This is a genomic window from Chryseobacterium cupriresistens, from assembly GCF_046614675.1.
Lineage (GTDB): Bacteria > Bacteroidota > Bacteroidia > Flavobacteriales > Weeksellaceae > Chryseobacterium > Chryseobacterium cupriresistens.
This window is the reverse complement of the sequence record NZ_JBKKJT010000002.1, coordinates 173,015-230,685: the sequence shown is the minus strand read 5'-3', so window position 1 is coordinate 230,685 and position 57,671 is coordinate 173,015. Positions and strand designations below refer to the sequence as shown.

The following is a 57,671-nucleotide window of genomic DNA, read 5'->3' as shown; positions in this document are numbered from 1 at the left end:
TACAGTGTTCGAAGTTTCTGTCCAGTCCTGAGATGCATCGGCCGAAGGTGCATTAGGAACATTATTGAACGAATAGTCTCTATTGGCAGAAGAGTTATAAATAAATCCGTCTGATCCCGCAGCCATCCCGGTAGTTCCAAAACCTATTCCCATCATAGAGTTGCTGTCACCAGTTACCGTAATCGTTACTCCCGAAGGAGTTGTATCTAATTTCACCGTCATGGAAGTTGCCGGTAAGTTTACCGTTCCTGACGAAAACTGTGCCAATGCGAAATTGGCAAAAAGTACGCTTAGCGCTAGTAGAGTTTTTTTCATATCAATTTTTTAAAAGATTAATAATTTCCTTGTTATTGGTTTGTAATGCATATTCGAAAGGGGTCATTCCCATTGAATCTTTCTTTGTTTTATCTGCTTTATATTTCAGCAGCTGTTCTACCAGATCTTTATTTCCGGATTTTACAGCCCAGAATAAAGGAGTATATCCTGTTTCGTCTGCAATATTGGGATCTGCTTTTTTCTTAAGCAGATGTTCTACAAGGTCTTTGTTGTATTTAATCGCAAGACCTGCCAATGCCGTTCCTTCACGGCTTTTGTAATTGACATCTTTTACATTTTCAATCAGAAAATCGGCAACGTCTGTATTTCCTCTGTAACAGGCCAGAATAAGGGGTGAAAATCCGTGTTCATTGGTCTGATTGATCACATCCGGATTTTGTTTCATCAGTTCCTGTACTTCAGCAACCGTTCCGCTTCTGGCAATATCAAATATTGATTTCACTTTTTCCTGAGCAGATAACAATGAACTCAGGAACAGTCCCAATACTAAGATTATATTTCTCATTGTTTTATCATTACATAGTTATATTCGATGTTGACATTTTCAGCCACTTTCTTGGTTACCATTTTTGGAATGGTCACTTTATAATCTACTGGCCTGGCTACAAATCCACCCTGCATATAGATTTTGCCGTCTTTTGCGTATAATGTGGCAGAAGAAGTAACAGCCTTGTCTACCCCATGGAAGTTTAGCGTTCCCTGAACGGTATATTTCTGAGGACTTGTGGTAAGCTTTGTTTTATCAAAGTTGACAATTTTCCCTTTGAAAGTGGTTTTCGGATATTTTGCAGATTCAGCGTAGCTTTCATTGAAATGCTCTTCCATTAATTTTGTTTTAAAATGAAAGTTTTTAACGGTTGAAACAGATGCCATTTCACCGTTATCTGCATTCAGAATCACAATATTATTATCATCCTGGGCAAAGATATCGTCAAACAGAGGTACTGATGCTTCAAAAGTTACTTTTCCTGTTTTGGAGCTATATTTCTGTGCCGAAGCGTACCCCGCAGAGAGAAGTAATACGCTTAATAATGCTAATTTTTTCATAATCATTTATTTTAATTTTCATTTAATCCGTCAGCTTTCCATTTGATGAAAATATTGATCTGAGCGGCAGATAATGATCCTCCCTGAGGCATTTTCCCGGGATCGCCATTAGGTCTTTGGATACGGTCCAGAATTCCGTCTATATTATTCTTTACCTGATCATAAGTAACGAGAGGTTTAAAACTTCCCGCAGAATGACAGCCTGTACAGCTGTTATCCACAATTGGTTTTACATCTGCTGTATATTTTACAGGTGCTGTGATGGGTGTATTATCAGAAATCTCTTCGTAAGTTCTGCTGTCACAAGCCGTTAGTATGATTGCTGACGACAATATCAATAAGGATGTTAACTTTTTCATATTAAAAAACTCTGTAAAGATTAAACCCAAAGAAAATATGTCCCTTTCCCCATGCTCCTGTGGCATTGGTAAGATATCCGATATCAGAATTAATCTGGGAGTTTGTCAGTAAAAGCTGGAACACATGTCCTCCGGTTTCTATATCTACGCCCAACGATAAAGGGTTTTTATAAAAACTGTGATCGTCAAAATTCACAAAGTATTCTGCATTCACAGAAACTCGTTTTGAAATTTTATAGCGTCCTCCCAAACCTGCCATAAACTGGTTTTTGTTTTCAATGGTAGGTTCATAAAGGTTTTTATGAACAAATGAAGGTGTAAGCTGTACTGAAAGCTTATCACTGAATCTTCTTGAGATCAATGCCTGGGTAAGATAAGAAAGCCTGTCACTGAATGTAAGGTGAGGATATGTGTCCTTATCCAGTTCAGTATTGGCTCCCATTACGTTATACCCCATAATATCCACCGGGAAGTTTTCACTTTGTTTTATCAATCTGTATTTCACTGCTCCTTCAAATGTTTTCATATTAGTTTCTCTGGAAAGGCTTACAGATACTGCGTCTGAAATACCATAGATAACACCTAATTTGGTGGAAGCATGATCAAGACCGAAAAAGTCTTTAAATCCAGCGCTTATATCACCAAATCTATGGGCAACGATAATGTACCATTCTTTTTTGGCTGCAAGTTTTGTAGATTGTCCTGTTACAATCTGAAGGGCTTTGAAAGCAGGTTGTGAGGTTTCTGTATTGGTTTTAACCGTGTCAATATCTTTCAGCAGGTCTTCCTGTGCAAAGACAAGACCTGAACAAAACATTGACAAAAATAAGAGAGTTTTTGTCATATACAATTTGAATTAAATTATGATATGACAAACTTATTGAGTTCTCAATTCAAAAATAGGTGATAAAAGTCACCAGTCAAATTGTTTTTATCAATAATAGAAATAAACTTTTCAAACAATTAAAATTAGACCGTTCTAACATTTTCATTTACAGGAACTTTTATTCCTTCTTTGGTCTGCATAATTTCACCTTCGCTTTCAATTTTTTTTAAAACTCTGCTTACCACTTCTCTTGAAGTCCCCAAACTGTTGGCAATTTCACGATGGGTGATCTTAATAGGATTGTTTCCCTTGGACGAAATCTGTTGTTTGATATAATTGAGAACCCTTTTATCCAGTTTATGGAAAACAGCATCATTCACCATATTCATCACTTCTGAAAATCTTCGGTCATATTCATGGTAAAAGAGCTTATTAATTTCCGGAAACCTTATAAGCCATTCGTGCATGACAGAAACGGGAATAAGAATCGCTTCCGAATCTTCTTCTGCGATGGCATATACCCTGCTGATATAATCTGTCAGAATGGATGAAAAGGTCATGAGACAGCTATCTTTTGGTTTGATATAATAGTAGATCAGTTCTCTTCCGTCATTTAAGGTAAAGACTTTGATAGAGCCTTTTATGAGGAAAGGAACAAATTTATTCTTCTGCCCTTCTCTTATGATCTCTGTTTTTGCTTTTATATCAACAGCAACAGCATGTTTTTCAAGCTCCGATAAAAATTCGGCACCCAAAAAGCCAAATTTACTTACAGCGAACGAGTTATCAATCATATCTTATATTTTCTGCTTTTTCTTAAACAAAGATATAAAATTGATATATGCTTACTACATATTTTCACCTCATTAAAGAAAATTAACAATTAGACAAATCCAATATGAATTTCAGTGATGTTTATAATTCAATAAAAAACCACAGTCATGAACTGTGGCATTTTCATTTTGCTGTAAAAAGATATCTATGAATATAAAAGTATATTTTAAAATCTGTATTTCACATTGAATCCGTAAAAGAAATAGGCTTTTCCAGGTCCCGGATTGAGATCTGTAGGAACTGTGTAGTTACTTCCTTTATCTGAATCGCTGATATTATTTCCTAAGAATAAAAATGTATAATTAATCTGGCTGGTAAGATTATTACCCATCACATACAGGTCCAGATCCAGTTTATTGAATGATTTTTTAAACCCTAATTTTGAATTAAGCAATCCGAAACCTTTTACCAGATTCGAATTGTTAAAATCAGAATAAACATTTCCAAGATAATTATATGTATTCACCAGATAAAATCCCGGTTTGGTAAAGATATCCAATCCTACAGCGTACTTATTTCTTGGTACTCCTACTACTGTCTTATAGTCGTACACCATTAGTTTCCCTACTATTTTCCCTGTAACAGGGTCTTGATATTTGGGATCATAGATTGAAAAATCTTTATATTTTGTATCGTAATAAGAAAGATTTACAAAAGGAACAATTCTCTCAATAAATGAGTTCTCTGTTCTGTACTGATATCCTATACTCAACTCAAGGCCTGTATTTTTCTGACTTCCGGTATTAGCCCAGTACGTTTGCCCACTTGTATTACCTGGTAAAAGGAGCTGTGCAAGTTTATCGGAATAGTCGATTCTGAATGCTGAAATGCGGTAATCCAGTTTTGTATTCAGTAAAAGGCCATGTACACTGAAGTCAAACATTTTTGCACGCTCAGGCTTTAAATCATCATTTACAGTGTTGGTAGCAGTTATGAACGAAGAAGCTGCGGTAGGAGTATTATATCCTTCACTATAGCTTAGATTAAAGATCTGGTGTTTCCATTCTTTCTGTAATGCAAAATGAGGCGTATAAGCCATGTCATACTTTTTATTAAAAGACTGATCTTTGTGTCCGGGAACTAAATCTGGTAAGGCATAAAGATCCTTCCTGTCATAATTGGTTCTGTTGGCACTAAGTCCAGCGAGCAAAGTAAGCCCCCAGGGCTTATATGTCAGATAATCGATCACAAAATAGGTGGATTGATTATTATTATATTTAAAATAAGATGCTCCGGACATTCCTGTTGTCTGCAGTGGATTTGTTTCTGAGCCTGTAAAACGATAACTTGAAGTAGTGGAAACAGAATTTTGTATTTCTACGCCAAAGTCCAGCTTATTTTCAAAATCTTTAAACCCGTTCTTTAATGTAAAAGTGGAACGCAGCCCTACATTCGGGGAACTCGTCACTCCGTATGCTCCGGCAGAAACACTTTCTGTATTTGCGTTATAATAAAACAGAGTGGTATAGTTTTTTAAATTTGAAGTAAGGCTTACAGTATTACTCAATCCTACTCTTGTTGATTTTATTTTTGTTCCGGCATTTTTTCTGATATAAGCAACATTTCCGTTATCGATTCCGGCATAGTAATCATCGTATGAGATCTGTCCTGAAGTGTGTTCGTACGAATAAGCCTGACTTGCAAGGAAACTTAACTGATCTTTTTTGCTTAATTTCACTGTACCATTGACATTGAAAAAGTTTTTTAATCCACCTCCATTGGGTCTGTAACCGTCAGTTTCAAGATGTCCATATGCAGCATTTACGGAGTAGTTTTCATCTGCAGCATTCAGCTGTGTTCTGGACTGAAAGGTTTTAAAAGCGCCCAACATTACATCTTCCGAAACTGAAATTCCTTTTGTAAAATCCGGTCTTGTATAAAAACGAACCGCTCCGCCTGTTCCACCTCCATACATGGTGGCTGCCGGACCTTTAATAACTTCTACATTATTCACAAAAGCAAAATCCATATCATCCAGAACAGTGATTCCTTCTGCTGTAGTTAACGGTATATTATTCCAGTATGCTTTCACTCCCCAATTGTTGAATTTCTGGTCATTTCCATATCCCCGCACAACAAGTCTCTGCCCACCAAAGTTGGTTCTTTTGTCTACCTGCAGTCCCGCCATGGTGGATAAAGTCTGATCTATTGCTGCCGGATTATTTCTGTTAAGGTCTTCTTCGGAAAGAGTTTCTACTGACTGTCCATGTCTTTTAAATTCCGCACGTTCCTGTTTTATTTTTTTTCTTCCCAGGATATTCACTTCGTCAATTGTCCCCTCCTGATTTTGCTGAGCATGCGCTATAATGCAGCCTAACGCCGCTGCCATGCATATATATTTTTTCATTATTCAAAATTTGTGTTACCATTAATATACTATTTATATCTGTTTTGATGGATACACATTTCAGGAGGAGGAGGAATAATGGATATATAGGATGTATTTGCTGATGGAAAATTATAGTCCGGGAGTATTCTGAAATCTGAATGATCCGAAACATCATCTTCTTTACTAGAAATAACCGCTAAAAAAAGAGAGGTTTTACATTCATTTTTATGATGCAGAGGGAAGTTAATATGCTTGTGCATATCTATATTTTGTACAGCCAGCATTTTTGACAGATCAATCAGGGAATTGATGATTATATCTTTTTTATCCCTATAACAGAAGAATTTTTTTTCTCCATTAATGATCCGTATTTGGATGATGTCATAAGAATATCCGTTAAGAATAAATTCCTTCTTTTCTTTCCACTGCACATTTGCAATATCTGCTTCTGTAAAGCACACGGTTTCTGAATCCTTGAATTTATTCCTGGTAATATTATATTGTGTTTTCTTATACAATTCTTTTTTCAGAAAAGTCATACCGGAATATATCATATTATTGAACAATATGATAACAGAAAGGCACAATACAATAGAAAATATTTTTTTGTACAAAGAATTGGATATTAAGGAGCAGATTCACCGGAAAAATCAACTGCAATAAATTTTGAAATGTTTATTCTGTGCAGCGTTTGGGAACCTTGTACATTGTATTCTATCCAATTGTCTTTTGGATTTTTTTTGGGGGAAACAGGAATTTCATCAGATTTTCCTGCCGGCACCTGATCAGCCATTTTGGTTTCATCTTCGTTTTTATACTGAAGATTGCCTCTTACTATAATTGTATTTCCGGCATTATCCTGACTAAACGGAATAGTATTTCCTTCTGCTCTCAGCGTTTTTACCGTAACTATACTGTTATTATTTTTCTTAAATTTAACGGTATACATGATTCCCTTTACTCCCGATCTTCCTCCTGTCCATTCTGTTTTTTCAGCAGAGATGACTGATATTGCCTTATCCTGATATAAAGAGGATACCGGCATCCCGCAGGAAGCCAGCATCCAAAACACAGTTAAAAATAATTGATTATTCATTTTTTAGTCATTATCACCTCCTTTAGGTCCCAATACAAGGAAGTTACCACTATATACAATTTCACCTTTATATTCGGCTTTCAGTATATAATTTCCAGATAACATTTTTTGTCCGAACTCTTCATCAGATTTTACGTTTTTCTTACTATACACAAGCCTTCCCGATGCATCCACAATACTTATATCCACGCTGTTATATTTAGCTGTATCAAATCTCAGATGGGAAATCCCTTTTGAAGGATTCGGATATATAATATTCATATTCTTTTTAAATTTGGTCTCTGTGGTTGACAATGGAGTCAGCGTATTCTGTGTTGTCCAGGCTCCTCTTCCATAAGTAGAAACCAATACTGTTTTGGTAGCAGGTCTGTAATCCAGATTAGTAATTCTCACATTCCCTATATTTCCAGTTACTGAAGACCATTCAGGAGTTAAATCAAGGAAATTAGTAGTTCCCCAAACTCCCATTTCTGTTCCTACTAATACTTCATTGGGGTCGTCTGGATTTCTGAGGACAGTTCTTACCGGCATATCAGGAAGGTTTCCTTCTTTGTTCTGCCAGGTTGTTCCTCCATCTGTAGAATAGAAAACGCTGGTGAGGTTATAATTGGAAAGTGTCACCATAATCTCATTTTCATTTGCTCCAAACTCGATATCAGAAATAGTTCCTGCTATTGGTGATGTTAACAGAGTTGCTGTATATGCTGTGGTATTAGCATTTGTTATTTTAAAGATTCTCCCAAGATTGGTTCCTACAAAAAGTGTGGTGGAAGCAGTTGTATAAGGGGATACTTTCATCCACGATATCTGCTCTCCGGACTGTGCTGTTCCTACAGTAACCACATCATTAGTGAATGATGTAGCAGTAGCAGAAAGTCCGCTTGTTCTGAAAAGCGTAAGCCCTGAACGGTAAGAATAGAAGACATCATTGATTCTATCTAATGCTATTTCATTGACAAAATGTCCTAAATTTGCATTGGTATCGGCTATAAGACTCTGCGCATTGTTCGTCAATAAATAGTGATTGTTATAAGTATAGCTTGATATTTCATAAGTATCCAGATCATCATATTCTGTGTACATGCCATCTCCCCCTGTAGCAGGCCACTTGGAAAGAAAGTTATTGGCTTGTGGAACACCATAAAGCCACCATGAACCATTATCCTGAGCCCCCGCCAGTAATTCTTCGTTAGCAGGTACTTTTGTAGGATTGAGCATAGCTGTGTAGAACTGAGTTACATTATACCTGGTATTTCTTGCAACAAAGCCATCTACAGTCCCGATATTGGTTTTATTGGCAGCATAATACACTCCTCCATCATTTCCAAAAAGCATTTGCCCGGTTGCGTAATTATTATAAGGATTGAATATGATTGCATGCTGATCCGCATGTACCTCTGAAACCTGTAAAGCGGCCATATTGTTATTATTGGACCATTTTGAAATCTGACTCCATGTACCTCCTCCGTTGGTAGATTTATACAGATCAACACCTCCGATATACACTGTATTGTCATCTTGAGGATCTGCTGCAATCACAAGATCATAAAAAGATTGTCCCCGGGTGAAATCATTAGCAGGAATACTCGTGTCTGTAGGCGCAGGTAATGTCAAAACAGGCGCTGTATCATTGGTAGCCTGCCATGTTACTCCTCCGTCAGCAGAACGTGCAATTCTGATTGGTTCTGCAGTAGTAGAGCTTCCCTGCATAAAAGCATACACTTTATTAGCATTTGTTTTGGAAAGACAAAAATTGACTCTTGCTCCTGCATTTCCAACATTATACACCTGATTAAAAGTATTTCCGTCAGCAGATTTAAAAATTCTTCCTCCTGAATCTATAGTGGAATATATTGAAGATCTGGTGGAGACCCAAACCGAATTATCAGCTCCGATTTCTATTTGCTGAATAGAATATCCTATTGTACTGGTTGAATTTGTTGTTGTATTCTGTGCTAATAAACTGGTGTTCTTTACAAATGTAGCACCTCCGTCTGTAGATTTGTACAATCCCGCCTGATTTAATCCCTGAAATGTACCACTAGAATAATTACCGCTTACTCCAGCATAAACCTCTGAAACTCCAGCATTATTTCTAACTTTAATATCATTAATATAAAAGTTTCCATTTCCTATTCCATTCGAATAGGTTGCCGGTATTGTAAATATCTGTGTCCAGGTAGTGCCTCCATCCGTTGATTTCCAAATTCCGGATCCTTTGGCATCACCCGTTTCACATTCCCCTGTACCAACATAAAATACCTGTGGATTGTTTGGGTCGTAAGTAATGCATGAAACCGAAGTATTGGCCCAGAACGTACTGAGCGGCTGCCATTCATTTGTACTTACAGAAGGATCCTGATTAACCCAAAGTCCACCGGAAATTCCACCTGCAAAGACTCTTTTGCCGGTAGTATCATTAGGGTCATACATAATTGCCCTTGTTCGCCCTCCTACATCATATGGCCCTCTTTCAATCCAGGGTTCATTAATAATTTTTCCAGTGGAAGAATGATGATTACTGGAAATAAATGACATAGGTTTTTCAGAACGATATTTACCCGACAGGATATCATGATTTATTTTTACCAGTTTCCCAAAATAAGTCCTTCCTGTAACCGGATCCATTGTTCTTTTGTAATCTTCCTCATAATATTCATTGGGAGGTATTCCAGCTGCCCTAGCAGCTTTATGTTGCTGTTTAAGGTTCTTATCGTACTGGGCATACAATTTCTGTAAATGTTTTTGATTATTGTTGAGCGTATTTTGCTGTGCATTAGTAAAAGTGCAGAATAATACCGCTGCGATAGGATAGATTTTCAGTTTCATTTGTTTTTTTTCAAATATATTAAAAATAAATATTAAATATTCAATAAAAAAACAAAATATATTACAGATATACATATAAAAACAACACAAATATATCAAATACCTAATTGAGCATTTTTTGTTTTTTAATTAAAATGCTTATTTTTTTTAATTAAAAAACAAAAAGCCCCGGATAAATCCGGGGCAATTATATGATTACAAAAGAAATCTTACGCTTGAACGTTGTTTCCTCCTAATACGAAAGGCTCAACTTCTTTGATTTCTCCGAACTGCTGCTCGTAGTTAGCGATGTTCTGTTGAAGAGCATTTAATACTCTTTTAGCGTGAAGTGGAGCAAGAATTACTCTTGATCTTACTTTAGCCTGCTGAACACCTGGCATCAACTGAATAAAGTCTACTACAAATTCAGATGGGGAGTGGTTTACCAATGCAAGGTTAGCATAGATACCAGCCGCTACCATTTCGTTTAATTCGATGTTGATGTTTCCGTCTTGTGGATTTTGATTGTTGTCCATTGTTATAAATTATGTTTTTAAAATTCGAAATTTGAGATTGTGAAAATATAAAAATAATTTCAAATCCCAAATTTCAAATCATTAATTTTAGTTAAGGTCTTCGAATTCTTTCTTAGAACCAACAATAACGTTCTGATATTCTTTAAGACCTGTACCTGCAGGGATTCTGTGACCTACAATTACATTTTCTTTAAGACCGTTAAGATCGTCTATCTTACCAGCAACTGCTGCTTCGTTAAGAACTTTAGTTGTTTCCTGGAATGATGCTGCAGACATGAATGATTTAGTCTGAAGGGCAGCTCTTGTAATACCTTGCAGTACCGGAGTTGCCGTAGCAGGAAGAGCTTCTCTTACTTCTACCAATGCTAAATCTTCACGCTTCAACTTAGAGTTTTCGTCTCTTAATTCTCTTGCAGTAATCATCTGACCTGGCTTGAATTCTTTAGAATCACCAGCATCTACTACTACTTTAAGACCGAATACTCTGTTGTTTTCTTCCAGGAAGTCATACTTATGTTCAAGAGCTCCTTCAAGGAATTGAGTATCACCTCCATCTACGATAGATACTTTCGTCATCATTTGTCTTACGATAATTTCGAAGTGCTTATCATCGATTTTTACCCCCTGTAGACGGTAAACTTCCTGAATTTCGTTTACTAAGTATTCCTGAACGGCTGTTGGACCTTTAATTCTCAAGATATCTTCCGGTGTGATAGAACCGTCAGAAAGTGGAGAACCTGCTCTTACGAAGTCATTCTCCTGAACAAGAATCTGGTTAGAAAGTTTTACTAAGTAAATTTTTCTTTCTCCGGTTTTAGCCTCAACAATAAGTTCACGGTTACCTCTCTTGATTTTTCCGTAAGAAACTACCCCGTCGATTTCAGTAACAACCGCTGGGTTTGAAGGGTTTCTTGCTTCGAATAATTCGGTAACTCTTGGAAGACCTCCGGTGATATCCCCTGCTTTTGCAGATTTTCTTGGGATTTTGATTAAGACTTTACCAGCCTTAATTTTTTCACCATCGTTAACCATTAAGTGGGCTCCTACCGGTAAGTTGTAAGCTTTTTGCTCAACTCCTTTAGAGTCTACCACCTTAAGGGTAGGTACGGCTTTCTTATTTCTGGATTCAGAGATTACTTTCTCTTCGAATCCTGTTTGTTCGTCAATTTCAAGCTGGAATGAAATACCCTGGATGATATCCTCGTATTCTACCTTACCTGAAGTTTCAGCAATGATAACCGCGTTATACGGATCCCATCTACAGATTGTATCCCCTTTCTTCACTTTATCACCTGGTTTTACAGATAATATAGATCCGTAAGGTACATTAGCTACCATTAATGGAGTTCTGGACTCATTATCAGCAACTAATCTGAATTCTGTTGAACGGGAAACCACAACCTCAGCTGTATTACCGTTTTCATCTTCTGAAGTAATGGTTCTTACTTCATCCATTTCTACGATACCATCTCTTCTTGCAACGATAGATGGGTTTTCTGATACGTTTCCTGCAGTACCCCCCTGGTGGAAGGTTCTCAACGTAAGCTGAGTACCTGGTTCCCCAATGGATTGTGCTGCAATTACACCTACCGCTTCACCCATGTGAATCACTTTACCTGTTGCCAAGTTTCTACCGTAACATTTCGCACAGATACCTTTCTTAGCTTCACAAGTTAATGGTGAACGAACCTCCACAGCTTCTAATCCAGCTTCTTCGATTCTCTTCGCCAAAGATTCAATGATCACCTGATCTGCACTTGCGATAAGCTCGTCAGTTTCAGGATCGTAAATATTATGAAGAGATACTCTACCTAAGATTCTTTCAGAGATTCTTTCAACGATCTCGTCATTTTTCTTAAGTGCAGTAACTTCTGTACCTCTTAGAGTTCCACAGTCGTCTTCTGTAACGATAACGTCCTGTGCAACGTCTACCAATCTTCTCGTTAAGTAACCGGCATCGGCTGTCTTAAGAGCGGTATCCGCAAGACCTTTACGGGCACCGTGGGTAGAGATAAAGTACTCTAGAATCGAAAGACCTTCCTTAAAGTTGGCAAGGATCGGGTTTTCAATGATCTCCGCTCCGGTAGAACCAGCTTTCTGCGGTTTTGCCATCAAACCTCTCATCCCTGATAACTGACGGATCTGTTCTTTAGAACCCCTCGCTCCAGAGTCAAGCATCATGTATACAGAGTTGAAACCACCTTGGTCAGTTTTCATTCTGCTCATGATCATTTCAGTTAATCCGGCGTTGGTATTTGTCCAAACGTCGATTACCTGGTTATAACGTTCTGTATCGGTAATCAGACCCATGTTATAGTTGGCTCTAATTTCGTCTACAGTTTCAATTGATTGTGCAATCATCTGTTTTTTCTCAACAGGAACTACGATATCCCCAAGTGAGAAAGAAAGACCTCCTTTGAATGCGTTTGAATACCCTAAGTCTTTCATTGCATCAAGGAACTTCACAGTTGTAGGGAAATCTGTATCAGCAAGGATCTTACCGATAACGTTTCTCAATGATTTCTTCGTTAGAAGTTCATTGATATATCCTACCTGTTTAGGTACGATCTGGTTGAACAGGATTCTACCTACAGAAGTTTCGATCAATCTTGTTACGATTTGTCCGTCTTCTTTAATTGGTAGTCTACATCTTACTTTAGCATTTAAAGATACTCTACCTTCAGCATAAGCTATTTCCGCTTCTTCAGGAGAATAGAATGCAAGACCTTCTCCTTTTACTTTCATCGTCTCTGTAGAGCTTAATTCTTTAGTCATGAAATAAAGACCAAGAACCATGTCCTGAGATGGTACTGTAATTGGAGAACCGTTTGCAGGGTTCAGGATGTTTTGAGAACCTAACATCAATAACTGAGCTTCAAGGATCGCTTCTGGTCCTAACGGTAAGTGTACCGCCATCTGGTCACCATCGAAATCGGCGTTGAAGGCCGTAGTTACTAACGGGTGTAGCTGGATTGCCTTACCTTCGATCATCTTAGGTTGGAAAGCCTGAATACCCAGTCTGTGAAGCGTAGGTGCTCTGTTCAATAGAACAGGGTGACCTTTCATCACGTTTTCAAGGATATCATAAACTACCGGTTCTTTTCTGTCGATAATTCTCTTTGCAGATTTTACTGTTTTTACAATTCCTCTTTCAATCAGTTTTCTGATGATGAACGGTTTGTAAAGTTCAGCTGCCATATCTTTAGGAATACCACATTCGTGAAGCTGTAAGTTTGGACCTACAACAATTACCGAACGCGCAGAGTAGTCAACCCTTTTCCCTAGTAAGTTCTGACGGAAACGACCTTGCTTACCTTTCAATGAATCAGAAAGTGATTTCAATGGTCTGTTTGACTCAGATTTTACTGCAGAAGATTTTCTCGTGTTATCGAATAATGAATCTACAGATTCCTGAAGCATACGCTTCTCGTTTCTCAAGATTACTTCAGGAGCTTTGATCTCCAATAATCTCTTCAAACGGTTATTTCTGATGATAACTCTTCTGTAAAGGTCATTCAGGTCAGAAGTTGCGAAACGTCCTCCATCCAACGGAACCAATGGTCTTAGTTCTGGCGGGATAACAGGAAGCACACGCATGATCATCCACTCTGGTCTGTTGATCATTCTTGTATTAGCACCTCTCAATGCTTCTACCACGTTCAATCTCTTAAGAGCTTCAGTTCTTCTTTGTTTTGAACCTTCGTTGTGAGCTTTGTGTCTCAAGTCAAAAGACAATGCATCAAGATCGATTCTTTTTAAAAGATCTTCCACAGCTTCAGCACCCATTCTGGCGATGAATTTGTTTGGATCAGAATCATCAAGATACTGGTTTTCTACAGGAAGAGTTTCCATGATATCAAGGTACTCTTCTTCTGTAAGGAATTCCATATTTTCAAAATCAGAACCGTCTAATTTTTTAGCAATACCCTGCTGGATCACCACATATCTTTCGTAGTAGATGATCATATCTAATTTCTTAGAAGGAATTCCTAAAAGGTATCCGATTTTGTTTGGTAATGAACGGAAATACCAGATGTGTGCAATTGGAACTACAAGGTTGATGTGCCCGATTCTCTCTCTTCTTACTTTTTTCTCAGTAACTTCTACTCCACAACGGTCACAAACGATTCCTTTGTAACGAATTCTCTTGTATTTACCACAAGCACATTCGTAATCCTTTACAGGACCAAAGATTTTCTCACAAAATAGCCCGTCTCTTTCAGGCTTGTGAGTTCTGTAGTTAATAGTTTCCGGTTTTAAAACCTCCCCTCTTGAGTCTTGTAAAATAGACTCCGGTGAAGCTAAACCGATGGTTATTTTATTAAATCTACTTGATTTATTTTTATTTGACATAATTTTTTTTAGATTTTAGATTTCAGATTTCAGATTTCAGAAGAAATCATCATTCCAAATTCAAGGATTATAAAATTGTTAGAGTGTCGTAGTCTGACATCTTGTGTCTGACATCTGATATCTTACTCCTCCAATCTTACGTCTAATCCAAGACCTTGTAACTCGTGAAGTAATACGTTGAATGATTCCGGAATACCTGGTTCAGGCATAGATTCACCTTTTGCAATTGCTTCATAAGTTTTTGCTCTACCAATCACGTCATCCGACTTCACAGTAAGGATCTCTCTCAGGATGTTAGATGCACCGAATGCTTCAAGTGCCCAAACCTCCATCTCTCCGAATCTCTGACCTCCGAACTGAGCTTTACCTCCTAACGGCTGCTGAGTAATCAATGAGTAAGGACCGATAGAACGTGCGTGCATTTTGTCATCAACCATGTGTCCTAATTTCAGCATGTAAATAACCCCTACAGTCGCAGCCTGAGTAAATCTTTCTCCAGTACCACCATCATAAAGGTAAGTGTGACCGAATTTAGGAAGACCTGCTTTGTCTGTATATTCAGTAATCTGATCAAGAGTTGCTCCATCGAAGATTGGTGTAGCGAACTTCATACCCAGCTTCTGACCAGCCCATCCAAGAACTGTTTCATAAATCTGACCGATGTTCATACGGGAAGGTACCCCAAGTGGATTCAATACGATATCTACCGGTGTTCCGTCTTCCAGGAATGGCATATCTTCTTCACGAACGATTCTTGAAACGATACCTTTGTTACCGTGACGTCCTGCCATTTTATCTCCTACATTCAGTTTACGTTTCTTAGCGATGTAAACTTTAGCCAGCTTCATGATACCTGCAGGAAGCTCATCTCCGATTGAAATAGCAAATTTCTCACGGTTTTTAACTCCTTGAATGTCGTTATATTTGATTTTGTAATTGTGAATCAATTGTTTGATCAATTCATTCTTGTCAGCGTCTACTGTCCAGTCTGAACCGCTAACGTTTACATAATCTTCGACTGAAGTTAATAACTTGTGAGTGAATTTCACACCTTTACCGATGATTTCTTCGTCAAGGTCGTTTTGTACCCCCTGAGAAGTTTTACCGCTTACCAGTGTATTTAATTTTTCAATTAACGTATTTCTCAACTCATCAAACTTAGCCTTGTAAGTGTTTTCAATTTCTTCAAGTTTAAGTTTTTCTTCAGTTCTTTTCTTTTTGTCTTTAATATTTCTTGAGAACAATTTCTTGTTGATAACAACTCCTCTTAATGATGAGTCTGCTTTCAGTGAAGCATCCTTCACATCACCAGCTTTATCACCGAAGATTGCCCTAAGAAGTTTTTCTTCAGGAGTTGGGTCAGATTCACCTTTTGGAGTAATTTTACCAATCATGATATCTCCAGGCTTCACTTCAGCACCGATTCTGATCATACCGTTCTCGTCAAGATCTTTCGTAGCTTCTTCAGATACGTTTGGAATATCTGCTGTAAGTTCTTCCATACCTAATTTAGTATCACGAACTTCAAGAGAATATTCATCTACGTGGATTGAAGTAAACCAGTCCTCACGTACAACTTTTTCGTTGATTACGATTGCATCCTCGAAGTTGTACCCTTTCCAAGGCATGAACGCTACCACTAAGTTTCTACCAAGAGCCAATTCTCCTTTTTCAGTAGCATACCCGTCGCAAAGTACCTGTCCTTTTTCCACTACATCACCTACTCTTACGTTTGGTCTTAGGGTAATGGTTGTACTCTGGTTCGTTTTTCTGAACTTAGTAAGGTTGTATGTTTTAGTAGCAGACTCAAATTGTACTAAATCTTCGTCTTCGCTTCTTTCATATTTAATAACGATTCTGTCAGCATCTACGTACTGTACTGTACCTGTACCTTCAGCGTTAATTAAGATTCTTGAATCTCTTGCAACTTGCTGCTCAAGCCCTGTACCAACGATTGGAGCCTGTGGCTTCAATAGAGGAACGGCCTGACGCATCATGTTGGATCCCATCAATGCACGGTTCGCATCATCATGTTCCAGGAATGGAATTAATGAAGCGGAAATACCGGAAATCTGGTTTGGTGCTACGTCGATAAGGTCTACCTGGCTAGGTTCTACTACCGGATAGTCACCATCCAATCTTGCAATGATTCTGTCTGTTTCGAATTCACCGTTGTCGCTCAATTCAACGTTTGCCTGAGCAATTACTTTAGATTCTTCATCTTCCGCATTTAAGTAGATAGGATCTGCGTTAAGCTCAATCTTACCGCCTTCTACTTTTCTATATGGAGTTTCGATGAAACCTAGTCTGTTGATTTTAGCATAAATACCTAAAGATGAAATCAAACCGATGTTTGGTCCTTCCGGAGTTTCAATCGGACAAATTCTTCCGTAGTGAGTATGGTGAACGTCTCGAACCTCGAAACCTGCTCTTTCTCTTGATAAACCACCAGGCCCTAGTGCAGATAATCTTCTCTTGTGAGTGATCTCTGATAGAGGGTTGGTTTGGTCCATAAACTGAGAAAGCTGGTTGGTACCAAAGAACGAGTTGATTACTGATGTTAATGTCTTTGCATTTACAAGGTCAAGCGGAGTAAAGATTTCGTTATCTCTAACGTTCATTCTTTCCTTGATTGTTCTTGCAATTCTTGAAAGACCTACCCCGAACTGTCCAGCCAACTGCTCACCAACAGTTTTAATTCTTCTGTTTGATAAGTGGTCAATATCATCAACCTCTGCTTTAGAGTTGACAAGCTCGATTAAGTGTCTTACAATAGCAATGATATCTTCTTTTGTAAGAACCTCAGTTGTCGTTGGAATGTTAAGACCTAGCTTTTTGTTCAATCTGTAACGTCCAACTTCACCTAATGAATATCTCTGCTCAGAGAAGAATAATTTTTCAATGATTCCTCTTGCTGTTTCTTCATCTGGCGGATCTGCGTTTCTTAACTGACGATAAATATACTCTACCGCTTCTTTTTCAGAGTTAGTAGGGTCTTTTTGTAATGTATTCTGGATGATAGAGAATTCGTTGCTGTTTTCTTTGTGAATCAGGATTGACTTCACACCAGCATCAAGAATAAGATCCAAATGTTCTTTTTCAAGAATCGTTTCTCTATCCAGGATGATTTCGTTTCTTTCAATAGAAACTACCTCACCTGTATCTTCGTCTACGAAATCTTCGAACCAGGTGTTCAATACTCTCGCAGCCAATGTTCTTCCTTCTACTTTTTTAAGGGCAGCTTTAGAAACTTTCACTTCTTCAGCAAGGTCAAAGATCTGAAGGATATCCTTGTCAGATTCGTAACCGATTGCTCTTAATAAAGTTGTTAATGGTAATTTTTTCTTACGGTCGATATACGCGTACATTACGCTGTTGATATCAGTTGTAAATTCCATCCAAGATCCTTTGAAAGGGATAATTCTTGAATAGTAAAGTTTGGTTCCGTTAGCGTGGTAAGTTTGTCCGAAGAATACACCAGGCGAACGGTGAAGCTGCGTAACAATAACTCTTTCAGCACCATTGATGATAAAAGAACCACTTGGCGTCATATAAGGAACCGGACCTAAGTATACGTCCTGAACCACAGTCTGGAAATCTTCATGTTCCGGGTCAGTACAATACAGTTTAAGTCTAGCTTTTAGAGGAACTGAATAAGTAAGTCCTCTTTCCACACACTCATCGATTGAATAACGTGGAGAATCTACCAGATAGTCTAAGAATTCTAATACGAATTGGTTTCTTGAATCCGTAATTGGGAAATTCTCTTGGAAAGTCTTGTAAAGAGCTTCTGTCTTTCTGGCTTCAGGAAGTGTATCAAGCTGGAAAAATTCTCTGAAAGATTCAATTTGGATATCCAAAAAGTCCGGAGTGATGATTTTTCCTTTCGCTGATGAGAAATTAATTCTCGGATTTCCTTGAGTTGTTGATTTTGTTTTACTCATAAAACTTTTAAGAAAGGGTTAAAAAATATTTTGATTCATTAAAAAATATCAGAAAAGAACAAGAAACAAGATAAAAGTAAAAGGTAAAAGTGTTTTTGGCGCTCACAAAGGACCTTAGATTCTTTTAAACTTCCTACATGGTTCTTTCTAACTGCAACACTGGTATATCTTTTCACAGCGTAATGCAAAATATTTTTATTACTTTTGAGGCTGTATTACCGCAGTATTTATATACACGAAATCCCTTCCACGTTTACACAGTGAAAGAGTTGATTTTCAGTATTTTATAAATTTACATACAATTTTTCGCGCCAAAAGAAGGGCAAAGATACAAAAAGTTATCCACAAAAACAAATAAATCATCTCATTTTGAAACTCTTAAAAACGAGAGAGGCTGCCCAAATATGAGCACCCCCTCCACAACACAAGCTAATCCTATGATTATTTCACAATAACCTTATAAGATTTTATTTTTTGAGCTCCCGTGACTGTACAAATACAAATACCTACCTGAGCGATTTCCCAGAAACTTACAGATCATTAGTAGAACGATGGTTAATAATTTATTTTTCATTTCTAATGCTATTTGATGTTTTATATAAATGTACTTTTTGAAAGGACAATTCTATTCTCATCTAATTTATAAATAACACCACAAAGGCGCTTATACTTATAAGATGTTACAGGATTATGAATAATGCCATCCATTCTATTGGGCAGTCGATTTACTACTTCTGAGGAAGGACATTTCAGAATTGCTGTTTTAAAAAAAGGAAAATTATCCCGGAAACCTTTATTACATAACCAATAGCTTTCTTTTTGACCGGCAGAACCATTATACAAACCTGTCCAATAATAAACGGAAACATCAGCAAAGCAACCCCATAAATGATTGGTAATAGCTGTACCATATGAGAACCCAGGCTTTGCCCTTATTAGAGATATTATCTTCGTGTTTAGTTTTCCTATAGCCGTCAAAATCTTTAGAAGCGTAATCTTATGACCAAAGAAAAGAAGGTTATTTCTATCCAATTATTGTGTTTTTTTCAATACAAATATAATATTTTTTCAATTAAAACAATAATTAACTAATAAAAATTCACATAAAATAATTAAACATAATAATAAACATAAAAAAAATCATACGTTACCACAAAATATGCAATCATAAAAAACTATATCAGTATTAGTAATAACAATATTATATTACTATTAAAAATTAAAAGACACATTTACAAAAGCTTACATACAAAAAAGCCCAGGCAAATGCCCGGGCTTCTTTATTTATAATACAATTGAAATTATTTCAATTCTACTTCAGCACCAGCTTCTTCTAATTGCTTCTTAAGAGCTTCAGCTTCGTCTTTAGAAACACCTTGCTTAATTGCAGCAGGAGCTCCGTCTACGATATCTTTAGCTTCTTTAAGACCAGCACCAGTTAAATCTTTTACTAATTTAACGATAGCTAATTTAGAAGCACCTGCAGACTTAAGAATTACGTCGAATTCAGTCTTTTCTTCAGCAGCATCACCTGCACCACCTGCAGCAACAACTACAGCAGCAGCAGCTGGCTCAATTCCGTACTCATCCTTAAGGATAGCAGCTAATTCGTTTACGTCTTTTACAGTTAGGTTTACTAGCGTTTCAGCTAAATTTTTTAAATCTGACATTGTTGTAATGTTTTTGTTGATTATTTATTTAATTTTTTGAGTGTAATTATTCAGCAGCTGGCGTTTCGTCAGTGCTTTCTGCAGCAGCTTCAGGAGCTTCAGCAGGAGTTTCTTCTACCGCAGGAGCAGCTTCTTCAGCTTTAGCTTCTACAGTTTCAGGTTTGTTTTGAAGAGCAGAAACAACTCTCTGGATTGGAGACTGAAGTAATCCGATGATTTCACCGATCATTTCTTCTCTAGACTTGATGTTAGCCAACATGTCCAGGTTATTGTCACCAACGTAGAAAGTTTCTTGAACAAAAGCAGACTTTAAAGCTGGCTTTTCTTCTTTCTTTCTGAATCCTTGGATCAATTTTGCAGGAGCGTTTGCTGTTTCAGCAATCATTAACGCTGAGTTTCCTTTGAAAGATGGGAACATTTCAGAGTAATCAACTCCTTCAATTTGCTCCATTGCTTTTTGTAAAAGTGTATTTTTTACAACTTTCACTTTGATATTTTGTTTGAAAGCCTGTCTTCTGAAATCTGAAGATTTACCAGCGTTCAAACCTTCTAAATCTGCTACGTATACTACTTTTGCATCCTGAAGCAAATCTTTGATCTCTTGTATTGCTACAACTTTTTGGTCTTTTGTCATTGTCTTAAGGATTATTATTAGTTAACAGATTTAGTATCAATTGCAATACCTGGGCTCATTGTAGAAGATAAATAGATACTCTTCACATAAGTTCCTTTAGCAGCAGTTGGTTTCATTTTGATCAATGTCTGGATTAATTCCTGAGCATTTTCTTTGATCTTGGCAGCATCGAAAGATACTTTACCAATACCAGCATGGATAATACCATACTTGTCTACTTTGAAATCAATTTTACCTGCTTTTACTTCAGTTACTGCTTTACCAATTTCCATTGTTACAGTTCCTGATTTAGGGTTTGGCATTAAACCTCTTGGACCTAATACTCTACCTAATGGACCTAATTTACCCATTACAGCTGGCATCGTAACGATAACGTCAACATCTGTCCAACCTTCTTTGATTTTTTGTAAATATTCGTCAAGACCTACATAGTCAGCACCAGCAGCTTTAGCTTCTGCTTCTTTATCTGGAGTTACAAGAGCTAATACTTTAACATCTTTACCAGTACCGTGAGGAAGAGATACAACACCTCTTACCATTTGGTTTGCTTTTCTAGGGTCTACTCCTAATCTTACTGCGATATCTACAGAAGCATCAAACTTTGTAGTGTTCACTTCTTTTACAAGAGCTGAACCTTCTTCAAGGTTATAGATTCTTCCTTTTTCTACTTTGCTTAAAGCTTCCTTTTGCTTTTTAGTTAATTTTGCCATTTCTTTAAGTTTTAAGCGTTAGTTGGTTTAGTTCCTGTTACTCTTAATCCCATAGATCTGGCAGTACCTGCAACCATAGAAAGAGCAGAGTCCATTGTAAAACAGTTAAGATCCGCCATTTTATCTTCAGCGATTTTCTTTACCTGTTCCCAAGTTACAGAACCTACTTTGTTTCTGTTTGGTTCACCAGAACCTCCCTTGATCTTAGCTGCATCCATTAACTGGATTGCTGCAGGTGGAGTTTTAATAACGAATTCAAAAGATTTGTCTTCGTATACTGTAATTACTACAGGTAAAACTTGCCCTGGCTTATCTTGGGTTCTTCCGTTAAATTGCTTACAAAACTCCATGATGTTCACACCTGCAGAACCCAATGCTGGACCTACTGGTGGAGAAGGGTTAGCTGCGCCACCTTTCACCTGAAGCTTTACCATTTTAAAGACTTTCTTAGCCATTGTTTGTTTTTTAAATTTGAATAATTAATGAGTTTGGAAGCATTTATTATTCAGTAGGTTATGCACTCACATAACAATAAACCTACTTTTTGGACTGCAAAAGTATAAAATATTTTTGAAATAGCAAACGGAAATTGCTGATTTTTAAAAGTTTTAGAAAAATAAATCATGTTTCCCTGTCAAAGAATTGAAAATACAGTCAGTAAAAACGAAAACGGTTATTTTATGCAAATAACCGTTTTAAGATATTTTAAAAGGAAGGCTGATTAAAAACCTGAAGGTTTATTAATTGTTTTTGTAGAACCGTCGTTTCCTCCAAGATCATCATTGATATCGTTTATATTTTGCTTTTCAATTAATCTTTTGTAAGCCATCAGATAAAGATCAACCGTAAAGTTATTATAGGTTCTTGATGGTGTAGTTGTGTTGGTGGCAATCATTCTGCTATCTGTAAATCTAGCTCTGACATGCCATGTTCCGTTACTTTTGAAAGCCACTACATCCGGTGATCCCTGTTTGTTATCATTCACACCGTTGTCGCCATAATCAAGCATTACACTCGTATTTCCATCGTTCAGCTTGAAGGAATAATTGTGGAGGATAACCAAAAAGTTGTTGGCATCAATTTTAGTATCATAATCTGTAATGCCTGTTCCAGGTACGCCGGTAAGGGTAAGTTTAAGATAATTGAACAGCCCGCTGCTTTCCAAAGCCGGATCATACAATTGTAAGGCATTCTGCGAAGTGGCTAAAAAGCTTCCTCCTGTCATCGTAGGTTCTCCCGGATTTCTTAAATATAAGGAATTTGTATATGTTTTTCCATTAACATCAAGTGTTTCTGCGGGATTAGCAGTGTTGATCCCTACTTTTCCTTTCTGGGCGTTTAAAAACATCCCAAGACATAGGATTATTGTGATATAAATTTTTCTTTCCATAGTTTTTTTATTGAAGGCCCAGTGGCGTATTGGTTGATACTCCTGAATATCCCGGTGAAACGGATGCTGAAACAGAACCGTTAAAAGTTCCCCAGTCTTTCACTAAGGATTTTTCAAAGACATTTAAGGTAAGTGTCCAGGTTCCATTGATGGAAGAAACAGTTCCTGCTCCTTTAAAAGCTAAATTAATAGCATGGTACTGTTTACCACCGCTGGTCACCTGTGTAATTTCAGTTGAGTAAGAACCATACGATTTAGGGTTGGTACTTGTGTTCGCCGCTGAAACCGCTCCTGTAAAAACAGCACCTGTAATGGCCACCACATATTTACTTGCATCTAATCCTGTATTGAGATTTACAATTTCATCCTGTCTTACATTTTTCAATATAACATTATACATATTTACAGGGGCTACATTACGGAGCGATATATCCAGCAGCTTCACCTTACCTACCGGTGAAGTATCTTTTGACCGGGTAAGAAGAAGATAGTTTCCGCTTGCCTTTGTATTTTCAGTATCTATTAAATAAGATTCTACTAAAGTTTCCCCTTCAACATCAAGAGTTCCTTTAGGTGTTTTAGTATTTATTCCTACTTGTGCATTTATGCTTAAAGCAGCAAAACCCGTAAAGAGTATCGCAATAATTTTTTTCATAATTTATGTTTTTATTGAATTAATGGAGCTGTCGCCGCACCAGTAGTTAATCCATTAAGGTTTTGTGTTGAATTAAAATCTTTGGCGTACGACCTGTCAAACACCAGTAAGTTGAGTGTCCAGACTCCTGTAGGCAAAGAATTATCAGGAGCAAATCCCTGGTAATCTGCCTTAAGTTTCCATGTCCCTCCTGCAGAATAAGCAAAGATCTGAGGTATCGGAGTAAGCCAGTCTGCAGAGTAAGTTCTTGTAGGCTGTGTAAATCCAAAAGAAGAAATTACTACCAAAAACTTGCTGGAGTTGATCTTTGTGTCAAACTGGTTTACCCAATCTTTGTCTGTAGGATCACAGGTGATTTTAAACTGAATAAGATTAATGGGAGCCGGCGAATTAGGTACAAAAGAATCATTATACGCTGTAATTTTGTTTTCCGGCGCGGGAGATTTGATAATAAAAGTGTAATTCTCATCCGCTTTCAGTTTTTCCAGGGGTTGTTTAAAAACAATTCCTGATGTTTTCATTGTACCGTTTACGGTAAGTTCTTTTTCTGGTGTCGCAGTATTGATGCCAACCTGCGCACTCATCAACACATAGGTGCCCACCAGAGTGATCATCGAAATAATTTTTGTCATTGAGTTATGTGTTTATAAAGCTTATGCTCTTGGGTGGCTTATCTGAATTCTATTCTTATTTAAAAACAACAAAGAATGTCCATACCTCTGTAACCAGTGTATGAAATAAAAAGAATAAAATTTTGTGGATTAGCTAACAGCTTGGTTGCAAGAAGCATGCCATATGAAAGTGAATTAAGGAACTAAAAGGAACTTGATCCATAAAAAACAAAAATTATCACGTAACGGGGATAATTTAATTAAAGTAAACTTCTTTATAGAAGTAGCCAACAGACTTATGAAATTTGAATATCAGTACAATAGTTTCAGCAAACTTAAAAAAACTCTAACCAGAGTGAAAAAAATATGAAGATTCAAATTCAATATTTCATTATGAATTAATAGAGCTGCATTATTATTTTACCGAAAAATAACTGGGAAGCTATTGCCGCAGGCTATTTAAAAAAAATATTGAAATGGTATCAACGAAAAAAAGACTGCTTTTAAAGCAGTCTTTTTATATTTATAAGTAATGTATTATACTTTTTCTACTTGCATGTAGCTCAGTTCCATTGGAGTTTTTCTACCGAAGATCAATACAGAAACTTCAATTTTCTTTTTGTCTTCAAGAATCTTCTCAACTGTACCATTGAATCCGTTGAAAGGTCCGTCGATTACTTTAACGTTTTCACCTACTACATAAGGAATTTCAACATCGCTTGCAAATTCTGAAAGTTCATCCATTCTTCCAAGCATTCTGTTTACCTCTGATTTTCTCATTGGGACAGGATCACCTCCTTTTGTTAAACTTAAGAAAGAAATAACTCCCGGGATATTTTTAATAACGTGAGGAATCTCTCCCATCAGGTCAGCTTCAATCATCAGGTAGCCAGGATAGTAAGGTCTCTCTTTAGGAACTTTTTTACCGTTTCTAATCTGGATTACCTTTTCCATAGGAATAACCACTTGAGTAACGTACTGCTCAAACCCTAAACGTTTGATTTCTGTCTCAATATAGTTTTTCACTTTATTTTCCTGTCCGCTGATTGCTTTCAGCACATACCATTTCAATTCGCTCATTATGGAAAATACTTAATTATTAATTGAACAAGTTGATTAGCATTCCTATTATGTTGCTGATTGCTTTTGAAAACAATTCATCAACTCCAAAGGTAAATAAAGCCAGAATAACTGTCGCAATAGTCACTACAATTGTAGAAGACTGAAGGTCAGCCCATTTTGGCCATTCAACTTTATGTCTGAATTCGTTATAAGAACCTTTTAAAAAATCGACAAATGAACTCATAATTTATATTTGCACGGGCACAAGGATTCGAACCCTGATCAACGGTTTTGGAGACCGGTATCCTACCATTGGACGATGCCCGTAGTTAAAAAAAGCTCCGTAAAGAGTGTTCCTTACGGAAGCTTTTTATATTGTTTTAGATGTGGATTAGTCGATGATTTCAGTTACCTGACCTGCACCTACTGTTCTACCACCTTCTCTGATCGCGAATCTAAGACCCTCGTTAAGAGCGATTGGCTGAAGTAATTCAACAGTGATTGTTAAGTTATCACCAGGCATTACCATTTCTACACCTTCTGGTAAGAAGATCTCACCTGTAACGTCAGTAGTTCTTACGTAGAACTGAGGACGGTATTTGTTGTGGAATGGAGTGTGACGTCCACCTTCTTCTTTAGAAAGGATATAAACCTCAGCTTTGAATTTTTTGTGTGGCTTAACTGAATCTTTCTTAGCGATAACCATACCTCTCTTGATGTCAGTTTTTTCAATACCTCTCAACAATAGACCTACGTTATCACCAGCTTCACCTCTGTCTAGGATTTTTCTGAACATCTCAACCCCTGTAATAGTAGAAGTTAATTTTTCATCACCCATACCTACGATATCAACTGGATCACCAGTGTTGATAACACCAGCCTCGATTCTACCAGTTGCTACAGTACCTCTACCTGTAATAGAGAATACGTCTTCGATTGGCATTAAGAATGCTTTATCCTGATCTCTAACAGGCTGCTCGATCCAAGTATCAACTGCATCCATTAATTCTTCAACAGTCTTAACCCACTTCTCGTCTCCGTTAAGAGCTCCAAGAGCAGATCCCTGGATTACTGGAGAGTTATCTCCGTCATATTCGTAAGTAGATAATAAATCTCTAAGTTCAAGTTCAACAAGCTCTAAAAGCTCAGCATCATCCACCATGTCAACTTTGTTCATGAAAACAACGATTCTTGGTACGTTTACCTGACGGCAAAGTAGGATGTGCTCTCTAGTTTGAGGCATTGGTCCATCAGTTGCAGCACATACTAAGATAGCTCCATCCATCTGAGCAGCACCAGTTACCATGTTCTTAACATAGTCGGCGTGACCTGGACAGTCAACGTGTGCATAGTGTCTGTTTTCAGTTTCGTACTCGATGTGAGCTGTATTAATAGTGATACCTCTTTCTTTTTCTTCTGGAGCAGAGTCAATAGAAGAGAAATCTTTCTTCTCAGCAAGACCCTTGTTAGCTAATACACTACTGATAGCTGCAGTAAGTGTAGTTTTACCATGGTCAACGTGACCAATAGTACCAATGTTCAAGTGTGGTTTGTTACGATTAAACGTTTCCTTTGCCATGATTTAAAATTATTTATTTATTGTTTTTCAAATTTTCGGTGTGCAAATATAATGAATTTTTAAATACCAAAAACTTTTTATTAAAAAAACTTTCAATATTATCATCCAGTGAAGGACAAACCTTATATTTCAACGTATTGAGACTGCAAATTTACACATTTTTCCGGATTGAAAAAATCTTTCTGAAACCTTTTATGAAAAAGCCTGAAACCCAATATAAAAAATAAGTTTCAGAAAGCAGCATTCACTCTTAGCTGTATTTATTTCAGAATATTATTCCGATCAGTCTTCCTTAATGACCGAATCAATAGATACAATGAAAATAAAAACGCACTTCCCAGCACAATAAGAGGTGTGGAAAGTTTGCAGAATGCAATAAGGGAGAAGAAACCGTTTATCACAGACCCCATTGTATTAATATTAAAAATTTTCAGTACTAAAAGGTACAGGATCACTACTGCAATAGCTGCTTTCCTATATTCCGGATTAAATATTCTGAGCATCCCATTCTTTATCCGGTTTCTGAAACCTGACGGCAGAAGCCATGCCGGAATAAAAAGACTGTAAAGTCCTATGGAATTCATAAAAGATATATTCAGCATCAATAATACATTAAGGTGAAAGAAAATAGTTACCAGCAACATATACCTGAAAAATTTCGGGGACATGAACGCTACAATAAAAACCATTTCAAAAATAACAGTAAAATAATCCAGGGCTTCCCAGAATATTTTAGAATTAATTCCTTCATAAAAATCCGAAAGCAGATCGTTCCACCCTATAATAAACCTATATTGCGTAAAAAATATCTGAGTATACTGAGTTTCAGTGCTTTGCCAGCCTCCCAGAATTTTAGAAAACCCGGCAGTAAACATTCCGAAGCTGAAAATCAAACTTATCATAAACAGAGGCCACGATTTTGCCAGCTCATCCGTTTCTTTTACGGGCTCAGGAAAGAAGCTAAAGGTTTTGTTCCAGGGAGAGAATGCCATTATCATGATCGGAAGTGTATAAATAAAATCGTGATTCACTTTTCCAAACGAATAGGCATAATTATTCGTCAGTACATACAGGATCATATACAATATTGCAAATATTCTAGGTTTATATCCTATCAGTATCAACAATAAACATGCGTAGATCATATATCTGCAAAGTACAAAAAATGCTTCAGAAGGGACAATATCAGTGAAAGACAGGATGCTGATAGGCGGATGCATAGCACTGTTAGGAATAGAATGGATCCAGCTGTTATCTGCTACTCCCGACCATAACAGAAACATGGAAAAGAATATCCTGTAAAATGCCAGGAACTCATAGCTGGGACGGTAAGAAACAAAGGGAAGTTCTTTTAGTTTATTCATCATTATTAGTTTAAAAAACGATAACTCAGTACAGTATCATACACTGATTTCTGGGTCATTTTTCTTGTGGTTATATCAAAATCTTTAGTTTCATTGATCACCTGTATAGCGGCGACTTTTTTACCGGGAAATCTTTTCTCCAGTCTGTTTACAATGAATTTTTTACTTTCTTCCATATCCACTTTTTTAATGTTCCGGTTAAGGATAGATTTTTTCAACAGGTAAAGCCTCTTTTTATAAGGAGGAAGGGAATTCACACGGCTGTCCAGAACCGGATATTTCCTTGGAAAAAGCAAATTCTGAATAAGGGTAATCTGTATGGTTCTCGGTATACTTTCTCCCAGATAATCATTATTGACCAAAATACTGTCTGATCCGTCTTTAAAAAAGACATGGGAAGTGGTTTTGGTAAAATTAATATATTTTCCATCTTTTATGGGATAGGATGCAAATCCCGGGAAGTTAAATGAAGGATAGGTTTCTTCAATATTAATCTTAAAAACCAGTTGCAGAGGAAGCAAGACGATTAAAAAGCCAAACAAAAAAAGAACTCTTTTTTTGTAGCGTTTCATTTTGTGTTTTAACATTTGTGTATAAAGATGAGGGATTAATTATAAGATATCACTTGTTTATTTTTCTAATTGCCCAATTTAATTATTTTATTTGAAATCAGACGACAAGAAATAAAAAAAAATCGCCTTAGGAATTTCCAAAGGCGAAATATTATAACAAAATTAAATTGATTGCAGTTTTCTTGTTCTGTTGAAGATCCAGAAAATAATCGGGAAAATAAGCAGGGTAAGCACTGTAGCTGTAATCAGTCCTCCGATAATGACAATTGCGAGAGGTTTCTGAGACTCCGATCCGATTCCTGTAGACAAGGCAGCCGGCATAAGCCCGATGGAAGCCATCAATGCTGTCATAATGACAGGTCTTGTCCTGGATTTTACTCCATTTAATATAGCGGTATCGATATCCATTCCGTCTTTAACATTCTGGTGGAATTCTGTAATAAGGATTACCCCGTTCTGGATACAAATTCCCAGGAGAGCAATCATTCCTACTCCGGCAGAGATTCCAAAATTGATTCCGGTAACATGTAAAGCGATGATTCCTCCAATCAAAGCAAAAGGTACGTTCGCTAATACCAGAAGAGAATCTTTCATATTGCCGAACAGAATAAACAAGAGGAAGAAAATCATCAGAATACTCACCGGTACTACCTGCGCCAGTCTGTGTGAGGCACGCTGCTGGTTTTCAAACTGACCTGTCCATCCTATTGAATAACCGTCCGGAAGTTCAATCGTTTCTACTTTTTTCTGTGCATCCGCAATCGTACTTCCCAAATCCCGGTCACGGATGGAGAATTTAACCCCGATGTATCGCTTGATATTGTCTCTGTAAATAAATGCGGCTCCGTTATCTTTAACAATGGTGCTTATTTCTTTTAAAGGAATCTTTGCTCCATCCTGTGTAGGAACCATCAAAGCAGCAATGTCATTTTCATTGGTTCTGTATTCCTGAGAATACCGAAGACGGATCGGGAACTTTCTTTCCCCATCAAACATTTCAGAGGCAGTTTTTCCACCAAATGCCATTTCCAGCACAGCCTGAGCATCTGCGGGCATCACTCCATAAGCGGCCATTTTATCTCTGTCCAAAACCACGCTTACTTCCGGCTGGCCGATATTTTTAATAATTCCCGGATCCTTCACGCCTTGTACGTCTTTAATTTTAAGCAAAACTTCGTGGGCTAATTTGTCAAGGGTTTCCAGGTTATCACCATAGATTTTGATTCCGTTTTCAGCTTTAAAACCAGCCACTGCTTCTGCTACGTTATCGGAAATCGGCTGGGAGTAGTTGAACGTAATTCCCTGATAACTTCTGAGTTTTTTGTCTATTTCATTGATCAGTTCATCATAAGTAATTTTACGCTTCCATTCTTCTCTTGGCTTAAGATTTACCGCAAACTGTACAAATCCGAATCCGTTGGGATCTGTTCCATCATTACTTCTTCCCGTCTGGGCAAGCACATCTGTCACTTCTGAAAAGCTCATAATGTCCTTCTTTAAAAGATCAGCTGTTTTCAGAGATTCTTTTAATGAGGAGCTCATCGGCATTTCGGCTGTGATCCACAATGAACCTTCATTCAACTGAGGCAGGAACTCTGTTCCAAGGAATTTACCCGAAAACAGTGTAACAGCCAGAAAGGAAATCGCTACAATCATGCTCATCTTTTTATGTCTGAATGTTAAATTAAAGCCTTTCAAAACGATTCTGTCCCAGAAGTTCACAAACGGGTTGCTTTTTTCTCTTACATTTTTATTTAAAAGGATATGCGAAAGAACAGGAACAAGAGTTAATGTAAATATCAATGCTCCCATTAATGCAAACCCTAATGTAAATGCCAGAGGAGAAAACATTTTTCCTTCTACTTTCTGAAATGAGAAAATAGGAATCAAGGAAGTAATGATGATTAATTTTGAAAAGAAGATGGCTTTTCCCAGTCCTGTTCCGGTTTGCTTAATCCATCCTCCCTTGGCGAGTTTATTAAACTTCTCCGTCCCATACTTATGCGCTTTATGATCCAGCATTACGAAAAGGCCTTCCACCATGACGACGGCTCCATCTATGATAATCCCGAAGTCTACAGCACCTAACGAAAGTAGATTAGCACTCATCCCGGCCAGTTTTAAACATAAAAAAGCAAATAGCAAGGACAGAGGAATGATGATGGAAACAATCAGCGTAGTTCTCCAGTCTGCCATAAAGATCAAAACAATAACCGTTACCAGTACAATACCTTCAATAAGGTTATGCATTACGGTATGAGTGGTAAAATCCATCAGATTGTCACGATCGTAGAAAGTCACCATTTTAACATCTTTCGGAAGTACTTTCTCATTAAGCTCTTTAATTTTGGCCTTCACACCAACTAAAACTTCTCGCGGGTTCTCCCCTTTTCTCATAACAACAATTCCTTCCACCGTATCGTCATGATGATTAAGAGCGGCCTGTCCTACTCTGGGCATGGAACTTTCATGAACTTCTGCAACATTTTTTACCAAAACAGGGTTTCCACTGTCATTCTGAATGGTAATATTTCCAATATCCGCTACAGATTTTACCAAACCGATACCTCTTACCACATAAGCCTGACCATTTTTTTCAATGACATCTCCTCCTACGTTCAGGTTACTTTTGGTGACAGCATCATATACCTGAAGCGGCGTAAGGTTGTATTTATCCAATGCCCTCGGATCGATACTCAGTTCAAAAACTTTATCCTGTCCTCCGAAAACATTGATATCCGCAACGCCGGGAACTCCTCTTAAGGCACGGTCTATTACCCAATTCTGCAAGGTAAGCAGCGCTCGGGAATCTTTTGTTTTACTTTCCAGCGTATATCTGAAAATCTCACCGGTTGGCCCGTAGGGTGGCTGTACTTCGGGATCTACCTCATCAGGAAGGCTAATGGTTCTTAACTGGTTATTGACCTGATTTCTGGCAAAAGTATCGTCCACCCCGTCGTCAAACAGAATTTTAACAATAGAAAGTCCAAACATGGTGGTACTTCTCACACTTGTTTTCTTTTGAACCGGGCTCATTGCCAATTCAATGGGAGTAGTAACAAAACGTTCCACTTCTTCTGCACTACGCCCATTCCATTGGGTAATGATGACAATCTGAGTATTGGTTACATCCGGAAAAGCTTCAATAGGCATGTTTTTAAAACTTATAAAACCGGAGATGGCTAAAATCGCTACCCAGATAAAGGTAAATGCTTTATTTTTTAATGAAAAAGCAATTATATTTTTTATGAATTTATTCATGATAGATACATTGGTGACCTAAAAAAGCCGTTAAAGAAAAATGTCAGTATTCTTAATGGTTTAATAAGACTAGCTGTTCAGTGAACGGTAGATCAGCAGCTGGTTGTTGGTAATCACTTCTTCTCCTTCTTTCAGACCGTCTGCAATATAGGTGACATCACCAACCTGCTTTAATACTTTGATTTCTCTGATCTTCACATCTGTCCTGGATTTAAAAATCACTACGAAGCTTTTATTATCATCAAAAATCACTGCTTTGGAGGGAACGGTAAGTGTAGAGTTGCTTTCCAGACTGGAAACTTTTATCGTGGCTTTACTCTCTGGGATCAAAAGTCCGTTGGCATTGTCCAATACGACTCTTGCCTGCATGGCATTGGTCTGCGGGTCAATAATCTTGAAAATTTTATCAATTTTCCCATCAAAAACTTTGTCCGGATAAGATAGAGTAGATACCTGAGCTTTCATTCCCAAACTAATTTTATCAATATCAGATTCATTGACATTCATAATGGCCCATACATTGGTGGTGTTGGCCACATCAAAAATATTATCACTTCTGTCACTTCTCAGCTGCATATCTTTATTGATACTTTTCTGAACAATATAACCGCTGATAGGTGCTACCACACTGTATATATTTCCGGTTTTCACATTATAAACCGTACTTACTGCGGCAGCTCTCTGTAACTGATCTTCGGCTTTTTGCAACTGGCTTTTAGCTTCCAGTACATCTCTTTCCGTATTAAGCTTTCCTTCGTAGAGTTCTTTTGCAACACGGAGGTTATTTTTGGCCACTACCAGATCTGTTTTTGCATCACTTACATCCTTCTGAATTTCTGCAAGCTCAGTACTTCTGATGGTTGCCAGTACCTGCCCTTTTTTCACATAGTCACCCAATTCTACATTGACGCTCATCACATTTCCTCCAACCAACGGGTATACATCTATATAGCTGTTTTTGTCTGCGGAGATTTTTCCGTAAAAACTGTATTCGTCTTCTATATTTCTTTTTTCAACCTTTGCCAGGGAAATAGAGTTCAGCATTGTATTGCTGAGTTCAAACCCTTTTTTGGTGTGGATATTTTTCTCTTCCTCTTTTTTTGAACAGGCTATTAATGAAAGAACCATCAATACGGGAATAATATATGTTTTCATGATTTAATAGAAGATTTTCGTTTGCACTAGTTGATTAAGTTGTTCTGCCGACTGCATGATCTCATTTTTCATATCGTAGATCTGAAGGGCTGTTTCCCTGTAGCTGTCCATAAAGTCTGTGAATTCAATCAGGTTAACATTTCCCTTTCTGAAATTGTTCAGCATTCCGTTATAAACAAGCTCCATATTCTGAAGATCTGTCGTTTTCACATCCTGCAGCTGATCATATTGTGCTTTCCAGGTTTTGTATGCAGACTGAACTTTAGTTTCCAGAGTCAGCTTTTGAAAGTCTGCATTTTTCTGGTTTTGTTGAATCGCATAATTTGCTTTTATCACATTCCCCTGGTTGGCTTTCCATAAAGGCAAAGGAATTCCCAGCGTAAGATTAGCTTCGTTATTAAAAGTTCCTCCCGCCTGATCCCATGCAGCTCCTACCGTAACATCAGGAACATTCAGTGATTTCTGCCATTGTGCATACAGCTTACTGTTATCAATAAGCTTCAGATTATACCGGTAATCTGCATTATTTTCCAGGGCTTTACCTTTCAACTCTTCTTCATTACCGAAAGGCTGTGCTGCCAAAGCTTCTTTAGCTTCGGTTTCGGACATCGTTGGCTCTATTTCTTCTGAAACTCCTGTCAGAACTTTCAGATTCTGTTCAAAATCAAGAATATTTTTGTTGATCTCCAGCTTATCATGATTGAGTTGGATAACTATGCTCTGTAATCTGACAGCATCTTTAAGAGAAACATTTCCTTTGGAAGACTGCACACGGTAAGCATCTAAGAGATCATTCATATATCCCAGCTGCCTGTTGGTGTTTTCCAGTTTTAGTTTTTCATAATAAAGATTGAAATAAGCAGAACGAAGCTGATATCGTAAATCTACCAGCAATTGGGAAAACTGAAGCTGGGCCAGTTCTTTATTGGACCTGGCAAAAGCAATTTCATTTTTCTTTTTGCCACCCATATAAATCAATTGAGTAATACCTGCTCCCTTAGAATGTCCTACATCAAAAAACTTTTTGTCCTGCGGATTGTAAGCATTGAACTGTCCGCTTAATTGAGGTAATTCCCAGATTTTAGCCTGCAGAATATCCGCACCAGCCATATTGATATTGTATTGTTCGGCGAGCAGCTGGAGGTTGTTCTTCTGAAACGCTTCTTCGCATTCCAAAAGAGACATCTGCTGTTGTGCCGCCATGAATGAGGAAACGGCGAGGCACAGCACTGCAATTCTGTTCATTATTTTTATTTTTAAATTACAAAATTGCTTTGATGCGATTAAAAGAAACTTAAATGACGCTTAAAAAAATATTAAAATAGGCTTGAGCAGGCCGTTTATCCAATAAATCACCAGATAAAACAAGTGAATTTTTCTCTAACGATTGAATTTTTATTAAAAAAATCAATCGTAGATTTAACAAAAAAACAACTGTTTTATATCAGTTGTTTTTCATTTATTTTTTAAAACTTAGGGTAAACTTATTGATGAAATCTGCTGGTGAAGAATATACAATATCTGCATCATGATATTCCAGAATCCTTTTGACAATTCTAAGACCTAAACCAGAGCCTGCTATATTCTGTGCATTGTTTCCTCTTGTGAACGCTTCAAAAAGTTTAGTCTGCTCATCTTCAGAAATCGTGTTACCATGGGAAATTACTTCAACAGAAAGATTATCATTGGTTTCAGTAATCAGGACTTTCACCTCCGTATTGTCTGAATACACAGCAGCGTTTTTAAACAGGTTGATAAAGACAATCACCAATAATGACTGAATTCCCTTGATGGTTAAGAATGCATTTTCAAAACTATTTTCATTGATCAGAAAATCCAGTTTCAGTTGTGGATAACTTTTCTCTACAGCTTCAAAAGCTTCAAAAATAACTTCATCAATTCTTACTTCCTCATAAATACTCTGGATATTTTCTTTATCAAATTTTGTCAGCAGCAAAAGCGAGTTGGTCAGATCGGACAGTTGATATACATCTCTCTGGATTTGCTTTAAAGATGATAATGTCTCCGGAGAATGTTCTTCAAACTTAATCAGGTTTTCCAGTTGAAAGGCCATTCTTGTTATTGGGGTTCTGATCTCATGCGAAGCACTGGCAGTAAAATCTTTTTGGGACTGAAATACATCATCCAGCCTTCCAATCATTGTATTAAAGGATTTTGCCAGAACGCTTACTTCATCATTGGATTGCTCTACCGGAATCTGCGTGGTGAGTTTATGAGCCGTAACTTCAGAGATTTCTTTGTTCAGGTCTTCCAGAGGTCGGAGAAATTTTTCGACAAAATAATAACTGAAAAAACCGATGAGCATAGTACTCATCACATACGCTGTTATCAAAAGATATTTAAGATAACCTAATTTGGATTTTCCATTGGTATCAAAGGCACTTGTAAGGATATAGTAATTTTCACCGTTGATATTCCTGAGCGCAGCGTAGATTTCTGGAACGGTTTTTTCAGTATAAATAATCTTCTTTTTATCCAGCTCTTTAAGCATGGCACTGTCCCAAATGACATTCCGGTCTTTAATCGTGCTGTAGATGAGTTCTTTTTTTTCGTTGAAAATTAAAATCTTTTCATTCAAAAGGATATTATCTGAATTTTCATTGAAAAAAACTGGTGCTTCTTCTTCAAAGTCTTTGGATTTTGAAATGAAATGAGAAGTAAACTCAAGCCTCTGCCTGAATCTTTCTTTAAACTCATCTCTTCTGAAATCATTAAACGATAAATAAATGACTGCCATCACCATCCCAAATAATAATGAAAAGGCGATACTGATCGTTAGGGCTATCTTTCTCTTTAAAGACATTTATAATGGACTTAGGTAGTATCCGAAACCTGAACGGGTGTGGATCAGTTTTATTTTAAAATCTTTATCAATCTTTTTCCTCAGAAAATTGATATAAACTTCTACGGTATTGGTATTCGTATTAAAATTGTGTTCCCATACATGTTCTGTAATCTGTTGTTTGGAAACCGTTCTTCCCTGCGCTTCCGCAAGATAAACCAACAGCTGGAATTCTTTTAATGTAAGTGTTATTTCATTTCCTCCACGATAGACCTTCTGTTCTGTTTTATTGATAATAAGGTCGTCAACTCTTAGAATATCCTGATCTGAATTATCAGAAGGTGCCTTTCTTCTCAACAGCGAATTGATTCTTAGCAGAAGTTCTTCAAACTGAAAAGGTTTTACCAGATAATCATCGGCCAGTCTTGTGAAAGCATCTTTTTTATCAGAGATATCCCCATAAGCAGAGATGATAATGATGGGGGTATTTTTGTCAAAAGAGCGGATCGTCTGGCAGACATCAAGTCCATTTATCTTAGGAACATTAATATCGAGTAAATACAGATCATAACTACTGTTTTTTATCTGGCGGAGAAAAGTTTCCCCGTCATAGATTTTATCACAATTAAAATTATTTGATTCTAAAAATCTGCACAATTCTGCAGACAGAATGAGATCATCTTCCAGTAAAAGAATATTCATCAAAAATTTATTTTACACGAATTTAACGAAAATTTTATGATTGTGATTGTAAAGATGAAGTAAAAATTGGATCGACCTACAATATATTAAGCCCAACAGTTGGAGCTCCGTTGGAAGCGTTTGAATAAAATTAAAGAATTTTATGAAGCGAAAAACCTTTTTCACTTAGTATGTATTCTATATATTAAAGAAGTTTTAGAAAATGCAGATTCCCGCAATAGTGATTAAAAAAATATTTGTATACTTGTAAAGATCAACATATTAAAAACTAACAATTTAATATAAAAAAAAAACATTATGAAAAAAAATCTATTTGCAGCACTTTTAGTTGCTGGAACAACTTTAGGGTTCGCTAAAGAAGTAAAAACAGAAGGTAATAAACCCAACGAAAAATCTTTTGCTACAAAAATTTTAAAGAAGGATTCTAAATTTCCCCTTCACGTCTTTTATTATTATACGACTTCTAATCCAGATGGAACAATAGACATGCATGTTGTTGATATGTGGATAGATGTTCCTATGTAGACAAAAATAGAGACTCTCCGAGAATATCAAAAATACTATATTACAAAAATGTAAGATAGGAGTCTAAAGAGAGTTTTTCGGATAGTCTCCTCTATTTTTTAATTAAAATTAATATAAAATGAAGATTTTATTTTCTATATGCTTTAGCTTGCTGTGTTCATTTGGATTTGCCCAAAATTCTGTTGAAAATAATACTCAGAAAGGAAATTTGATAAACAGTGTTTTTTATGAAGAATTACCAATTACTAATTTGGATGACTTAAAAGATATTCCAAAACAGTATCAGGAAATGATAAAAACAAGCAAACAAATTCCTAAATATTATGAACTATTATTTAATGGATCCGAAGCTTTGTATAAAAAGGAAGAGAAAAAGAGAGAAAACCCAGAGGATTTGAACACTGGAAATATGCAAATGAAAGAAACGGTAATTAAATTTGGTGGAATTGCTGAAATGTACAAAAACTTTAAAACAAAAACTTCAGTATCTTCAAGAACTATATTAGACAAAGAATTTTTAGTTTCAGAAAATCTTCAAAAAATTAATTGGGAATTAATTAATGAAACAAAAACAATAGGCAGTATTGACTGTAGAAAAGCACAAGCAAAAATAGGAGGAGATTTGATAGAGGCTTGGTATGCTCCCGGCATTCCTACTATGGCTGGACCAAGTATTTATTGGGGATTACCCGGGCTCATTGTAGAAGTTAGAAATAAGACACAACATTATTTAGCAATTCAAATCAAAGAGAATATAGCTGGTACGATAACAATACCAACAAAAGGTGAAAAAATAAGCCCTCAAGAGTTTCAAAAAAAGGTAATACAACATGCTGAAGATTATAAAAAAACAATGCCTCCAATGACTTTCGGCAGAAATTAGGAATCAAATTAAATATTCAAAATCTCCATAAAGTTTATGGAGATTAATTTTTGTAAAAGCTTTTAAATCATATGAAGAGTTCTATTTTTCTTATTTTCTGTTTTCCTGTTTTCTTTTTTTCTCAGATAAAAGTTAATGGAAAAATTTTAAATAAAAATCATAATCCTGTGGAAGATGCTATTGTTCAGATATTAGACAATAACGGAAAAACACTTTCTTTTCAAAACTCTGATTCAAATGGTAATTTCACTTTTCAGGTTAACAAAGAGCCCTCTTATACATTAGAGGTTAATAAAATACTTTTCGAACCTCTAAAAAGGAACATTACTATAAGCAATGATCAAAAATCAGTAGAATTAGAAATAATTCTTTCAGAAAAAATAAATCAGGTTGAGGAAGTTAAGATTATCGGACAGGCTTCAGCTTTAAAGCAAAGCGGTGATACTATATCCTATAAAACAAAATACTTTACAACGGGTTCGGAACATAACCTTAAAGATATTCTTAATAAACTTCCAGGGTTTGAAGTAGGAAATGATGGGCAAATCAAAATAGGAGGAAAAAAAGTAGATAACCTTCTTGTAGATGGAAAGGACTTTTTTGGTGATAATCATCAACTTGCCACTGAAAATTTAGATGCAGATATGATTGATGATATTGCAGTTATCAATCATTATTCAGATAATGCGAAAATAAAGGACTTGGAACCTTCGGATAAAACAGCCATAAATATTGGAATCAAAAAAGAATATAAAGGTAAAATAACGGGAAATACTACTTTAATCTCTGCATATGAAGGACGCTACAAAGCCGGAGTAAACTTGTTTAAATTTGATAAAACTACAAACATGAGCTTTATAGGAAATTCAAACAATATAAATGATGAAGTAATTACATTTGATCAATACTTTCAAATGATTATTTCATCTAAAAATGATTTTGTAAGCAAACGCAATGTTGGCAACACAGATTTTATAATGCCAACAACTCTTATTAGTGATGACAGGATGACGAAAAAATATAACAATTTTGGAGCATTGAATCTCACTTCTTATCTCTCAAAAAAGACAAAACTTAACATATACAGTATCTTTAATAATGTTAACCAAAATAAAAACATCCTAAATAATACGCTTTTTTTCGACCAAAATTCAAGTTACAGCACTACTGAAAATATAAAAACAAAAGAGCAATTATTTTTTAACCGAACAAGAGCCAATTTGGACTATTTAGTCTCAGATAACAGTCTACTTACATATAGTTTAGCATTTGATCCATACAGTGGAAAAAAAGACGTTCAAATAGATCAAACTTTTGGTAATATAGAAAATAGAATTGACGAAAAAGTACATGATACCCCTTATACGCTATCTCAACAATTAAGCTATACTTCTAAATTATCTCCAACAAAGCTTTTGGCTTTGTATATTTTCAATGACATTAATTACCAACAAAATAACTTTCAGTTAGATAACTTCCCCAATGTTTTAAATTTAGATTCTCCGTTACTACAGGATAAAAAATATAATCAGGAAACTTATGGACTTTTGAGTACTTATACCTTTAAGCCCAAAAAACTGATTTATTATATAGGATTAGGATATTCTTTAACTCAAGATAGTTTTTTATCTTCAATCGAAAACTCTCAATATTCAAATAACAATAAAATCAGTAGAAATTTCTTCAATACTGAATTTAGTATTTATAAGCGTAAAGGTTTTTTTCAATTTTCTTTACAGAATACACTTTTATACTATACTTCTTTAAACAGGCTTTTATACTTGCCAAAAGCCAATGTAAAATTTCAGTTAAATCAATTATCTGAACTTAATTTATCTTATCAGGTAAAGAATGATTTTGCAAATACTAATCAGACTTTTATACAACCCATACTGGATGATTATAACAGAATTCTGCAAAATAACATCTTGGATTTAGGACTTCCTATGCGAAGTCATAATTTCAGCGTTTATTTAAGATATTTCAATTTGTTTTCAGGTACTATATTAAATCTAAGTTTCAATTATACTAAAAATGAAAAATCAATTATAACCGCTAGCCAATTGCTTCCACAATATATTGTAATAAGCCAAGTTCTTAACTCAACACCTACACAAAACTGGTTTACAAATATTAATTTAGATAAGAAAGTTAGTTTCCTTAAAGCTAAAATAAAATTAAATGGGTCTTATTCACACTCAAATTCAATAAATATAATAGATCAAATAGAAAATCCTATTACTTCACAAAATATCATTTTAAAAGCAAGTTTAATGAGTGTTTTTAAAAATGGAATTTTTAATTATGAAATAGGAGTTTCTAAACAAAAAAATATAAGTAGCTATACAAATTTAAATAAAAAAATATCTAATGATAGAACTGAACTATTTGCAGATTTTGATGGTATTATTAATAAACATTTTAAATACTACTTCCGAAATCACTATAATATTTATATCTCTGAACAAAAACAGCATTTTTTAAAGACCGATTTTGAAATTTCTTATGATTATAGTAAAAAATGGGAATATAGTGTCATTGGAAATGATATTTTAAATTTTAATAAAACTCAAATTATCTTATCTACACTACAAAATGTAACTCTTCAAACAAGTATTATTCAAAGATTACCTGGATATATTGGCGTAAAAGTAAAATATAACTTATAAAACTCCTACAATATTACTTATCTATTGTAATTTAGCCCTGAGTCAGGGCTATTTTAATGACACTATACCCAGTGTATAAGTTCAAAATTAATTTCACCGCTTTATAGTGTGAACTTCCCATTTTGTAAAGTTCAAAGACAATATTAAACACTTACTTTTTTTATATGTAAGAACCAAAATACTTCAGAGCATATAAATCTTCCGTGATTTTTTTAGAACTCAGCAAAATCCTGTTTCATGCGGTTCCTTTTGCAATGAGATTCCATCTAAAATTAGGGCATAAAAAATCCCGAAGAAATTCGGGAAAATTAAGAGCCAACTACGGGACTTGAACCCGTGACCTCTTCCTTACCAAGGAAGCACTCTACCGCTGAGCTAAGTCGGCATCAACTAAAAAAATCACACTAAGTAGCGTGATTTTCGTTGAGCGGAAGACGGGGGTCGAACCCGCGACATTCAGCTTGGAAGGCTGACGCTCTACCAACTGAGCTACTTCCGCAATTTTGTTTCCAAAATTATTGGTAAACGCTGTGCAAAACTAAGAAAACTTATTTAATTTTGCAAGTTTTTTTTATAATATAAAATGTGGGGAGAGCAGGATTCGAACCTACGAAGCCGAAGCAACTGAGTTACAGTCAGTCCCATTTAGCCACTCTGGAATCTCCCCAGATATTTTATATTAAAATGAGCCTCCAGAGGGATTCGAACCCACGACCCCGAGATTACAAATCACGTGCTCTGGCCAACTGAGCTATGGAGGCATTTTAATAAAGGACTGAAACTGATCGAGAAACTCTACTCTACACATTCCAGTGTTAAAAAAATCACTCTTAATTGTGTGATTCTATTGAGCGGAAGACGGGGGTCGAACCCGCGACATTCAGCTTGGAAGGCTGACGCTCTACCAACTGAGCTACTTCCGCAATTTTGTTTCCAAAACTATTGGTAAACGCTGTGCAAAACTAAGAAAACTTATTTAATCTTGCAAGTTTTTTTTATAAAAATATAAAGTGGGGAGAGCAGGATTCGAACCTACGAAGCCGAAGCAACTGAGTTACAGTCAGTCCCATTTAGCCACTCTGGAATCTCCCCAAAAGTTTATATTTTATGAGCCTCCAGAGGGATTCGAACCCACGACCCCGAGATTACAAATCACGTGCTCTGGCCAACTGAGCTATGGAGGCAAATATAAAAAAGAATTCAAAAGATCGCTGTTCCTTTTTTGCGAGTGCAAATATAGAACGGATTTTTTGAATTCTCAAATTTTTTATAAACTTTTTTTAACTTTTTTTTCTACGCCATTTCTTTTTTCTTGATTAATAGCTTTTTAGCAGTATCAACGCAAAGGTCCAGACTTTCTTCAAAACTTGTAGTGGTCTTCTTTACTACGATATCGTCTCCCGGAACCGCTAAAATAATCTCGGCAGTTTTGTTGGCTTTATCCGAATTATTTTCAACTTTCAAGAACACCTTACACTCCTGAATTTTGTCATAGAAGGTATCCAATTTACTTACTTTTTTGTCGATGTGTGATTCTAGTGGTTCGTGTGGAGTTAAACCAATTGATTGTACTGAAATCTTCATAATTCTTCTTTTTTTGATGCTCGAGGGTGAGCCTGATTAAACACTTTTTTCAATTGTTCAATATTAGCATTCGTATAGACTTGAGTACTGGCAAGGCTGGAATGCCCTAATATTTTTTTCACTTTGGAGATCTCCGCCCCATTATCCAATACGTGGGTAGCAAAGCTATGCCGAAGGATGTGAGGACTTTTTTTTTCTTTCGTTGTTACAAGACTAAGGTACTTATTAACTACCACATAAACAAATTTTTCATTGAGTTTTTTCCCTTTCTTATTGACGAAAAAATATGATTTAAATTCTGTCTGCGGATTTCTTATTTCCAGATAACTTTTCAGAAGTTCAGACAATTCATTGGAAATGGGAATTACCCTTTCTTTGTTCCCTTTCCCTATTACTTTTAATTCATTTCCATATAAGTCAACATTCTCAAATATCAGGCCACAAAGTTCCGCTTTACGCATTCCCGTCTGATAAAGAACCTCCATAATGCACTTTTCAAGCACGTCATGTACCTGTTCAAAAACTCTTTCATTGAGATCTGTCATTTCCTCTTTAGACATAGGAATCTGTTTTTCAGCATAAAACTTCAGGGAAGAAATCCCTTCAACGGGAGAAACTGTAATTTCACCTATTTTTAAAAGAAAAAGATAAAAACTGCGGAGAGAAGATAATTTTCTATTGATACTTCTTTTCGAAATGTCGTTTTCACTCAGTTCGACAATAAAATTCCGGATAATTTTTTTGTCTGCCTTGGCTAAATTGTCAGAAGATTCTGTTCGGAGAAAGAAATGGGAAAAGTCTTCAAGGTCTTTTTTGTAGCTTGTGATGGTATGAGGAGAATATCTTTTTTCGAATTGTAAGTATTCTAAAAACTTTTCCAGCATCATAGGGTATAAAAATAAAAATTCACTCCTCAAATATAAGAATTTAAGAAGTGAATTAATATATGGTTAAGAAAAAATCTTAAGCCTGCTCTTCTTTGCTAAGCGCTCTTTGTTTGTAAGCCGCTTTTAGTCTAGCTTGTCTCAAAGTTACAGAAGGCTTAATAAACTGTTGTCTAGATCTTAATTGACGAACAGTTCCTGTTTTATCAAATTTTCTCTTGTATTTTTTTAAAGCTCTGTCGATGGATTCACCATCTTTTACTGGAATTATTAACATATTTTACATCTCATTTTGGATTGCAAAAGTAGACATTTTTTATCAGAACACAAAATATATTGCCATAAACAATCACTAATCCACCCTATGACTGTTTAAAAACCCCGTATTAAAGCCTGTTAGCAAACAATAATATTTTTATCACAATCACTGGATATTCAATTCTTACTACCTTCAGGTTACTCATTTTATTTCGTAATTTCTATTAAAACCATCGATATTAATGAAATGTAAACAAAAAGCACTATCTTTGTATTCACTTTATTCATGGGGTTGACTGGTTTCGACAGCAAGACCAATGGGTAAGTAAGCATGCAGAGAACCGTAGCGCGATCTCTATAATCCCTTGCTACAAAATTTTAACTGGCAACGAAGAGTTCGCTCTTGCAGCTTAATATCGAAGTATAGTAGATCAAGCGTTTTCCCGAAGATTTTAGTAGGGAAGCAAGATATTCCACAAATGCTCAGTTCTGCAGCGTTTGATCCTGGGATATAGGAATGCAGAAATAAGGTTTTAGAAGCTTTGGCTAAAGCTCGAAAATTTCAGAAGATAAGCTGGTCGTTGGGTGTCTATCCTCTGCTTCCAGTCGAAAACCAATGGTAGAATAAGCATGTAGAAAGCTTATGTATTGCTTGTTTGGACGAGGGTTCGAATCCCTCCAACTCCACTGAAACCACTGATTATTCAGTGGTTTTTTACTTTAAAACAAGCTTATACCAAACTTCAATGATAAAACTTACTGTTATATATTAATATATTATATATATGATGAGTTTTTTAAAAAAATCTTGAGATGTATAAAGCTTATTTGAAATCTCTTTTGTTATCACGCTAAAAACAACCCTACTTTTTTGACCTACCATTCATCAATCAAACCTAACAATGAAGTTCAGAAGAATTATCTTCTATTTCTCTCTCTGTCATTCCATGATTGGTTTTATATTCCCTGAACACTATAAATATAACCACCTGAAAACTAAAAGACTAAAGCGAAACAATCTAAAATGAAAGCTTCCGGTCCACAAAAAAGACTAAAAAAATGTTTTATCGTAAAGAATTTTATATATTTGCACCATCTAACAATTAAAAAAATAATTTACTATGTCAGACATTGCATCAAGAGTAAAAGCTATCATCGCTGATAAGCTTGACGTTGAAGAAACAGAAGTAACTCCTGAAGCTAGCTTCACTAACGATTTAGGAGCTGATTCACTAGATACAGTTGAGTTAATCATGGAATTTGAAAAAGAATTTAACATTCAGATCCCTGATGATCAAGCTGAAAAAATTACTACTGTAGGACACGCTATCGCTTACATCGAAGAAGTAGTAAATAAATAATATTCTTCAACAAAAAAAGAAATTAAACAAAGTTTATGGAATTAAAAAGAGTAGTTGTAACCGGATTTGGAGCAATAACACCAATAGGAAATAATGCAAAAGAATACTGGGAAAATCTTGTGAAAGGTGAGAGCGGTGCCGCTCCGATTACTCTTTTTGATGCCACAAACTTTAAAACTAAGTTTGCTTGCGAGGTAAAAAATTTCGATCCGTTACAGCATTTCGATAAGAAAGAAGCTAAAAAAATGGATAGAAATACTCAATTGGGACTTGTTGCTGCAAGAGAAGCAGTAGCGCATTCCGGCATTATTGAAGACAATGTAGATAAAAACAGAGTTGGTGTAATCTGGGGTTCCGGAATCGGAGGATTAGAGACTTTTGAAACTGAAGTGTTAGGATGGGCCAATACGGAAATTCCGAGATTCAACCCTTTCTTTATCCCAAAAATGATTGCGGATATCACTCCAGGACATATCTCAATTGAATACGGTTTCCACGGACCAAACTATACAACTGTATCTGCATGTGCATCTTCAGCAAATGCTATAATTGATTCCAAAATGCTGATCCAGTTAGGAAAAGCAGACGTGATTGTGTGTGGAGGCTCTGAAGCAGCCGTTACAGCAAGTGGTGTCGGTGGATTCAACGCAATGATGGCACTTTCTACAAGAAATGACGATCCAAAAACAGCTTCAAGACCTTTTGACAAAGACAGAGATGGATTTGTATTAGGTGAAGGGGCAGGATGTATTGTTCTTGAGGAATATGAGCACGCTGTAAAACGTGGTGCTACAATTTATGCAGAATTACTGGGAGGTGGTTTAAGTGCTGATGCACATCACATGACTGCTCCACATCCTGAAGGCCTTGGCGCTTATCTGGTAATGAAAAACTGTTTGGAAGATGCAGGCTTAACTGCTGATGAAGTAGATCATATCAACATGCATGGTACTTCTACTCCATTAGGAGACATCGCAGAATCCAATGCAATTTCGAAATTATTAGGCGAGCATGCTTATGACATTCAGATTAATTCTACAAAATCAATGACTGGCCATCTTTTAGGTGCTGCAGGTGTTATTGAAGCTATCGCTGCATTGGGAACTATTATTCATGGTACTGTTCCTCCAACCATCAACCATTTTACTGATGATGAAAATATTGACAGCCGATTAAACTTTACGTTTAATACAGCTGTGAAGAAAGATGTAAAAGTAGCCATGAGCAATACTTTTGGATTTGGCGGGCACAACGCTTGCGTTCTATTTAAGAAAATCTAAATTCAATGAATGGAGTTACAGAAATACTTTTCTAAATTCCTTCTCAAAAAAAGAAAAAGACAATTAACGGAGAGAGAGTATTTTCTCAGTACCGAGCTTAGAAAAGTATTGGGTACCGAGGTACAGAATATTGCTCTTTACCGCGAAGCTTTTTCTTTGAAAAATTCTTCTAAAAATCAAGACAGCAATTACGAAAGACTTGAATTTTTGGGAGATTCTGTTTTGGGTACAATTATTTCTTGTCATTTGTTCCAGACTTATCCTCAGGCCAATGAGGGATACCTGACACAAATGAAATCTAAGATTGTTAATAGGAAAAACCTCAATAAATTAGGAGAAGATCTCAAGCTTACCAGCCTTCTGCAAAAGCAGAACAGCTCATCAGCTTTGGGAGAGAATATCTCTGGAAATTTATTCGAAGCCTTAATCGGTGCCGTTTATTTAGACTTCCATTATGATACCTGTAAAAGGATTATTCTGGAAAAGTTGCTGACCCCTTCCGAGATCAATAAGCTTGAAAACAAAATTGTAAGCTATAAAGGTCTCCTGCTCGAATGGAGCCAGAAGAAGAAAGTCAATATAAAGTATGAAACCTGCGAGGAAATACAGGCGAATAAATCTGTCGTATTCAGGTGCCATGTATGGCTGGGAGACGAAAAAATTGCTAATGCAACAGAGACTTCCAAGAAGAAGGCAGAGGAAAAAGCAGCACAGAGGGCATTTTATATTTTAAACAAAAAAGAAAATATACTTGGAAATTCAAAAACTTTATGATCTTGATGATATAGAATTTGAAGATATTGCCATAGGATTGGTAAGATTAGCCAAAGATATACCTGCTCACGAGTTTTTCTACAAAATAAATCAAATCAACAACCTCAGTTTTTCAAGAAAGAAAGATCTTGTCTTTCATGGAGGTTATTATGATTATTTTTTTCCAAGATATGAAGCCTATCACAAGTTTTCGAAGACCTGTTTTACCTTCATTTCCAATAAATCTTCCGAAAGTAAGCAAAAAAAAATCCAGACAGAACTCTTTACAGAAGAAGAAAACATTAAATTTTTATTAAATAATCAGGTAGATGTGGAATATATTCTGCATAGTTCGGAACAGTTTCCTGATTTTTCCGTAATTTTGCTCCCTGAAAATCTTGTTTTTCCAATTCAAGATTATACATTGAGTTCTGAAGAGGAACTTTATCAAATTATCCAGTATTATGAATAAGTATTTAAAGAAGACAAAAATTATCGCAACACTAGGGCCTGCTTCATCGTCGAAGGAGGTAATGTTAGATCTAATGAAAGCGGGTGTTGATATTTTCAGAATAAATTTTTCGCATGCAGATTACGACTTAGTTCGAAAAAATATTGAAATAATTAGAGAGCTAAACAGTGAGTATGGTTATTCTGTAGGAATCCTCGGCGATCTACAGGGACCTAAACTGAGAGTGGGAGTTGTAAAGGAAGGATCTTATCTGAACCCGGGTGACATTCTTACCTTCACCAATGAAAAGATGGAGGGAGATTCCACAAAGGTGTACATGACGTACCAACAGTTTCCACAAGACGTAAAAGTAGGGGAAAGAATCCTTATTGATGACGGGAAACTAATGCTGGAGGTTATCGAAACCAATGAAAAAGATACTGTAAAAGCAAAAACCATTCAGGGAGGTCCGTTAAGTTCTAAAAAAGGAGTTAATCTACCTAATACAAATGTTTCTCTTCCTGCATTAACGGAAAAAGATGTTCAGGATGCTAATTTCATGCTTGACATGGAAGTTGACTGGATTGCTCTTTCTTTCGTACGTCACGCACAGGACATTATTGACCTGAAAGAATTAATTGCAAACCACCCGAACGGTAAATTCAAGACTCCTATTATTGCGAAGATTGAAAAACCTGAAGGCGTTAAAAATATTGATGAAATCCTTCTTGAATGCGACGGATTAATGGTAGCACGTGGAGACCTTGGGGTAGAAGTTCCTATGGAGGAAGTTCCTGCGATCCAGAAAAACCTGGTAGAAAAAGCAAGATTCTACTCTAAACCTGTTATCATTGCCACTCAGATGATGGAAACGATGATCAACAGCTTAACACCAACAAGAGCGGAAGTAAACGACGTTGCGAACTCTGTATTGGACGGAGCTGATGCTGTAATGCTTTCCGGAGAAACTTCAGTAGGCAGATATCCGGTACAGGTTGTGGAAAACATGGCTAAAATTGTAAAAAATATCGAAACTACTCATTTCTACCAACACAAAAATGAGCCTATCGAGAAAGATTATAACTGTATTGATGAAAGATTCATTACCAACAGGGTTTGTCTTGCAGCAGTAAGAATTGCTAAAACAACCAATGTTTCTGCTATTGTAACCCTTACTCATTCAGGATATACAGCCTTCCAGCTTGCAGCACACAGACCAAACTCCCACATCATCGTATATAGTGGTAACAGAAGAGTAATTACGATGTTGAACCTTCTTTGGGGTGTACATGCCTATTACTACGATATGAAGAAGTCTACTGACGAAACGATCATCCAGGTCAATATGTTAACGCATAACTATGGTTATATTGAAACCGGAGATTTCGTCATCAATATCAATGCTACTCCATCATATGAAGGTGGAAAAACGAATACATTGAGACTTACGACAGTATAAGCAATAAGCAAAATTACTTTTTGTCAAAGCATAAAAAACTCCCGGAAACTAGTTTCCGGGAGTTTTTATTTTATAGTGTAAAGTTTACTGTTAACTTATAAATGGTAGTTTGTCATTCTGAACGCAACGAAGTGAAGTGAAGAATCTCTGAGATTCCTTGTTTCCTCGGCATGACATTTTATCCTTTTAATTTCCTACAATCGTCTTAGCTGTTACAAATTCTTTTAAAGCCAGTAAAGACAATTCTGTTCCATATCCGGAAGCTTTTGATCCTCCGAAAGGAAAACGGGGATCAGAGCTTGTCATACGGTTGATATTGACTGTTCCAGATTCAAGGTTTTCAATGAAGAATAGCTGACGGTCTTTATTTTTAGTCCATACGGAATTGGAAAGCCCGAATGGAATATCATTGGCCATTTGTAAAGCCTCTTCATCATTTTTTGCAATCATCACCATACCCAGAGGTCCGAAAAGTTCTTCTTTTAAAATAGGATTTCCTTCCTTCACTCTGATTAAACCTGGTTTAAATTCATTTTCAGAAACTCTTTCCAGAGGAATAATAATTTCAGCACCATTTTCCAATGCCCTGTTGAACTGAGCTTCCAGTTCATCAGCAAGGTCAGGTCTCGCCATTCCGGCCAGTTTGGTTTCTTTATCTAAAGGATCTCCAATCTCATATTTCTTATATTCTTCAATGAAGATTGGTAAGAACTGATCTTCAATTTTTTCATCAATGATAAATCTTTTTGCCGCAGTACAGGTTTGCCCGCAGTTTTGAAGTCTTGATTTTACACCGGCTCTGGCTGCTTCTTCAAGATCTGCATCATCAAAAATAATAAACGCATCACTTCCACCTAATTCAAGCAAAGATTTTTTGATATTTAAACCGGCTATTGAAGCAACTTCTCCTCCGGCTTTTCCGCTGCCTGTCAAGCTTACCCCTTTTATAGTATCATGTTCAAGGATTTCCTTTACCGCTTTATGTCCTACCTCAAGATTCTGGAAAACACCTTCCGGAAAACCTGCTTCCAGAAGAACTTCTTCAATGGCATTTCCGCTTCCGAAACAAATTGAAGCATGCTTCAAAACTATTGTATTTCCTGCTAAAATGGCAGGAGTAGCAAATCTCAATACCTGCCAGAAAGGAAAATTCCACGGCATTACACCTAAGATTACTCCTTTCGGAGCATAGTGAACTTCAGAATAAGCAAATTCCGATTCTACTTTTTCTGGTTGTAAAGTATTCTCGGCGCCTGCATAATAATTCATCATTAAAGCACACTTTTCCACTTCAGCAATAGATTCTGAAATGGGTTTATTCATTTCTGTTGTAATTATCTTTCCAAATTTCTCCGAATTATTCTTTAAAATTTCCGCTGCTTTTGCAATTAACTTCTGCCTTTCCTCAAACGGCACTTTTCTCCACACTGAAAACGCTTTATCTGCTTTAATAAGCTTGCTTTCAATTAATTGTTCCATAATATAAATTTCTGTTTTAAATTCAGCTAATGAATTTATAAGCGCCTTTATTTTAAAAGCACGGTGAAATCAGCAAATTCCATTCCTTAAGGGTCAATAAAATAATGATTTTCTCTATCGGAAGAATATAACTTTATCTTAAATCATTAGCCATTCATTCACAAGACATGCTGCCAGTCTTGCTGTTCTGTCCTGGATATCGAAAGAAGGGTTCACTTCTGCCACGTCCAGCGCTACCAGTTTTTTATTTTTTAAGATATGTCTGTAAAAATGCATAAAAGCTGTATCTGCAAAGATACCGTTATATGCCGCCGCGGAAACTCCAGGAGCGACTGATGCATTAAAGACGTCCATGCAAATGGTAAGATAGGCATAATCTACACTGTCCAGCAGTTCGTCAATACGCTGATAGACGGAGGTAAGATTTTCAAAAAATAATTCGTCTGCCAGAATATATTTCATTCCATACTGATGAGCGGTATCAAAAAGCTTTAATGTATTGGAGTTTCTCTGGATTCCAATATGCAAAGAATGGATAGGTCCTTCCTGAGCAATCTGCCAAAACCCGGTTCCGGAGCTTGGTCCTACTCCTTTTTCCGGCTGTCTGTTATCGAAATGGGCATCGATATTGATGATTCCTATTTTCTGTTCCGGAAAGGCTGTTTTAACGCCCAGATAATGAGCATACGTCACTTCATGACCTCCACCTAAAACAAGAGATTTTCCTCCTTTTAAAAGTACTTTTGACACATTTTTGGCAAGGTTATTCTGTGTATTTTCCAGATTGCCGTCTTCACAGGTAACATTCCCAAAGTCCAGCATGGAAAAGTCAGGAAGAATCACCGGAAAATTAGACATATTTTTCCTGATCACATCTGGAGCATCTTTTGCTCCCTGACGGCCTTTGTTTCTTCTTACTCCTTCATCTACAGCAAAACCGTGCAATGCAAAATCTCCTGTAGAAATATTGTCGTAATTACGTTCTTCTTTTACCCGTTGAAATATTCTGTGATAGAGAAGTTCTTCTCCGTCCAATCTGCCTTGCCAAATAGTACTCATTATTCAGTCATTTGCCTATTGTCTGTTATTCAATCAGCATCGATTGAAGAACAAATATGGTTATTTAATAATTTTATATAAGATTTCCATCAATATAAACATGTTCAGTTTTCAGGCTTCCCTGGTTATACAGTATATTCTGGAAATTATTGGTTTTAAAAGTGACAAAATCTGCCTTTTTCCCTGTTTCCAATTGTCCTCTGTCTTCAAGATCCAATGCAAAAGCAGCACGGAAGGTCATCCCTGCCAAAACTTCAGCTGTTGTAAGCTTTTGGAAGGTGGCTAAAATAGATGCCTGGGTAATGAGATTTCCCATTGGGGCAGAGCCCGGATTCCAGTCACTAGCAATAGCCACGATAGCACCTGCGTCTAATAATTTTCTTGCAGGGGTAAATTTCTCGCCAAGTCCAAGGCTCGCTCCGGGAAGAGCTGTTGCTACGGTGTCAGACTCTGCAAGGAATTGAATATCTTCATCAATGGTTGCTTCCAGATGGTCTGCAGACTTCGCTCCTACTTCTACTGCAATTCTTGAACTTCCAGGGGTAAACTGATCTGCATGAACGGTAATTTCAAAACCTAATTCTTTTGCTTTTAATAAGAATTCTTTACTTTCTTCAGGCTGAAAAGCAGATTTTTCAATAAAAATATCTACTCTGTTTGCCAATTCTTCTTCTTTTACTTTCGGTAAAATTTCGGTAAGGATATATTCCAGATATTCAGGGTTGCTTCCTTCAAAATCTTTTGGTTTTAAATGTGCTGAAAGGCAGGTAGGAACTAAAGTGGCTTTAGTTTCATTCTGTGCTTTTTTAATAATTCTAAGCATCTTCAACTCGCTTTCCACATCCAGACCGTAGCCGCTCTTCACTTCAATGGTGGTAATTCCCAGATCAACCAAAAAGTTGATTCTTTCTATTAAAGTTTTTAACAGTTCTTCTTCTGATGCATTTCTTGTATGCTGTACGGAACTCCAGATTCCACCACCGCTTTCTGCAATCTCAAGGTAAGTTTTCCCTGCATTACGCATAGCAAAATCGTTGGCACGGTTTCCTCCGAAACAAATATGGGTATGTGAATCTACAAAAGCAGGAAGAACAACCTGCTCTCCTTCAATATGTTCAATTTCTATAGTGGGATTTTCTGTTTTTAATGTTTCAAAACTTCCAACTTTCTGAATGGTATTCTGATCTACTACAATTCCTCCGTCTGCAATAATTTCAAGCTGTTCATCAGAAAGTTTTCCTCTTAAGGGTAAGTTAGCAAGTGTTACCACCTGCTTAAATGGTCCTATTAATTTCATTAATATGTATTAATAATTTCTTCTCTCAAAAATACTTAAAATATCCCAATTATTTAAATCTTAGCGGTTCTCATTTTCAACCCAGGCTTAAACCGCTGTATCAATCTCAACGTTTTCTCAATCTGGCCTTCAACCTTTGTCTAAATTTGCTATCTTTGAAGTAAATGAAATGAATTAATGCCAGATTTTTTACATCCAGATAAGGAAAACTACTCAAACGAGGAGCTGATGCAGGAAGAGCAGATCCGTCCCCAAAGCTTTAAAGATTTTGCGGGACAGAGAAAAACGCTGGAGAACCTTGAAGTTTTTGTTACCGCTGCGAAAAGACGTGGCGGAGCACTAGATCATGTTTTATTACACGGTCCGCCGGGGCTTGGTAAAACGACTTTGGCCAATATTATCGCTAATGAACTTGGGGTAAACTGCAAGATTACTTCCGGGCCAGTATTGGATAAGCCGGGAAGTTTAGCGGGCTTATTGACTAATCTGGAAGAAAATGATGTTCTTTTCATTGATGAGATTCATCGTCTTTCTCCTGTAGTGGAAGAATACCTGTATTCTGCTATGGAAGACTATAAGATTGATATTATGCTGGAAACAGGTCCCAATGCCAGAAGTGTACAGATCGCCTTAAATCCGTTTACTCTGGTGGGAGCTACTACAAGAAGTGGAATGCTTACGAAGCCAATGCTTGCCCGATTCGGGATTCAGAGCAGGCTGGAATATTATTCTATTGAACTTTTATCAACCATTATTCAGAGAAGTGCAAGGGTTTTAGGAGTTGTCATTTATGAAGATGCTGCGATAGAAATAGCAAGAAGAAGCCGTGGAACGCCAAGGATTGCCAATGCATTACTGAGAAGAGTACGTGATTTTGCCGAAATCAAAGGAAACGGTGAGATTGAGATCAAGATTACCAAATATGCTTTGGATTCTTTAAACGTGGACGAATTTGGTCTGGATGAAATGGATAATAAAATCATGCGTGTCATGATTGAAAATTTTAAAGGAAAACCGGTTGGTATTTCTGCCCTGGCAACATCAATTGCCGAAAATCCGGAAACCCTGGAAGAAGTATATGAACCGTTTCTGATCCAGGAAGGTTTTATTATCCGAACTCCAAGAGGACGGGAAGTTACCGACAAAGCTTACAAACATTTGAATATTACAAGACCTAAAAACCCGGGAGAACTATTTTAATTCAAAGTTTTGGGTTTGAAGTTCAACGTTTAAAGTTTAGTTTAAGGTTAATGAGAATTGATTAGTTTATGTTTATACCTAAATTATACAGAAGCGAAGATTACAATTTGATGAGAGAGATTATCAAAGAAAACTCTTTTGCTTTACTGATTTCTTCTGTTGATAAGATACGGGCAACCCATTCTATGATGATGCTTAATGAAGATGATCCTCAAAATGTCTATATTGAAACTCATATTTCAAGAGCAAATCCCCAGGCAAAAACCTTACAGGATGGTGATGAAGTTCTTTGTGACTTTTTGGGAGCCCACACTTATATATCCAGCAGCTGGTATGATCATATTAATGTTTCCACTTGGAATTATGAGGCGGTACAAATCCGGGGAAAAGTTGAAATAATGGATCATGATGAACTGTATGTCCATTTGGATAAATTAACGTCCAAATATGAAAATTTCCAGCAATGTCCAATGATGGTGAAAGACATGGGAAGGGAATTTGTGGAAAAGGAAATGAAAGGTGCTTTTGGGATTAAAGTTATTCCAACCGAAATATTCATCAAACAAAAACTTTCTCAGAACAGAAAAGAAAGTGATTTTAATAATATTATCAGCCAACTTGAACAGTCTGATGATAACGCAAGAAAAATTGCGGAGAAAATGAAATTAATAAAGAAATAATCAAAATATACATATGAAGTTATATCCAATACAATGTGGAAAATTTAAACTGGACGGCGGTGCTATGTTTGGAGTCGTCCCGAAGAGTCTGTGGGAAAAAACAAACCCGGCAGACGAAAAAAACCTGATCGAGCTGGGAACCCGTTCTCTGCTTATTGAAGATGGAAAAAAATTAATCCTGGTAGACTGCGGTCTCGGTAACAAACAGGATGACAAGTTTTTTGGACATTATTCTCTTTGGGGAGACGATACTCTTGATAAAAATCTTAAAAAATACGGCTTTATAAAGGAAGATATTACGGATGTATTCCTTACTCACCTTCACTTCGATCACTGCGGCGGAGCTATAGAATGGAATGACGACAGAACCGGATACAGACCTGCCTTTAAAAACGCCAACTTCTGGACGAATGAAAACCACTGGCAATGGGCTATAGAACCCAATGCAAGGGAAAAAGCCAGCTTTCTGAAGGAAAATATTATGCCGATGCAGGAAAGCGGACAACTTAACTTTTTACCACTTCCCACTACCGGAAATTACGGTTTCGCTCCTGATCTGAAGATGGATGTTATCTTCGTAGACGGACATACGGAAAAGCAGATGCTTCCGGTAATCCAATATCAGGAAAAAACGGTTGTTTTTGCAGCCGATCTTATTCCTACCGCAGGACATATCAATCAGGTATACGTGATGGGATATGATACCAGACCTCTTTTAACACTGGAAGAAAAAGGGAAATTCCTTAAGCAGTGTGTAGACAACGAATATTTATTGTTCTTTGAACATGATGCTCATAACGAACTGGCAAGTCTTAAAATGACCGATAAAGGGGTAAGACTTGATGAGACGTTTAGCTTTAATGATGTTTTTGGATATTAATTTTTAATTATGGAAGAATTACATTCAGAAACACAGCAGACAGAGCCGGAACCAGCACCCAAGATCATTGGTTTAACAGGAGGAATAGGTTCCGGAAAAACCACAGTTGCGCGCTTCATAGAGGAATTCGGCTTTCCGGTTTATTATTCCGATGACAGAGCAAAAGCTATAGTTAATGAGAGTGAAGATCTGAAAATAAAAATCAAAGAACTTCTTGGCGAAGATGCTTATGATGAAAACGGATTGTATGACAGAAAATTTGTAGCGGATAAAGTTTTTAATAACAGAGATCTGCTTCAGCAGTTGAATGAAATTATTCATCCCGCTGTAAGAATTGATTTTGAAAACTGGGTTAAGAAACAAAGCAAATATTTAGTTTTTAAAGAAACAGCTTTACTGTTTGAACTGAAACTTAACAGACAATGTTATAAGTCTCTTCTGGTAACAGCCGAGGATAACATCAGGATCAAAAGAGTAATGGACAGGGATAATAAAACCTACCGCGAGGTAGAAACGATCATGGAAAAACAAATGCCCGAAAGGGATAAAATTAAAATGGCAGACTGCATTATCTACAATAATACCAATCTGGAAGAATTAAAAGAAGAAACTGAAAAAGTGATCTTCAGTATTGAATAAATAAAAACTCGTTAGAAGCTTTTCTAACGAGTTTTTTTCTGCAAAAAATTTTTCCTGAGGGGACGGATTCTTCCGAGATCTTTTACAAAAAAAATAAGCCTCCATTTCCGGAGGCTTATTCTATTTGAAATCTAAATGATTATTCTTTGATAAATTTCTTTTGGGTAGTAGTACCGTTGTCATCGATATCAATTACATAAACACCGTTAATCAATCTGCTTACATTGATCTGGTTGTTGAGTAGGATACCGTCTGCGATAACCTGTCCGGCTGCATTGTAGATCTTATATTTAGCCCTCTTGCTAACATTTTTTACAAACAGTACTGAGCTTACCGGGTTAGGATAAATCATAACACTGGTCTGATCAACCGGGTTAGCGACAACAGGTTTAGAGATTCTTACCGTGTAATCCTCTACTTCTCCGTTTTTGAAGTCAGTACAGTTTACAGGGATACCGTCTCTCGACATGGCTACTCTCATCACTACATACTTATAATCTGTCATACTTACAAAGGCATCTGCCGGTACATTGAATTTACCTGAAACAGGGCTGTTTGAGTTTGGTGAAGAAGTAAATACTCTTTCATTGATGTCAAACTCTCCGTTTCTGTTGAAGTCAATCCAAACTGCGATTCCTTCGTTGTAAGTAGTTCCTGTCCATTTTTTCTCAATGATGATCTCATTGTCAGTGGAGCCCTGGATCATCTCGATGAATGTTTTAGGAACTCCTGTGTAATCTGTATACGTCGATGCTCCGGATTCATTCTCCATTGTTTTCTTACCAGTAGGCTTCACTGTAACTTTAGAGATATGCTCTCCTGTTGAGTTTTCAGCCTTCATCTTACAGTAGATTACTGTAGGAGTTGTAAAGTAGTAAGGAGGAGTATAGTTTCCTGGTGTACCGTTACAGATATTCACTACCTGCATTTCATATTTTGTTAATTCTGTAAGACCTGTCAATACAAGGTTATTAACTAATGATGGTACTTCTGTCCAGCTCGGAATTCCTACTTTTCTATATCTAAGAACATATGTTGCTCCCGGGAACGGATCCCACTGAATTGCCGCTGATGTAGGAAGCAATTGGGTAATTGTTAGTCCCGGAGGCGGAATCTCACATATTCTTTCTGTTGTAAATACTTTAGGATTTGAATATGGATTTAATGTACTTTCACCGTTACACTGGTTAGCAATCTGTACTTCATAAGTTGTGTATGGCTCCAGAGGAGTTGCACTTCCTAATACATAAGTATTGGCAGGAGCTGCCGGTAAACTCACTATATTCCATGGCCCTGTACTACCTACTTTTCTCCATCTCATGGTATACGTAGAACTTGCTGCAAGCGGAGACCACGTAATCAATGCTGTTGTTGGAGTAATATTAGTTACTGTTACATTCGGAGGAGTAGGATCACATCTTGTAGTAAATGTTTTGATTGGTGTTGCCGTTCCAACGATATCTCCACAGATTGCCGCAACCTCTACTTCATAAGTAGTTGCTGGAGTCAATCCACTGATTACTAAAGGAAGGTTACCTAATTGTGCAGAAGCATATACCTGCGTCCAGACAGTTGTTCCCTGCACTCTGTATCTCACCACATAACTTACTCCTGCTCCTGTGATGGTAACAGTAGCTGTTGTATGCGTTGTTGTAAATGTTGGTGCGTTAGGAGTTGCATTGCTGCAAGGTCTG

Annotated in this window: 50 protein-coding genes, 8 tRNA genes and 1 other RNA gene (2 of these 59 running past the window's edge); 13 read left to right on the top strand and 46 right to left on the bottom strand. The window is 36.6% G+C overall.

Going from position 1 to position 57,671, the window contains the following annotated elements:
- The 32 genes from ACLI50_RS06300 to ACLI50_RS06145 all read right to left on the bottom strand — a co-directional run.
- Positions 1-315, bottom strand: the 5' end (the start) of a protein-coding gene (locus tag ACLI50_RS06300) for a DOMON domain-containing protein (protein WP_411413389.1). The gene continues 435 nt to the left of window position 1, outside the view; the window shows 315 of its 750 coding nt (coding positions 1-315); it begins with the start codon at positions 313-315; its stop codon lies off the left edge, out of view.
- Between the two features lies 1 nt (position 316).
- A complete protein-coding gene (locus ACLI50_RS06295; RefSeq protein WP_343640636.1) occupies positions 317-841 on the bottom strand; it encodes an ankyrin repeat domain-containing protein in 525 nt (174 codons plus the stop codon).
- Positions 838-1,383, bottom strand: coding sequence for a YceI family protein (locus ACLI50_RS06290; RefSeq protein ID WP_411413388.1), 546 nt, complete (start codon positions 1,381-1,383; stop codon positions 838-840). Before ACLI50_RS06290 ends, ACLI50_RS06295 begins: the two co-directional genes overlap by 4 nt.
- 11 nt (positions 1,384-1,394) lie before the next feature.
- Positions 1,395-1,742: a hypothetical protein gene (locus ACLI50_RS06285; RefSeq protein WP_411413387.1), complete on the bottom strand. Its 348-nt coding sequence runs from the start codon at positions 1,740-1,742 to the stop codon at positions 1,395-1,397.
- Position 1,743: 1 nt separating this feature from the next.
- The gene (locus ACLI50_RS06280; RefSeq protein WP_411413386.1) at positions 1,744-2,586 is read right to left on the bottom strand and encodes a DUF5777 family beta-barrel protein; all 843 of its coding nucleotides are present in this window, start codon (positions 2,584-2,586) and stop codon (positions 1,744-1,746) included.
- A 125-nt stretch (positions 2,587-2,711) separates the two neighbouring features.
- On the bottom strand, positions 2,712-3,362 hold the full coding sequence (locus tag ACLI50_RS06275; protein WP_411413385.1) for a Crp/Fnr family transcriptional regulator: 651 nt from the start codon (positions 3,360-3,362) through the stop codon (positions 2,712-2,714).
- 206 nt (positions 3,363-3,568) lie between these two features.
- The gene (locus ACLI50_RS06270; protein ID WP_411413384.1) at positions 3,569-5,749 is read right to left on the bottom strand and encodes a TonB-dependent receptor; all 2,181 of its coding nucleotides are present in this window, start codon (positions 5,747-5,749) and stop codon (positions 3,569-3,571) included.
- Positions 5,750-5,778: 29 nt separating this feature from the next.
- Entirely contained in the window at positions 5,779-6,270 is a 492-nt protein-coding gene (locus ACLI50_RS06265) for a hypothetical protein (protein ID WP_411413383.1), read from the bottom strand.
- 86 nt (positions 6,271-6,356) lie between these two features.
- Positions 6,357-6,827 carry a hypothetical protein gene (locus ACLI50_RS06260; protein ID WP_411413382.1) on the bottom strand — a complete coding sequence of 157 codons (471 nt, stop codon included), beginning with the start codon at positions 6,825-6,827 and terminating at the stop codon, positions 6,357-6,359.
- Positions 6,828-6,830: 3 nt separating this feature from the next.
- Positions 6,831-9,656 carry a T9SS type A sorting domain-containing protein gene (locus ACLI50_RS06255; protein WP_395971736.1) on the bottom strand — a complete coding sequence of 942 codons (2,826 nt, stop codon included), beginning with the start codon at positions 9,654-9,656 and terminating at the stop codon, positions 6,831-6,833.
- A gap of 209 nt (positions 9,657-9,865) precedes the next feature.
- Entirely contained in the window at positions 9,866-10,171 is a 306-nt protein-coding gene (locus ACLI50_RS06250; protein ID WP_002976436.1) for a DUF3467 domain-containing protein, read from the bottom strand.
- Between the two features lie 87 nt (positions 10,172-10,258).
- Positions 10,259-14,524 (bottom strand): DNA-directed RNA polymerase subunit beta', encoded by a 4,266-nt coding sequence (gene rpoC, locus ACLI50_RS06245; RefSeq protein ID WP_202841460.1) that lies wholly within the window; start codon positions 14,522-14,524, stop codon positions 10,259-10,261.
- A gap of 122 nt (positions 14,525-14,646) precedes the next feature.
- The gene (rpoB, locus tag ACLI50_RS06240; RefSeq protein WP_137905183.1) at positions 14,647-18,468 is read right to left on the bottom strand and encodes a DNA-directed RNA polymerase subunit beta; all 3,822 of its coding nucleotides are present in this window, start codon (positions 18,466-18,468) and stop codon (positions 14,647-14,649) included.
- A gap of 594 nt (positions 18,469-19,062) precedes the next feature.
- Entirely contained in the window at positions 19,063-19,500 is a 438-nt protein-coding gene (locus ACLI50_RS06235) for a hypothetical protein (protein WP_202841462.1), read from the bottom strand.
- Positions 19,501-19,769: 269 nt separating this feature from the next.
- Positions 19,770-20,138 (bottom strand): 50S ribosomal protein L7/L12, encoded by a 369-nt coding sequence (rplL, locus tag ACLI50_RS06230; RefSeq protein ID WP_062675820.1) that lies wholly within the window; start codon positions 20,136-20,138, stop codon positions 19,770-19,772.
- A gap of 46 nt (positions 20,139-20,184) precedes the next feature.
- Entirely contained in the window at positions 20,185-20,772 is a 588-nt protein-coding gene (gene rplJ, locus ACLI50_RS06225; RefSeq protein WP_110008215.1) for a 50S ribosomal protein L10, read from the bottom strand.
- A 17-nt stretch (positions 20,773-20,789) separates the two neighbouring features.
- Entirely contained in the window at positions 20,790-21,482 is a 693-nt protein-coding gene (rplA, locus tag ACLI50_RS06220; RefSeq protein ID WP_002976422.1) for a 50S ribosomal protein L1, read from the bottom strand.
- Between the two features lie 11 nt (positions 21,483-21,493).
- A complete protein-coding gene (rplK, locus tag ACLI50_RS06215; protein WP_047435399.1) occupies positions 21,494-21,937 on the bottom strand; it encodes a 50S ribosomal protein L11 in 444 nt (147 codons plus the stop codon).
- A 266-nt stretch (positions 21,938-22,203) separates the two neighbouring features.
- Positions 22,204-22,872 carry a hypothetical protein gene (locus ACLI50_RS06210; protein WP_110008216.1) on the bottom strand — a complete coding sequence of 223 codons (669 nt, stop codon included), beginning with the start codon at positions 22,870-22,872 and terminating at the stop codon, positions 22,204-22,206.
- Positions 22,873-22,879: 7 nt separating this feature from the next.
- Complete coding sequence (locus ACLI50_RS06205) at positions 22,880-23,527, bottom strand: hypothetical protein (RefSeq protein WP_411413381.1); 648 nt, start codon at positions 23,525-23,527, stop codon at positions 22,880-22,882.
- Between the two features lie 11 nt (positions 23,528-23,538).
- Positions 23,539-24,159: a hypothetical protein gene (locus ACLI50_RS06200; RefSeq protein ID WP_110008218.1), complete on the bottom strand. Its 621-nt coding sequence runs from the start codon at positions 24,157-24,159 to the stop codon at positions 23,539-23,541.
- Between the two features lie 516 nt (positions 24,160-24,675).
- Entirely contained in the window at positions 24,676-25,218 is a 543-nt protein-coding gene (gene nusG, locus ACLI50_RS06195; RefSeq protein ID WP_002976412.1) for a transcription termination/antitermination protein NusG, read from the bottom strand.
- Between the two features lie 19 nt (positions 25,219-25,237).
- Positions 25,238-25,444, bottom strand: a complete 207-nt coding sequence (gene secE / locus ACLI50_RS06190; protein WP_002976410.1) for a preprotein translocase subunit SecE — start codon at positions 25,442-25,444, stop codon at positions 25,238-25,240.
- 12 nt (positions 25,445-25,456) lie between these two features.
- Positions 25,457-25,527 (bottom strand) — tRNA-Trp (locus ACLI50_RS06185).
- Positions 25,528-25,591: 64 nt separating this feature from the next.
- Positions 25,592-26,779, bottom strand: a complete 1,188-nt coding sequence (gene tuf, locus ACLI50_RS06180; RefSeq protein ID WP_110008219.1) for an elongation factor Tu — start codon at positions 26,777-26,779, stop codon at positions 25,592-25,594.
- A 260-nt stretch (positions 26,780-27,039) separates the two neighbouring features.
- Entirely contained in the window at positions 27,040-28,146 is a 1,107-nt protein-coding gene (locus tag ACLI50_RS06175; protein WP_411413380.1) for an HTTM domain-containing protein, read from the bottom strand.
- A 2-nt stretch (positions 28,147-28,148) separates the two neighbouring features.
- On the bottom strand, positions 28,149-28,715 hold the full coding sequence (locus ACLI50_RS06170) for a hypothetical protein (protein WP_146207822.1): 567 nt from the start codon (positions 28,713-28,715) through the stop codon (positions 28,149-28,151).
- A gap of 162 nt (positions 28,716-28,877) precedes the next feature.
- On the bottom strand, positions 28,878-31,976 hold the full coding sequence (locus ACLI50_RS06165) for an efflux RND transporter permease subunit (protein WP_411413379.1): 3,099 nt from the start codon (positions 31,974-31,976) through the stop codon (positions 28,878-28,880).
- A 69-nt stretch (positions 31,977-32,045) separates the two neighbouring features.
- Positions 32,046-33,131: an efflux RND transporter periplasmic adaptor subunit gene (locus ACLI50_RS06160; RefSeq protein WP_202841473.1), complete on the bottom strand. Its 1,086-nt coding sequence runs from the start codon at positions 33,129-33,131 to the stop codon at positions 32,046-32,048.
- A 3-nt stretch (positions 33,132-33,134) separates the two neighbouring features.
- Entirely contained in the window at positions 33,135-34,376 is a 1,242-nt protein-coding gene (locus ACLI50_RS06155) for a TolC family protein (RefSeq protein WP_202841475.1), read from the bottom strand.
- A gap of 214 nt (positions 34,377-34,590) precedes the next feature.
- Positions 34,591-35,955 (bottom strand): sensor histidine kinase, encoded by a 1,365-nt coding sequence (locus ACLI50_RS06150; protein WP_202841477.1) that lies wholly within the window; start codon positions 35,953-35,955, stop codon positions 34,591-34,593.
- Positions 35,956-36,636, bottom strand: coding sequence for a response regulator transcription factor (locus ACLI50_RS06145; protein WP_137905192.1), 681 nt, complete (start codon positions 36,634-36,636; stop codon positions 35,956-35,958).
- Positions 36,637-36,933: 297 nt separating this feature from the next.
- Between ACLI50_RS06145 and ACLI50_RS06140 the strand changes: the two genes are divergently transcribed.
- From ACLI50_RS06140 to ACLI50_RS06130, 3 genes are all read left to right on the top strand, one after another.
- Positions 36,934-37,161, top strand: a complete 228-nt coding sequence (locus ACLI50_RS06140; RefSeq protein WP_411413378.1) for a hypothetical protein — start codon at positions 36,934-36,936, stop codon at positions 37,159-37,161.
- Between the two features lie 118 nt (positions 37,162-37,279).
- Positions 37,280-38,044: a GLPGLI family protein gene (locus ACLI50_RS06135; protein WP_411413377.1), complete on the top strand. Its 765-nt coding sequence runs from the start codon at positions 37,280-37,282 to the stop codon at positions 38,042-38,044.
- Positions 38,045-38,115: 71 nt separating this feature from the next.
- Complete coding sequence (locus tag ACLI50_RS06130; protein WP_343644019.1) at positions 38,116-40,713, top strand: carboxypeptidase-like regulatory domain-containing protein; 2,598 nt, start codon at positions 38,116-38,118, stop codon at positions 40,711-40,713.
- A 313-nt stretch (positions 40,714-41,026) separates the two neighbouring features.
- Here the strand turns inward: ACLI50_RS06130 and ACLI50_RS06125 are convergent.
- From ACLI50_RS06125 to rpsU, 10 genes are all read right to left on the bottom strand, one after another.
- A tRNA-Thr gene (locus tag ACLI50_RS06125) sits at positions 41,027-41,098 on the bottom strand.
- Between the two features lie 41 nt (positions 41,099-41,139).
- Positions 41,140-41,212 (bottom strand) — tRNA-Gly (locus ACLI50_RS06120).
- Between the two features lie 87 nt (positions 41,213-41,299).
- A tRNA-Tyr gene (locus ACLI50_RS06115) sits at positions 41,300-41,380 on the bottom strand.
- A gap of 20 nt (positions 41,381-41,400) precedes the next feature.
- Positions 41,401-41,474 (bottom strand) — tRNA-Thr (locus ACLI50_RS06110).
- Between the two features lie 89 nt (positions 41,475-41,563).
- A tRNA-Gly gene (locus tag ACLI50_RS06105) sits at positions 41,564-41,636 on the bottom strand.
- 88 nt (positions 41,637-41,724) lie between these two features.
- Positions 41,725-41,805: transfer RNA gene (locus ACLI50_RS06100), tRNA-Tyr, on the bottom strand.
- 18 nt (positions 41,806-41,823) lie between these two features.
- A tRNA-Thr gene (locus ACLI50_RS06095) sits at positions 41,824-41,897 on the bottom strand.
- Between the two features lie 109 nt (positions 41,898-42,006).
- Entirely contained in the window at positions 42,007-42,297 is a 291-nt protein-coding gene (locus ACLI50_RS06090; RefSeq protein WP_002976393.1) for an HPF/RaiA family ribosome-associated protein, read from the bottom strand.
- Complete coding sequence (locus ACLI50_RS06085; protein ID WP_343643282.1) at positions 42,294-43,181, bottom strand: tyrosine-type recombinase/integrase; 888 nt, start codon at positions 43,179-43,181, stop codon at positions 42,294-42,296. The genes ACLI50_RS06090 and ACLI50_RS06085 overlap by 4 nt, the downstream gene beginning before the upstream one ends.
- 79 nt (positions 43,182-43,260) lie before the next feature.
- A complete protein-coding gene (gene rpsU / locus ACLI50_RS06080) occupies positions 43,261-43,458 on the bottom strand; it encodes a 30S ribosomal protein S21 (protein ID WP_034693154.1) in 198 nt (65 codons plus the stop codon).
- Between the two features lie 269 nt (positions 43,459-43,727).
- Between rpsU and ssrA the strand changes: the two genes are divergently transcribed.
- From ssrA to pyk, 6 genes are all read left to right on the top strand, one after another.
- Positions 43,728-44,129, top strand: a transfer-messenger RNA (tmRNA) gene (ssrA, locus tag ACLI50_RS06075).
- Positions 44,130-44,560: 431 nt separating this feature from the next.
- The gene (locus ACLI50_RS06070) at positions 44,561-44,800 is read left to right on the top strand and encodes an acyl carrier protein (protein WP_002976354.1); all 240 of its coding nucleotides are present in this window, start codon (positions 44,561-44,563) and stop codon (positions 44,798-44,800) included.
- A 35-nt stretch (positions 44,801-44,835) separates the two neighbouring features.
- Positions 44,836-46,080: a beta-ketoacyl-ACP synthase II gene (gene fabF, locus ACLI50_RS06065; RefSeq protein WP_002976350.1), complete on the top strand. Its 1,245-nt coding sequence runs from the start codon at positions 44,836-44,838 to the stop codon at positions 46,078-46,080.
- Positions 46,081-46,089: 9 nt separating this feature from the next.
- Positions 46,090-46,854 carry a ribonuclease III gene (rnc, locus tag ACLI50_RS06060; RefSeq protein WP_076594972.1) on the top strand — a complete coding sequence of 255 codons (765 nt, stop codon included), beginning with the start codon at positions 46,090-46,092 and terminating at the stop codon, positions 46,852-46,854.
- Positions 46,832-47,305 carry an IPExxxVDY family protein gene (locus tag ACLI50_RS06055; RefSeq protein ID WP_110008247.1) on the top strand — a complete coding sequence of 158 codons (474 nt, stop codon included), beginning with the start codon at positions 46,832-46,834 and terminating at the stop codon, positions 47,303-47,305. The genes rnc and ACLI50_RS06055 overlap by 23 nt, the downstream gene beginning before the upstream one ends.
- Positions 47,298-48,743 (top strand): pyruvate kinase, encoded by a 1,446-nt coding sequence (gene pyk, locus ACLI50_RS06050; protein ID WP_110008248.1) that lies wholly within the window; start codon positions 47,298-47,300, stop codon positions 48,741-48,743. Before ACLI50_RS06055 ends, pyk begins: the two co-directional genes overlap by 8 nt.
- A 186-nt stretch (positions 48,744-48,929) precedes the next feature.
- On the opposite strand, the gene ACLI50_RS06045 is transcribed toward pyk, so the two are convergent.
- From ACLI50_RS06045 to hutI, 3 genes are all read right to left on the bottom strand, one after another.
- Positions 48,930-50,222, bottom strand: coding sequence for an aldehyde dehydrogenase family protein (locus ACLI50_RS06045; RefSeq protein ID WP_202841480.1), 1,293 nt, complete (start codon positions 50,220-50,222; stop codon positions 48,930-48,932).
- 138 nt (positions 50,223-50,360) lie between these two features.
- Positions 50,361-51,281 carry a formimidoylglutamase gene (gene hutG / locus ACLI50_RS06040; RefSeq protein WP_202841482.1) on the bottom strand — a complete coding sequence of 307 codons (921 nt, stop codon included), beginning with the start codon at positions 51,279-51,281 and terminating at the stop codon, positions 50,361-50,363.
- Positions 51,282-51,354: 73 nt separating this feature from the next.
- The gene (hutI, locus tag ACLI50_RS06035; protein WP_202841484.1) at positions 51,355-52,578 is read right to left on the bottom strand and encodes an imidazolonepropionase; all 1,224 of its coding nucleotides are present in this window, start codon (positions 52,576-52,578) and stop codon (positions 51,355-51,357) included.
- A gap of 177 nt (positions 52,579-52,755) precedes the next feature.
- Between hutI and ruvB the strand changes: the two genes are divergently transcribed.
- The 4 genes from ruvB to coaE all read left to right on the top strand — a co-directional run bounded on the left by ruvB (position 52,756) and on the right by coaE (position 55,977).
- A complete protein-coding gene (ruvB, locus tag ACLI50_RS06030; RefSeq protein ID WP_202841486.1) occupies positions 52,756-53,778 on the top strand; it encodes a Holliday junction branch migration DNA helicase RuvB in 1,023 nt (340 codons plus the stop codon).
- Positions 53,779-53,846: 68 nt separating this feature from the next.
- Complete coding sequence (locus tag ACLI50_RS06025) at positions 53,847-54,458, top strand: FMN-binding negative transcriptional regulator (RefSeq protein WP_202841488.1); 612 nt, start codon at positions 53,847-53,849, stop codon at positions 54,456-54,458.
- A 13-nt stretch (positions 54,459-54,471) separates the two neighbouring features.
- Positions 54,472-55,338, top strand: a complete 867-nt coding sequence (locus tag ACLI50_RS06020; RefSeq protein ID WP_202841490.1) for an MBL fold metallo-hydrolase — start codon at positions 54,472-54,474, stop codon at positions 55,336-55,338.
- A 9-nt stretch (positions 55,339-55,347) separates the two neighbouring features.
- On the top strand, positions 55,348-55,977 hold the full coding sequence (gene coaE / locus ACLI50_RS06015) for a dephospho-CoA kinase (RefSeq protein ID WP_343642763.1): 630 nt from the start codon (positions 55,348-55,350) through the stop codon (positions 55,975-55,977).
- Between the two features lie 139 nt (positions 55,978-56,116).
- Here coaE and ACLI50_RS06010 read toward each other — a convergent pair whose 3' ends face one another.
- Positions 56,117-57,671, bottom strand: the end of a protein-coding gene (locus ACLI50_RS06010) for a GEVED domain-containing protein (protein ID WP_411413376.1). It continues 2,879 nt past the right edge of the window; the window shows 1,555 of its 4,434 coding nt (coding positions 2,880-4,434); its start codon lies off the right edge, out of view; its stop codon occupies positions 56,117-56,119.

Bases quoted from the DNA above. Each gene is read 5' to 3' on its own strand.
- ACLI50_RS06295 (WP_343640636.1), bottom strand. From the start codon at position 841: ATGAGAAATATAATCTTAGTATTGGGACTGTTCCTGAGTTCATTGTTA.
- ACLI50_RS06290 (WP_411413388.1), bottom strand. From the start codon at position 1,383: ATGAAAAAATTAGCATTATTAAGCGTATTACTTCTCTCTGCGGGGTAC.
- ACLI50_RS06285 (WP_411413387.1), bottom strand. From the start codon at position 1,742: ATGAAAAAGTTAACATCCTTATTGATATTGTCGTCAGCAATCATACTA.
- ACLI50_RS06280 (WP_411413386.1), bottom strand. From the start codon at position 2,586: ATGACAAAAACTCTCTTATTTTTGTCAATGTTTTGTTCAGGTCTTGTC.
- ACLI50_RS06275 (WP_411413385.1), bottom strand. From the start codon at position 3,362: ATGATTGATAACTCGTTCGCTGTAAGTAAATTTGGCTTTTTGGGTGCC.
- ACLI50_RS06270 (WP_411413384.1), bottom strand. From the start codon at position 5,749: ATGAAAAAATATATATGCATGGCAGCGGCGTTAGGCTGCATTATAGCG.
- ACLI50_RS06265 (WP_411413383.1), bottom strand. From the start codon at position 6,270: ATGACTTTTCTGAAAAAAGAATTGTATAAGAAAACACAATATAATATT.
- ACLI50_RS06260 (WP_411413382.1), bottom strand. From the start codon at position 6,827: ATGAATAATCAATTATTTTTAACTGTGTTTTGGATGCTGGCTTCCTGC.
- ACLI50_RS06255 (WP_395971736.1), bottom strand. From the start codon at position 9,656: ATGAAACTGAAAATCTATCCTATCGCAGCGGTATTATTCTGCACTTTT.
- ACLI50_RS06250 (WP_002976436.1), bottom strand. From the start codon at position 10,171: ATGGACAACAATCAAAATCCACAAGACGGAAACATCAACATCGAATTA.
- rpoC (WP_202841460.1), bottom strand. From the start codon at position 14,524: ATGTCAAATAAAAATAAATCAAGTAGATTTAATAAAATAACCATCGGT.
- rpoB (WP_137905183.1), bottom strand. From the start codon at position 18,468: ATGAGTAAAACAAAATCAACAACTCAAGGAAATCCGAGAATTAATTTC.
- rplL (WP_062675820.1), bottom strand. From the start codon at position 20,138: ATGTCAGATTTAAAAAATTTAGCTGAAACGCTAGTAAACCTAACTGTA.
- rplJ (WP_110008215.1), bottom strand. From the start codon at position 20,772: ATGACAAAAGACCAAAAAGTTGTAGCAATACAAGAGATCAAAGATTTG.
- rplA (WP_002976422.1), bottom strand. From the start codon at position 21,482: ATGGCAAAATTAACTAAAAAGCAAAAGGAAGCTTTAAGCAAAGTAGAA.
- rplK (WP_047435399.1), bottom strand. From the start codon at position 21,937: ATGGCTAAGAAAGTCTTTAAAATGGTAAAGCTTCAGGTGAAAGGTGGC.
- ACLI50_RS06210 (WP_110008216.1), bottom strand. From the start codon at position 22,872: ATGGAAAGAAAAATTTATATCACAATAATCCTATGTCTTGGGATGTTT.
- ACLI50_RS06205 (WP_411413381.1), bottom strand. From the start codon at position 23,527: ATGAAAAAAATTATTGCGATACTCTTTACGGGTTTTGCTGCTTTAAGC.
- ACLI50_RS06200 (WP_110008218.1), bottom strand. From the start codon at position 24,159: ATGACAAAAATTATTTCGATGATCACTCTGGTGGGCACCTATGTGTTG.
- nusG (WP_002976412.1), bottom strand. From the start codon at position 25,218: ATGAGCGAATTGAAATGGTATGTGCTGAAAGCAATCAGCGGACAGGAA.
- secE (WP_002976410.1), bottom strand. From the start codon at position 25,444: ATGAGTTCATTTGTCGATTTTTTAAAAGGTTCTTATAACGAATTCAGA.
- tuf (WP_110008219.1), bottom strand. From the start codon at position 26,779: ATGGCAAAGGAAACGTTTAATCGTAACAAACCACACTTGAACATTGGT.
- ACLI50_RS06175 (WP_411413380.1), bottom strand. From the start codon at position 28,146: ATGATGAATAAACTAAAAGAACTTCCCTTTGTTTCTTACCGTCCCAGC.
- ACLI50_RS06170 (WP_146207822.1), bottom strand. From the start codon at position 28,715: ATGAAACGCTACAAAAAAAGAGTTCTTTTTTTGTTTGGCTTTTTAATC.
- ACLI50_RS06165 (WP_411413379.1), bottom strand. From the start codon at position 31,976: ATGAATAAATTCATAAAAAATATAATTGCTTTTTCATTAAAAAATAAA.
- ACLI50_RS06160 (WP_202841473.1), bottom strand. From the start codon at position 33,131: ATGAAAACATATATTATTCCCGTATTGATGGTTCTTTCATTAATAGCC.
- ACLI50_RS06155 (WP_202841475.1), bottom strand. From the start codon at position 34,376: ATGAACAGAATTGCAGTGCTGTGCCTCGCCGTTTCCTCATTCATGGCG.
- ACLI50_RS06150 (WP_202841477.1), bottom strand. From the start codon at position 35,955: ATGTCTTTAAAGAGAAAGATAGCCCTAACGATCAGTATCGCCTTTTCA.
- ACLI50_RS06145 (WP_137905192.1), bottom strand. From the start codon at position 36,636: ATGAATATTCTTTTACTGGAAGATGATCTCATTCTGTCTGCAGAATTG.
- ACLI50_RS06140 (WP_411413378.1), top strand. From the start codon at position 36,934: ATGAAAAAAAATCTATTTGCAGCACTTTTAGTTGCTGGAACAACTTTA.
- ACLI50_RS06135 (WP_411413377.1), top strand. From the start codon at position 37,280: ATGAAGATTTTATTTTCTATATGCTTTAGCTTGCTGTGTTCATTTGGA.
- ACLI50_RS06130 (WP_343644019.1), top strand. From the start codon at position 38,116: ATGAAGAGTTCTATTTTTCTTATTTTCTGTTTTCCTGTTTTCTTTTTT.
- ACLI50_RS06090 (WP_002976393.1), bottom strand. From the start codon at position 42,297: ATGAAGATTTCAGTACAATCAATTGGTTTAACTCCACACGAACCACTA.
- ACLI50_RS06085 (WP_343643282.1), bottom strand. From the start codon at position 43,181: ATGCTGGAAAAGTTTTTAGAATACTTACAATTCGAAAAAAGATATTCT.
- rpsU (WP_034693154.1), bottom strand. From the start codon at position 43,458: ATGTTAATAATTCCAGTAAAAGATGGTGAATCCATCGACAGAGCTTTA.
- ACLI50_RS06070 (WP_002976354.1), top strand. From the start codon at position 44,561: ATGTCAGACATTGCATCAAGAGTAAAAGCTATCATCGCTGATAAGCTT.
- fabF (WP_002976350.1), top strand. From the start codon at position 44,836: ATGGAATTAAAAAGAGTAGTTGTAACCGGATTTGGAGCAATAACACCA.
- rnc (WP_076594972.1), top strand. From the start codon at position 46,090: ATGGAGTTACAGAAATACTTTTCTAAATTCCTTCTCAAAAAAAGAAAA.
- pyk (WP_110008248.1), top strand. From the start codon at position 47,298: ATGAATAAGTATTTAAAGAAGACAAAAATTATCGCAACACTAGGGCCT.
- ACLI50_RS06045 (WP_202841480.1), bottom strand. From the start codon at position 50,222: ATGGAACAATTAATTGAAAGCAAGCTTATTAAAGCAGATAAAGCGTTT.
- hutG (WP_202841482.1), bottom strand. From the start codon at position 51,281: ATGAGTACTATTTGGCAAGGCAGATTGGACGGAGAAGAACTTCTCTAT.
- hutI (WP_202841484.1), bottom strand. From the start codon at position 52,578: ATGAAATTAATAGGACCATTTAAGCAGGTGGTAACACTTGCTAACTTA.
- ruvB (WP_202841486.1), top strand. From the start codon at position 52,756: ATGCCAGATTTTTTACATCCAGATAAGGAAAACTACTCAAACGAGGAG.
- ACLI50_RS06025 (WP_202841488.1), top strand. From the start codon at position 53,847: ATGTTTATACCTAAATTATACAGAAGCGAAGATTACAATTTGATGAGA.
- ACLI50_RS06020 (WP_202841490.1), top strand. From the start codon at position 54,472: ATGAAGTTATATCCAATACAATGTGGAAAATTTAAACTGGACGGCGGT.
- coaE (WP_343642763.1), top strand. From the start codon at position 55,348: ATGGAAGAATTACATTCAGAAACACAGCAGACAGAGCCGGAACCAGCA.